This window comes from Pseudomonas sp. MS01C9 (assembly GCF_058202755.1).
The window spans coordinates 3,622,536-3,679,202 of record NZ_CM177073.1 but is presented as its reverse complement, the minus strand read 5'-3'; the positions used below and the strand labels follow the sequence as shown (position 1 = coordinate 3,679,202).

General features: G+C 63.4%; 52 protein-coding genes (2 of these 52 running past the window's edge). 22 read left to right on the top strand and 30 right to left on the bottom strand.

What is annotated here, in order from left to right; genetic code table 11:
• The 3 genes from dapD to AC1M7R_RS16720 form a co-directional block, all read left to right on the top strand.
• Positions 1-613 carry the 3' portion of a 2,3,4,5-tetrahydropyridine-2,6-dicarboxylate N-succinyltransferase gene (dapD, locus tag AC1M7R_RS16730; protein ID WP_072387973.1) on the top strand. Its footprint begins 422 nt before the window's first position, so the window shows 613 of its 1,035 coding nt (coding positions 423-1,035); its start codon lies off the left edge, out of view; the stop codon is at positions 611-613.
• A gap of 74 nt (positions 614-687) precedes the next feature.
• Positions 688-1,893, top strand: coding sequence for a cysteine desulfurase (locus AC1M7R_RS16725; RefSeq protein ID WP_072387975.1), 1,206 nt, complete (start codon positions 688-690; stop codon positions 1,891-1,893).
• Complete coding sequence (locus AC1M7R_RS16720; protein WP_072387977.1) at positions 1,890-2,294, top strand: SufE family protein; 405 nt, start codon at positions 1,890-1,892, stop codon at positions 2,292-2,294. The genes AC1M7R_RS16725 and AC1M7R_RS16720 overlap by 4 nt, the downstream gene beginning before the upstream one ends.
• Before the next feature lie 110 nt (positions 2,295-2,404).
• On the opposite strand, the gene tcdA is transcribed toward AC1M7R_RS16720, so the two are convergent.
• Complete coding sequence (tcdA, locus tag AC1M7R_RS16715) at positions 2,405-3,223, bottom strand: tRNA cyclic N6-threonylcarbamoyladenosine(37) synthase TcdA (protein WP_072387980.1); 819 nt, start codon at positions 3,221-3,223, stop codon at positions 2,405-2,407.
• A gap of 311 nt (positions 3,224-3,534) precedes the next feature.
• On the opposite strand from tcdA, the gene dapE reads away from it, so the two are divergent.
• The 3 genes from dapE (at position 3,535) to AC1M7R_RS16700 (ending at position 5,953) form a co-directional block, all read left to right on the top strand.
• On the top strand, positions 3,535-4,686 hold the full coding sequence (gene dapE / locus AC1M7R_RS16710) for a succinyl-diaminopimelate desuccinylase (protein ID WP_072387982.1): 1,152 nt from the start codon (positions 3,535-3,537) through the stop codon (positions 4,684-4,686).
• Positions 4,686-5,495 (top strand): putative RNA methyltransferase, encoded by an 810-nt coding sequence (locus AC1M7R_RS16705; RefSeq protein ID WP_072387985.1) that lies wholly within the window; start codon positions 4,686-4,688, stop codon positions 5,493-5,495. The genes dapE and AC1M7R_RS16705 overlap by 1 nt, the downstream gene beginning before the upstream one ends.
• A gap of 80 nt (positions 5,496-5,575) precedes the next feature.
• The gene (locus AC1M7R_RS16700) at positions 5,576-5,953 is read left to right on the top strand and encodes a hypothetical protein (RefSeq protein ID WP_072387988.1); all 378 of its coding nucleotides are present in this window, start codon (positions 5,576-5,578) and stop codon (positions 5,951-5,953) included.
• 147 nt (positions 5,954-6,100) lie between these two features.
• Here the strand turns inward: AC1M7R_RS16700 and AC1M7R_RS16695 are convergent, their stop codons facing one another.
• Positions 6,101-6,310, bottom strand: coding sequence for a cold shock domain-containing protein (locus tag AC1M7R_RS16695; protein ID WP_072387990.1), 210 nt, complete (start codon positions 6,308-6,310; stop codon positions 6,101-6,103).
• A gap of 239 nt (positions 6,311-6,549) precedes the next feature.
• Here AC1M7R_RS16695 and plsB point away from each other — a divergent pair, with 239 nt between their 5' ends.
• Genes plsB through AC1M7R_RS16680 form a run of 3 tightly spaced genes read left to right on the top strand, consistent with a single transcriptional unit; the run spans position 6,550 to position 10,224 of the window.
• Complete coding sequence (gene plsB, locus AC1M7R_RS16690) at positions 6,550-9,051, top strand: glycerol-3-phosphate 1-O-acyltransferase PlsB (protein ID WP_072430837.1); 2,502 nt, start codon at positions 6,550-6,552, stop codon at positions 9,049-9,051.
• Between the two features lie 53 nt (positions 9,052-9,104).
• Entirely contained in the window at positions 9,105-9,503 is a 399-nt protein-coding gene (locus AC1M7R_RS16685) for a YbaY family lipoprotein (protein WP_072387994.1), read from the top strand.
• 31 nt (positions 9,504-9,534) lie between these two features.
• On the top strand, positions 9,535-10,224 hold the full coding sequence (locus AC1M7R_RS16680) for a DUF4197 domain-containing protein (protein WP_072387996.1): 690 nt from the start codon (positions 9,535-9,537) through the stop codon (positions 10,222-10,224).
• A gap of 133 nt (positions 10,225-10,357) precedes the next feature.
• On the opposite strand, the gene AC1M7R_RS16675 is transcribed toward AC1M7R_RS16680, so the two are convergent.
• Together AC1M7R_RS16675 and AC1M7R_RS16670 are read right to left on the bottom strand one after the other, a co-directional pair.
• Positions 10,358-13,423 (bottom strand): efflux RND transporter permease subunit, encoded by a 3,066-nt coding sequence (locus AC1M7R_RS16675; protein WP_072387998.1) that lies wholly within the window; start codon positions 13,421-13,423, stop codon positions 10,358-10,360.
• Between the two features lie 6 nt (positions 13,424-13,429).
• Entirely contained in the window at positions 13,430-14,530 is a 1,101-nt protein-coding gene (locus AC1M7R_RS16670; RefSeq protein ID WP_072388000.1) for an efflux RND transporter periplasmic adaptor subunit, read from the bottom strand.
• Between the two features lie 93 nt (positions 14,531-14,623).
• On the opposite strand from AC1M7R_RS16670, the gene AC1M7R_RS16665 reads away from it, so the two are divergent.
• Positions 14,624-15,259 (top strand): TetR/AcrR family transcriptional regulator, encoded by a 636-nt coding sequence (locus AC1M7R_RS16665; protein ID WP_072388002.1) that lies wholly within the window; start codon positions 14,624-14,626, stop codon positions 15,257-15,259.
• Positions 15,260-15,315: 56 nt separating this feature from the next.
• On the opposite strand, the gene AC1M7R_RS16660 is transcribed toward AC1M7R_RS16665, so the two are convergent.
• On the bottom strand, positions 15,316-16,098 hold the full coding sequence (locus tag AC1M7R_RS16660; protein WP_072430836.1) for a class I SAM-dependent methyltransferase: 783 nt from the start codon (positions 16,096-16,098) through the stop codon (positions 15,316-15,318).
• Between the two features lie 92 nt (positions 16,099-16,190).
• On the opposite strand from AC1M7R_RS16660, the gene AC1M7R_RS16655 reads away from it, so the two are divergent.
• The gene (locus AC1M7R_RS16655) at positions 16,191-16,811 is read left to right on the top strand and encodes an energy transducer TonB (protein ID WP_072388006.1); all 621 of its coding nucleotides are present in this window, start codon (positions 16,191-16,193) and stop codon (positions 16,809-16,811) included.
• Between the two features lie 116 nt (positions 16,812-16,927).
• On the opposite strand, the gene AC1M7R_RS16650 is transcribed toward AC1M7R_RS16655, so the two are convergent.
• The 7 genes from AC1M7R_RS16650 to ppc all read right to left on the bottom strand — a co-directional run bounded on the left by AC1M7R_RS16650 (position 16,928) and on the right by ppc (position 24,338).
• Positions 16,928-17,626: an extensin-like domain-containing protein gene (locus tag AC1M7R_RS16650; protein WP_072388008.1), complete on the bottom strand. Its 699-nt coding sequence runs from the start codon at positions 17,624-17,626 to the stop codon at positions 16,928-16,930.
• A gap of 9 nt (positions 17,627-17,635) precedes the next feature.
• A complete protein-coding gene (locus AC1M7R_RS16645) occupies positions 17,636-18,457 on the bottom strand; it encodes an isocitrate lyase/PEP mutase family protein (protein ID WP_072388010.1) in 822 nt (273 codons plus the stop codon).
• A 32-nt stretch (positions 18,458-18,489) separates the two neighbouring features.
• A complete protein-coding gene (locus AC1M7R_RS16640; protein ID WP_072388012.1) occupies positions 18,490-19,350 on the bottom strand; it encodes a DUF72 domain-containing protein in 861 nt (286 codons plus the stop codon).
• Positions 19,350-19,658: a hypothetical protein gene (locus AC1M7R_RS16635; RefSeq protein WP_072388014.1), complete on the bottom strand. Its 309-nt coding sequence runs from the start codon at positions 19,656-19,658 to the stop codon at positions 19,350-19,352. The genes AC1M7R_RS16640 and AC1M7R_RS16635 overlap by 1 nt, the downstream gene beginning before the upstream one ends.
• 341 nt (positions 19,659-19,999) lie before the next feature.
• Complete coding sequence (gene tsaB, locus AC1M7R_RS16630; RefSeq protein ID WP_072388016.1) at positions 20,000-20,677, bottom strand: tRNA (adenosine(37)-N6)-threonylcarbamoyltransferase complex dimerization subunit type 1 TsaB; 678 nt, start codon at positions 20,675-20,677, stop codon at positions 20,000-20,002.
• 91 nt (positions 20,678-20,768) lie between these two features.
• Positions 20,769-21,416 (bottom strand): adenylate kinase, encoded by a 648-nt coding sequence (gene adk / locus AC1M7R_RS16625; protein WP_072388018.1) that lies wholly within the window; start codon positions 21,414-21,416, stop codon positions 20,769-20,771.
• A 291-nt stretch (positions 21,417-21,707) separates the two neighbouring features.
• Positions 21,708-24,338: a phosphoenolpyruvate carboxylase gene (gene ppc, locus AC1M7R_RS16620; protein ID WP_072430833.1), complete on the bottom strand. Its 2,631-nt coding sequence runs from the start codon at positions 24,336-24,338 to the stop codon at positions 21,708-21,710.
• 276 nt (positions 24,339-24,614) lie between these two features.
• Between ppc and AC1M7R_RS16615 the strand changes: the two genes are divergently transcribed.
• From AC1M7R_RS16615 to lptF, 3 genes are all read left to right on the top strand, one after another.
• Entirely contained in the window at positions 24,615-24,959 is a 345-nt protein-coding gene (locus AC1M7R_RS16615) for a pilin assembly protein (protein ID WP_072388023.1), read from the top strand.
• Between the two features lie 339 nt (positions 24,960-25,298).
• A complete protein-coding gene (locus AC1M7R_RS16610; RefSeq protein ID WP_072388026.1) occupies positions 25,299-25,715 on the top strand; it encodes a DUF4398 domain-containing protein in 417 nt (138 codons plus the stop codon).
• Positions 25,716-25,766: 51 nt separating this feature from the next.
• Positions 25,767-26,555 (top strand): lipotoxin F family OmpA-related lipoprotein LptF, encoded by a 789-nt coding sequence (gene lptF / locus AC1M7R_RS16605; RefSeq protein WP_072388733.1) that lies wholly within the window; start codon positions 25,767-25,769, stop codon positions 26,553-26,555.
• Positions 26,556-26,759: 204 nt separating this feature from the next.
• Here the strand turns inward: lptF and AC1M7R_RS16600 are convergent, their stop codons facing one another.
• The 15 genes from AC1M7R_RS16600 to AC1M7R_RS16530 form a co-directional block, all read right to left on the bottom strand.
• Entirely contained in the window at positions 26,760-27,089 is a 330-nt protein-coding gene (locus AC1M7R_RS16600; RefSeq protein ID WP_072388028.1) for a PA3694 family proteiin, read from the bottom strand.
• A complete protein-coding gene (locus tag AC1M7R_RS16595) occupies positions 27,086-27,991 on the bottom strand; it encodes an alpha/beta hydrolase (protein ID WP_072388030.1) in 906 nt (301 codons plus the stop codon). The genes AC1M7R_RS16600 and AC1M7R_RS16595 overlap by 4 nt, the downstream gene beginning before the upstream one ends.
• Before the next feature lie 147 nt (positions 27,992-28,138).
• Positions 28,139-29,416 carry a flavohemoglobin expression-modulating QEGLA motif protein gene (locus AC1M7R_RS16590; protein WP_072388032.1) on the bottom strand — a complete coding sequence of 426 codons (1,278 nt, stop codon included), beginning with the start codon at positions 29,414-29,416 and terminating at the stop codon, positions 28,139-28,141.
• A gap of 51 nt (positions 29,417-29,467) precedes the next feature.
• The gene (locus AC1M7R_RS16585) at positions 29,468-30,019 is read right to left on the bottom strand and encodes a hypothetical protein (RefSeq protein ID WP_072388034.1); all 552 of its coding nucleotides are present in this window, start codon (positions 30,017-30,019) and stop codon (positions 29,468-29,470) included.
• Between the two features lie 48 nt (positions 30,020-30,067).
• Positions 30,068-30,784, bottom strand: a complete 717-nt coding sequence (locus AC1M7R_RS16580; RefSeq protein ID WP_072388036.1) for a TetR/AcrR family transcriptional regulator — start codon at positions 30,782-30,784, stop codon at positions 30,068-30,070.
• A gap of 102 nt (positions 30,785-30,886) precedes the next feature.
• Positions 30,887-32,389, bottom strand: a complete 1,503-nt coding sequence (lysS, locus tag AC1M7R_RS16575; RefSeq protein ID WP_072388038.1) for a lysine--tRNA ligase — start codon at positions 32,387-32,389, stop codon at positions 30,887-30,889.
• Between the two features lie 108 nt (positions 32,390-32,497).
• A protein-coding gene (gene prfB, locus AC1M7R_RS16570; RefSeq protein ID WP_103893945.1) for a peptide chain release factor 2 occupies positions 32,498-33,593 on the bottom strand; the annotation gives its coding sequence in 2 pieces (ribosomal slippage) (positions 32,498-33,520 and positions 33,522-33,593; 1,095 coding nt in all).
• Between the two features lie 189 nt (positions 33,594-33,782).
• Complete coding sequence (locus AC1M7R_RS16565) at positions 33,783-34,784, bottom strand: diguanylate cyclase domain-containing protein (protein ID WP_072388040.1); 1,002 nt, start codon at positions 34,782-34,784, stop codon at positions 33,783-33,785.
• A 43-nt stretch (positions 34,785-34,827) separates the two neighbouring features.
• Positions 34,828-35,838 carry a chemotaxis response regulator protein-glutamate methylesterase gene (locus AC1M7R_RS16560; protein WP_072388042.1) on the bottom strand — a complete coding sequence of 337 codons (1,011 nt, stop codon included), beginning with the start codon at positions 35,836-35,838 and terminating at the stop codon, positions 34,828-34,830.
• Positions 35,835-38,087: a hybrid sensor histidine kinase/response regulator gene (locus AC1M7R_RS16555; protein WP_123595446.1), complete on the bottom strand. Its 2,253-nt coding sequence runs from the start codon at positions 38,085-38,087 to the stop codon at positions 35,835-35,837. The genes AC1M7R_RS16560 and AC1M7R_RS16555 overlap by 4 nt, the downstream gene beginning before the upstream one ends.
• Positions 38,084-38,755 carry a chemotaxis protein CheW gene (locus tag AC1M7R_RS16550; RefSeq protein WP_072388046.1) on the bottom strand — a complete coding sequence of 224 codons (672 nt, stop codon included), beginning with the start codon at positions 38,753-38,755 and terminating at the stop codon, positions 38,084-38,086. The genes AC1M7R_RS16555 and AC1M7R_RS16550 overlap by 4 nt, the downstream gene beginning before the upstream one ends.
• A complete protein-coding gene (locus AC1M7R_RS16545; RefSeq protein ID WP_123595447.1) occupies positions 38,752-40,044 on the bottom strand; it encodes a CheR family methyltransferase in 1,293 nt (430 codons plus the stop codon). Before AC1M7R_RS16545 ends, AC1M7R_RS16550 begins: the two co-directional genes overlap by 4 nt.
• Positions 40,041-40,577 (bottom strand): chemotaxis protein CheW, encoded by a 537-nt coding sequence (locus AC1M7R_RS16540; protein ID WP_072388050.1) that lies wholly within the window; start codon positions 40,575-40,577, stop codon positions 40,041-40,043. The genes AC1M7R_RS16545 and AC1M7R_RS16540 overlap by 4 nt, the downstream gene beginning before the upstream one ends.
• On the bottom strand, positions 40,577-42,199 hold the full coding sequence (locus AC1M7R_RS16535) for a methyl-accepting chemotaxis protein (protein ID WP_072388052.1): 1,623 nt from the start codon (positions 42,197-42,199) through the stop codon (positions 40,577-40,579). Before AC1M7R_RS16535 ends, AC1M7R_RS16540 begins: the two co-directional genes overlap by 1 nt.
• Positions 42,200-42,556: 357 nt before the next feature.
• Positions 42,557-43,270, bottom strand: a complete 714-nt coding sequence (locus tag AC1M7R_RS16530) for a tellurite resistance TerB family protein (protein ID WP_072430830.1) — start codon at positions 43,268-43,270, stop codon at positions 42,557-42,559.
• Between the two features lie 176 nt (positions 43,271-43,446).
• On the opposite strand from AC1M7R_RS16530, the gene AC1M7R_RS16525 reads away from it, so the two are divergent.
• From AC1M7R_RS16525 to AC1M7R_RS16495, 7 genes are all read left to right on the top strand, one after another.
• Positions 43,447-44,361 (top strand): LysR family transcriptional regulator, encoded by a 915-nt coding sequence (locus tag AC1M7R_RS16525; RefSeq protein WP_072388056.1) that lies wholly within the window; start codon positions 43,447-43,449, stop codon positions 44,359-44,361.
• A 205-nt stretch (positions 44,362-44,566) separates the two neighbouring features.
• Positions 44,567-46,024 carry a gamma-aminobutyraldehyde dehydrogenase gene (locus tag AC1M7R_RS16520; RefSeq protein WP_092180229.1) on the top strand — a complete coding sequence of 486 codons (1,458 nt, stop codon included), beginning with the start codon at positions 44,567-44,569 and terminating at the stop codon, positions 46,022-46,024.
• 90 nt (positions 46,025-46,114) lie between these two features.
• Positions 46,115-47,266: a putative ABC transporter substrate-binding protein YdcS gene (ydcS, locus tag AC1M7R_RS16515; protein WP_072388060.1), complete on the top strand. Its 1,152-nt coding sequence runs from the start codon at positions 46,115-46,117 to the stop codon at positions 47,264-47,266.
• A 133-nt stretch (positions 47,267-47,399) separates the two neighbouring features.
• Complete coding sequence (locus AC1M7R_RS16510) at positions 47,400-48,437, top strand: ABC transporter ATP-binding protein (protein ID WP_072388062.1); 1,038 nt, start codon at positions 47,400-47,402, stop codon at positions 48,435-48,437.
• Position 48,438: 1 nt separating this feature from the next.
• On the top strand, positions 48,439-49,386 hold the full coding sequence (locus tag AC1M7R_RS16505; protein WP_103893946.1) for an ABC transporter permease: 948 nt from the start codon (positions 48,439-48,441) through the stop codon (positions 49,384-49,386).
• Positions 49,376-50,194, top strand: coding sequence for an ABC transporter permease (locus AC1M7R_RS16500; RefSeq protein WP_072388066.1), 819 nt, complete (start codon positions 49,376-49,378; stop codon positions 50,192-50,194). The genes AC1M7R_RS16505 and AC1M7R_RS16500 overlap by 11 nt, the downstream gene beginning before the upstream one ends.
• 159 nt (positions 50,195-50,353) lie before the next feature.
• Complete coding sequence (locus tag AC1M7R_RS16495; protein ID WP_076405381.1) at positions 50,354-51,778, top strand: gamma-aminobutyraldehyde dehydrogenase; 1,425 nt, start codon at positions 50,354-50,356, stop codon at positions 51,776-51,778.
• Positions 51,779-51,936: 158 nt separating this feature from the next.
• Here the strand turns inward: AC1M7R_RS16495 and AC1M7R_RS16490 are convergent, their stop codons facing one another.
• On the bottom strand, positions 51,937-52,122 hold the full coding sequence (locus AC1M7R_RS16490; RefSeq protein ID WP_072388735.1) for a hypothetical protein: 186 nt from the start codon (positions 52,120-52,122) through the stop codon (positions 51,937-51,939).
• Positions 52,123-52,495: 373 nt separating this feature from the next.
• On the opposite strand from AC1M7R_RS16490, the gene AC1M7R_RS16485 reads away from it, so the two are divergent.
• The gene (locus AC1M7R_RS16485) at positions 52,496-54,121 is read left to right on the top strand and encodes a glucan biosynthesis protein D (RefSeq protein WP_072388070.1); all 1,626 of its coding nucleotides are present in this window, start codon (positions 52,496-52,498) and stop codon (positions 54,119-54,121) included.
• A gap of 132 nt (positions 54,122-54,253) precedes the next feature.
• Here AC1M7R_RS16485 and AC1M7R_RS16480 read toward each other — a convergent pair whose 3' ends face one another.
• Both AC1M7R_RS16480 and recJ read right to left on the bottom strand, forming a co-directional pair.
• Positions 54,254-55,360, bottom strand: a complete 1,107-nt coding sequence (locus AC1M7R_RS16480) for an NADH:flavin oxidoreductase/NADH oxidase (protein WP_072388072.1) — start codon at positions 55,358-55,360, stop codon at positions 54,254-54,256.
• A gap of 329 nt (positions 55,361-55,689) precedes the next feature.
• Positions 55,690-56,667, bottom strand: the 3' portion of a protein-coding gene (recJ, locus tag AC1M7R_RS16475) for a single-stranded-DNA-specific exonuclease RecJ (RefSeq protein WP_076405385.1). Its footprint extends 732 nt past the window's final position; only the last 978 of its 1,710 coding nucleotides appear in the window; the start codon falls outside the window, past its right edge — the gene reads right to left on this strand; the stop codon is at positions 55,690-55,692.

Genomic DNA, 56,667 nt, shown 5'->3' with positions numbered 1-56,667 from the left:
CGCGATCGACCTGAGCGAACTGGCCGAGCACCAGCTTGAAGCCCGCCTGCGCGGCGAATTGCTGGAAGTGTTCTCGGTGGACAAGTTCCCGAAAATGACCGACTACGTGGTCCCGGCCGGCGTGCGCATCGCCGACGCCGCGCGTATCCGCCTGGGCGCCTATGTGGGTGAAGGCACCACGGTCATGCACGAAGGTTTCGTCAACTTCAACGCCGGCACCGAAGGCCCCGGCATGATCGAAGGTCGTGTTTCGGCAGGCGTATTCGTCGGCAAGGGTTCGGACCTGGGCGGCGGTTGCTCCACCATGGGCACCCTGTCGGGCGGCGGCAACATCGTGATCAAGGTCGGCGAAGGCTGCCTGATCGGTGCCAACGCCGGTATCGGCATTCCGTTGGGCGACCGCAATACCGTGGAATCGGGCCTGTATGTCACCGCCGGCACCAAGGTGGCGCTGCTGGACGAGAACAACCAACTGGTCAAAGTGGTCAAGGCCCGCGACCTGGCCGGCCAGCCCGACCTGCTGTTCCGCCGCAATTCCGAGACCGGCGCGGTGGAATGCAAGACCCACAAGTCGGCCATCGAGCTGAACGAAGCACTGCACGCGCACAACTAAGCCGCGTCCCCCTCACCTGTGGGAGCAACCTTGCTCCCACAGGGTCCGGCGTAACTCCAGCAGGGCCCGAAAGCATGTTGATCCAATCCCCCTGGCGGGCCGATTTCCCGGCCATCGCCGCCCTGCAACGGCAAGGCCAGACCTACCTGGACAGTGCCGCCACCACGCAGAAACCCCAAGCCCTGTTGGATGCCCTGACGCATTACTACGCCAATGGCGCGGCCAACGTGCACCGGGCGCAGCATCTGCCGGGGGCTCACGCCACCCAGGCGTTCGAAGACAGTCGCCTCAAGGTGTCGCAATGGCTCAATGCACAGGGTTGCGGGCAGATCGTCTTTACCCATGGCGCGACCTCCGCGCTGAATCTGCTGGCCTATGGGCTGGAACATCTATTCCACCCGGGCGATGAGATCGCCATCAGCGCCCTGGAACACCACGCCAACCTGCTGCCGTGGCAGCAGTTGGCCGAGCGCCGATCGTTGACCCTGGTGGTGTTGCCCCTGGATGCCGACGGAGTGATCGACCTGGAAGCCGCCACCGGCCTTATCGGCCCCCGGACACGCTTGCTGGCGGTCAGTCAGCTGTCCAATGTGCTGGGGGCCTGGCAGCCATTGCCGGCGCTGCTGGCCCTGGCCAAGGCCCAGGGCGCGCTGACAGTGATCGACGGCGCCCAGGGCGTGGTCCATGGCCGCCACAATGTGGAGGCGCTGGGCTGCGACTTTTACGTGTTTTCCAGCCACAAACTCTACGGCCCGGACGGGCTGGGCGTGCTGTTCGGCCGTACCGACGCCCTTGGCAAGCTGCGTCATTGGCAGTTCGGCGGCGAAATGGTGCAACAGGCCGACTACCACAGCGCCACTTTCCGTGCGGCGCCGCTGGGCTTCGAAGCCGGTACGCCGCCGATTGCCAGCGTGATCGGGTTGGGCGCGACCCTGGACTACCTGTCCGCGCTCGATTCGCAAGCGGTCATCGATCATGAAGCGGCGCTGCATGACTACCTGCTCCATGGCCTGCTGGCTCGCAACGGCATTCGCCTGCTGGGAAACCCTCGCCTGGCCCTGGTCAGTTTCGTGGTCGAAGGCATCCACAACGCCGACCTGGCGCATCTGCTGACCGAGCAAGGCATTGCCGTACGCGCCGGGCATCACTGCGCGATGCCGCTGTTCAAGCATTTGAAGCTGTCCGGGGCGATCCGCGTGTCGCTGGCGCTGTACAACGACTCCGCCGACATCGAGCGTTTCTTCGACGCCTTGGATCAGGCCTTGGAGATGTTGCGATGAACCTGCCGACCGATGCCGCCACGGCGCTACGGGTTTTCCAGGACGCTTCAGGCTGGGAACAACGGGCACGGCTGCTGATGCAATGGGGTGAACGCCTGCCGCCGCTGAATGACGAGGACAAGTGCGAGGCCAACCTCGTCCACGGCTGTGAAAGCCAGGTATGGTTGGTGGGTCGCTTGCACGACGGGCACTGGCAGTTTTGCGCCGGCAGCGATGCGCGGTTGATCCGTGGCCTGGTGGCGTTGCTGCTGGCGCGGGTCAACGGGTTGCCCGCTGAGGAGTTGCGGCAGGTGGATTTGCCGGATTGGTTCAACCAGCTGGGATTGTCGCGGCAGCTGTCGCCGTCCCGTAGCAACGGTTTGAATGCGGTGTTGAAGCGGATGCTGGAGTTGACTCAGTAACGGCAATCGCGAGCAAGCTCGCTCCCGCAGGGGATTTGGTGCACGCAAATACTGCGTTCAGCCTGACCCTATGTGGGCGCGAGCTTGCTCGCGATGAGGCCATAAGCCCCTCAAACCTGAGGCTTGACCCTGTCCGCCGGTCGTCGCACACCCGCCACGATCTTATCCACAGCCTTGGTCGCCGCGACCATGCCGAATGTCGCCGTGACCATCATGACCGCGCCGAACCCTCCGGCGCAGTCGAGCTTCACGCCATCGCCGACAAAACTCTTCTGCAGGCAAATGCTGCCGTCCGGTTTCGGGTAGCGCAGCTGTTCGGTGGAAAACACACAGGGCACGCTGTAGTGACGGGTCACGGTGCGGGAAAAACCGTAGTCGCGGCGCAAGGTGGAACGCACTTTCGACGCCAGCGGATCATTGAACGTACGGTTCAGGTCGCAGACCTGGATCAGCGTCGGGTCGATCTGCCCGCCTGCGCCGCCCGTGGTGATGATCTGGATCTTGCGGCGCTTGCACCAGGCAATCAGCGCGGCCTTGGCATTGACACTGTCGATGCAGTCGATCACGCAGTCGATGTTCGGCGTGATGTATTCGGCCATGGTGTCGCGGGTGACGAAATCCGCCACCGCGTGCACCGTGCAGTCGGGGTTGATCCCGCGCAAACGCTCGGCCATCACCTGCACCTTGGGTTTGCCGACGGTGCTGTCGAGGGCATGCAGCTGACGATTGGCGTTGCTGACACAGACGTCGTCCAGGTCGAACAGCGAAATCTCGCCCACGCCGCAACGGGCAATGGCTTCCGCCGCCCAGGAACCGACCCCGCCGACCCCGACGATCGCCACATGGGCCGCCCGCAGGCGTTCCAGGCCCTCGATGCCATACAAACGGGCGATGCCGGCAAAGCGTGGATCTTCTGTACTCATGACCATTACCCCAGAAACCGGCGCGCATTATAGGGCTTTGTCGGAGCAATTCGAGCCCCAGGCGCCCGGTCGCGGCATCAATTCCAGACAAACCCTCTGTGGGGGCGAGCCTGCTCGCGATAGCGGTATGACAGTCGATGAAGTATTGCCTGATACACCGCCTGCGCGCGCAAGCTCGCGCCCACAGGTTTTGTGTCAATCACCGTCGGCATACTTGGGCCCATGGTGGTGGTTTTGCTATAAGATAACCGCCATTTTGCGGGAGCCTGCCCGCTGATCTACAAGCCTTGCGTTCATTCTATATTCCCGGAGCTTCCATGACGGCCCACGCCGACCTCTCGCCGACCCTGCAACTCGCCTGCGACCTGATCCGCCGTCCGTCCGTGACGCCCGTGGATGCCGACTGTCAGAAACTGATGATGCAGCGCCTGGGCAACGCAGGCTTCAAGCTCGAACCCATGCGCTTCGAGGATGTGGATAACTTCTGGGCCAGCCATGGCAAGCACGAGGGGCCGGTGCTGTGCTTCGCCGGGCATACCGACGTGGTGCCCACCGGCCCGGTACAGGCCTGGCAGCTCGATCCGTTCGATGCGGTCATCGACGAGCATGGGATGCTCTGCGGCCGTGGCGCGGCGGACATGAAAGGCAGCCTGGCGGCGATGGTGGTGGCGGCCGAGCGTTTTGTCGCCGACTACCCGGACCACAAGGGTTCGGTCGCCTTCCTGATCACCAGCGATGAAGAAGGCCCGGCCCACCACGGCACCAAGGCTGTGGTGGAACGCCTCAAGGCCCGCCAGGAACGACTGGACTGGTGCATCGTCGGCGAACCGTCGAGCACCACGCTGGTGGGCGATGTGGTCAAGAACGGCCGCCGCGGCTCCCTCGGCGCGCAATTGACCGTGCGCGGCAAGCAGGGCCACGTGGCTTACCCACACCTGGCGAAGAACCCGATCCACCTGGCGGCGCCGGCGCTGGCGGAACTGGCCGCCGAACATTGGGACCACGGCAACGACTTCTTCCCGCCCACCAGCTTCCAGATCTCCAACCTCAACGCCGGCACTGGCGCGACCAACGTGATTCCGGGCGACCTGGTGGCGGTGTTCAACTTCCGCTTTTCCACCGAATCCACCGTCGAAGGCCTGCAACAGCGAGTTGCCGACATCCTCGACAAGCATCAACTGGACTGGCACATCGACTGGGCACTGTCCGGCCTGCCGTTCCTCACCGAACCGGGTGCGCTGCTGGACGCCGTGTCTTCCAGCATCCGGGACGTCACCGGGCGTGAAACCCAGGCGTCCACCAGCGGCGGTACGTCCGACGGGCGCTTCATCGCCACCATGGGAACGCAAGTGGTGGAACTGGGGCCGGTCAACGCCACCATCCACCAGGTCAACGAACGCGTGCTGGCGGCCGATCTCGACGTACTGACCGAGATCTACTACAAGACGCTGATCAAGTTACTCGCCTGATGCTCGCCTGTCCGATCTGCAGCGAACCGCTCAAGGCGCTGGACAACGGCGTGGTGTGCCCGGCCGGCCATCGCTTCGACCGGGCGCGCCAGGGTTACCTCAACCTGCTGCCGGTGCAGCACAAGAACAGCCGCGACCCTGGGGACAACCAGGCCATGGTCGAAGCCCGTCGCGCCTTCCTCAATGCCGGGCACTACGCTCCGGTGGCCCGGCGCCTGGCCGAACTGGCTGCGCAACGAGCCCCCGGTCGCTGGCTGGACATCGGCTGTGGCGAGGGCTACTACACCGCGCAGATCGCCGATGCCCTGCCCGACGCTGATGGCTACGCCCTGGACATCTCGCGGGAGGCGGTCAAGCGTGCCTGCAAACGCAACCCACGGTTGACCTGGTTGATCGCCAGCATGGCCCGGGTACCGTTGGCGGATGGTTGCTGCCAGTTCCTGGCAAGCGTGTTCAGCCCCTTGGACTGGCAGGAGGCCAGGCGCCTGCTCAGCCCTGGTGGTGGCCTGATGAAAGTCGGCCCCACCCGCGGTCACCTGATGGAACTGCGCGAGCGGCTGTACGACGAAGTGCGCGAATACACCGATGACAAGCATCTGGCCCTGGTGCCGCCGGGCATGACGCTGGAGCACAGCGAAACCCTGGAGTTTCGCTTGACGCTGGACAGCGGCCCGGATCGGGCCAACCTGCTGGCCATGACGCCCCACGGCTGGCGCGCCAATGCCGAGCGCCGCGCCAGCGTGATCGAGCAGGCCGAACCCTTCGAGGTCACGGTGTCGATGCGCTACGATTATTTCGTTCTTCAATAACCCTATCGGGCCCCGGGCGAGCGTTCGGGGCCGACACTAAATCCGCGAATGGATTTTTCGAGACCACAGTGAGGACATCCATGCGCCAACCCGATATCGAGATTTACCTCAAGGACGCCGATGTTGACCACAAGGCCATCGCCGCCTGGCTGAGCCAGGCCCTGGGACCTTGCAGCGAATGGACCCAGAAAGGCCAGACCTACAAATGCAAGGCTGGCGATATCCCGGTGACCTGGCTGCCCAAGGCCGTGGGCAAATGGAACAGCCTTTACCTGGAAAGCGACCGGACCCCATGGGAAGACGACATCGCCTGCGCCCGCGCCGCCTTCGCCGCGCTGAACGTCGAAGTACGCTGTGCGCCGGGCTCCTGGGTTGAAGAGGAAGGCGAGGAATCGGCGGATCGCTGGATTCGCATCAGCGCCGATGGGGAAGAAGAGATCACCTGGAAGACGGCGTGACGCTGACTTCCAGCCCACCGCAGAGCCAATGTGGGAGCGAGCTTGCTCGCGATAGCGGTAGATCAGCCAGATTAGAAGTGACTGACACACCGCTATCGCGAGCAAGCTCGCTCCCACAATGGGTTTCGCGTAGCCAGTGAATGCGGTTTACAACCCCACCACATCCTCAGCCTGCAGGCCCTTCTGCCCTTCCACCACCGCGTACTCGACCTTCTGGCCCTCGATCAGCGAACGGTGGCCTTCGCCGCGGATCGCGCGATAGTGCACGAATACATCCGCCCCGCCTTCACGCTGGATAAAACCGTAGCCCTTGGCGTCGTTGAACCACTTCACGTTGCCGGTTTCGCGTGCTGCCATGATTGCTCACTCCCAATTCTTATTTTTCAAGCCAGCTCTCCCGCCCGACGGCAAAGATAAAGCTGTACGAACTTTCGCCGCCCCGCAGCCGTCCATGGGAAGGCCGAGGCGATCAGCGACCGAGTATAAGACACACACGAAAACTCTCAACTGACTTTACTTCGCCGCTTTTTTGCCGATTTTCGACGAATCCGGCACACTAGCGACCGCTCGATTCTTTCCACTCACGCAGAAGCCGTATGACCCGCTCCCCGTTCCGTCGTCTTGTATTTGGCACCCTGCGCCGCCTGTTGTATCTCTGGGTTCGTTCCGAGACGATCAACCAGTCGTCCTTCACCCTCGATCTCGACCGCAGCCGTCCGGTGTTCTACGTCCTGCAAGACCCTTCGCTCACCGACCTGGCGGTGCTCGACACCGAATGCACCAAGGCCGGCCTGCCCCGTCCCGTATTACCGGTAGCGGTGGGGAACCTGCTGGAGCCGGCAGCCTTTTTCTATCTGACCCCGGCCCCCGACTGGCTCGGGCGCCAGGACAAGCGCGGCGCGCCCCCCACGTTGACACGACTGGTCAATGCCCTGACGCAGAACGCCGCCGAAGACGCGCAGATCATCCCGGTGAGTGTGTTCTGGGGCCAGTCGCCCGACAGCGAATCCAGCCCATGGAAACTGCTGTTCGCCGACAGCTGGGCCGTCACCGGACGCCTGCGCCGCCTGCTGAGCATCATGATCCTGGGACGCAAGACCCGGGTGCAGTTTTCCGCGCCGATCCACCTGCGCGAACTGATCGAACACGACAAGGGCCACGAGCGCACCGTACGCATGGCCCAGCGGATCCTGCGGGTGCACTTGCGCAACCTGAAGTCGGCGGTGATCGGCCCCGACATCTCCCATCGCCGCAACCTGGTCAAAGGGCTGGTGAACCAACCGTTGGTCAGGCAGGCGATTGCCGAGGAGGCCGAGCGGGAAAAGATATCCACAGAGAAAGCCAAGGCCCAGGCCCTGCGCTATGGCAACGAGATCGCCTCGGACTACACCTATACCGCTATCCGCTTCCTGGAGGTGGTGCTGAGCTGGTTCTGGAACAAGATCTACGACGGCATCAAGGTCAACCACATCGAGAGCGTGCAGAAGATCGCTCCCGGCCACGAAGTCATCTATGTGCCCTGCCATCGCAGCCATATCGACTACCTGCTGCTGTCTTACCTGCTGTTTCGCAACGGCCTGACCCCACCGCACATCGCCGCCGGCATCAACCTCAACATGCCGGTGATCGGCGGCCTGCTGCGCCGCGGCGGGGCGTTTTTCATGCGCCGCACATTCAAGGGCAACCCGCTCTATACGGCGGTGTTCAACGAATACCTGCACACGCTGTTCACTAAAGGCTTCCCCGTGGAGTACTTCGTCGAGGGCGGGCGATCGCGTACCGGGCGCATGCTGCAGCCCAAGACCGGCATGCTTGCCATCACCTTGCGCAGCTTCCTGCGCTCCTCGCGCACGCCCATCGTGTTCGTGCCGGTCTACATCGGTTATGAGCGGGTACTGGAAGGCCGTACCTACCTGGGCGAACTGCGCGGCGCCAGCAAGAAGAAAGAGTCGATCTTCGACATTTTCAAGGTCGTCGGCGCCCTCAAGCAGCGCTTCGGCCAGGTGGCAGTCAACTTCGGCGAACCGATCAGGCTGGCCCAGTTCCTCGACAGCGAACAGCCGGACTGGCGCCAACAGGCGCTTGGCCCGCAATTCAAGCCAGCCTGGCTCAACGCAACCACCCATCGTCTCGGCGAACGTGTGGCCCGGCACCTGAACGAAGCCGCCGCGATCAACCCGGTCAACCTCGTCGCCCTGGCGCTGTTGTCCACCAGCCGCCTGGCCCTGGACGACCGCGCCATGGCCCGGGTACTGGACCTGTACCTGGCCTTGCTGCGCAAAGTACCGTATTCACCCTACACCACCCTTCCCGAAGGCGATGGCCTGGCCTTGATCGAGCATGTCAAAGGCATGGACCTGCTGTCGGAACAGAGCGATGCCCTGGGCAAGATCCTCTACCTGGACGAGCAGAACGCGGTACTGATGACCTATTACCGCAACAACGTGCTACATATCTTCGCCTTGCCCGCGTTGCTGGCCAGTTTCTTCCAGAGTACGTCGCGCATGAGTCGCGAGCAGATCCTGCGCTACACTCGCGCCTTGTACCCGTACCTGCAATCGGAGCTGTTCATCCGCTGGTCCCTGGACCAGTTGGATGAAGTGGTGGACCAATGGCTCGAAGCATTCGTCGAACAGGGCCTGCTGCGCTTCGAAAAGGACCTGTACCTGCGCCCGGCCCCGAGTTCGCGGCACTTCGTGCTGTTGACCCTGTTGTCCAAGAGCATTGCCCAGACCCTGCAGCGCTTCTACATGACGGTCTCGCTGCTGCTCAACAGTGGCCAGAACAGCATCAGTGCCGAGGAGCTGGAAGACCTCTGTACCGTGATGGCCCAGCGCCTGTCGATTCTCCATGGCCTGAATGCACCGGAATTCTTCGACAAGAGCCTGTTCCGCCACTTCATCCAGACCATGCTGGATCTCGACGTGCTGCGCCGGGACGAAGCGGGCAAGCTAAGCTATCACGAGTTGTTGGGCGAACTGGCCGAAGGCGCGGCCAAACGGGTGCTGCCGGCGGAAATCCGCCTGTCGATCCGTCAGGTGGCGTTGCATCGCAGTGAAGACGCGGCGGAACAGGTTGCCCCGGTGTCCCAGGACTGACCACCCAGGCGCCCGCTTGACCGCTGGCGCCTCCCCAACCAAGGAATTGCCCGATGAACAAGCTTCCCCTCATCGCCCTCGCGGCACTGCTCGGTGCCTGTTCCAGCGCACCGCTGGCGAGCCGGCACAGCCTCGACGGCGAAGTGTTCTACCTGCAGCGCATCGCCCTGCCACCCAGCGCGATCCTGAGCGTCAGCCTGCAGGACGTTTCCCTGGCCGATGCCCCGGCCACGGTGCTCGATGAGCAGAGCGGCCCGGTCAAAGGCCAGGTCCCGCTGCCGTTCCACCTCAGTTATGATCCGGCCCAGGTCAAGCCCGGGCACCGGTATGCCGTGAGTGCCCGTATCGAGGTGGACGGACGCGTGATGTTCATCACCACCGAACAACATACCGTGCAACTCGATGGCAATGATCCGCAGCCGTTGAAGATCCGTGTCGACGCTGCCCGCTGATTCCTTTCCCATTCACTTCAAGGACGCTGTCATGCTCCGCTCTACCCTGCGTTTCACCGGCCTGTGCGCCGGCCTGTTGATCAGTGCCCAAGCCATGGCCCTGTCCCTTGGCGACCTGTCGCAAAAAGATGCCACGGGCGGCCTCAAGGACGCCTTGACCCAAGGCGCTCAAGTCGCGGTCAAGCAACTCGGCACCCCTGGCGGCTTCAGCAACAACCCCGAGGTCAAGATCGAGCTGCCGGGCAAGCTCGGCAAGGTCGCCAGCAAGATGAAGGCCTTCGGCATGGGCGACCAGGTCGAGCAACTGGAGAGCAGCATGAACCAGGCCGCCGAGGCCGCCGTGGTCCAGGCCCAGCCGATCCTGGTCAACGCAGTGAAGAACATGAGCGTGGACGATGCCAAGGGCATCCTCAGCGGCGGCAACGACTCGGCCACGCAGTACCTGAACAAGAGCAGCCGCGAGCAGATCCGTGCCAAGTTCCTGCCTATCGTCAAGCAAGCCACCGACAAGGTCGGCCTGGCCCAGCAATACAACGCCTTCGCAGGCCAGGCCGCGACCTTCGGTGTACTGGACGCGAAAAGCGCCAACGTCGAGAACTACGTGACTGAACAGGCGCTCGATGGCTTGTTTGAAATGATCGGCAAGCAGGAAGCCGCCATTCGCCAGAACCCGGCGGCCGCGGCCACCAGTCTGGCGAAGAAGGTGTTCGGCGCGCTCTGACACCCAGCATAAACACCTGTGGGAGCGAGCCTGCTCGCGAAGCGATATCAGCCATGACACCTTCGTTGGCTGTTACACCGCTATCGCGAGCAGGCTCGCTCCCACATTGTCTTTTGGCGTCAGAGAACTGCAGTCAGGTTTTCTTGACCCTGAACCAGGCCGCATACAGCGCCGGCAGGAACAGCAGCGTCAACGCCGTCGCCACGATCAGTCCCCCCATGATCGCCACGGCCATCGGCCCGAAGAAAAGGCTGCGGGACAAGGGGATCATTGCCAGCACCGCCGCCAGGGCGGTGAGCACGATGGGTCGGAAACGGCGCACGGTGGCTTCGATGATCGCCTGCCAGGGCGTCAGTCCTGCCTCGATATCCTGCTCGATCTGGTCCACCAGGATCACCGAGTTACGCATGATCATTCCCGACAGGGCGATAGTCCCCAGCATGGCGACGAAACCGAACGGCTGGCGGAACACCAGCAAAAACAGCGTCACACCGATCAGCCCCAGGGGAGCGGTCAGGAACACCATGGCCGTGCGCGAGAAGCTGCGCAGCTGCAGCATCAGCAACGTCAGCACCACCACGATGAACAGCGGCACACCGGCATTCACCGACTTCTGGCCGCGAGCCGAATCCTCTACCGTACCGCCGACCTCCAGCAGGTAGCCATCCGGCAACTCGGCCCGAATCGGGTCCAGGGTCGGGAAGATCTGCTGGACCAGGGTCGCCGGTTGCTCCTTGCCGTAAATGTCGGCCCGCACGGTCACGCTCGGCAGGCGGTTGCGGTGCCAGATCACGCCTTCTTCGAAGCCGTACTCCAACGTCGCGATCTGGGACAGCGCAACGCTGGTGCCATTCTCGGTAGGCACCGCGAGGCTGGGCAGCAAGGACAGTTCGGTGCGTTCGTGCACGGTGCCACGCAGCAGGATCTCGATCAGCTCGTTGTCTTCGCGGTACTGGCTGACGCTGGAGCCGATGAGGGAACTCTGGAGGAACTTCGACAGGTCGACGGTGCTCACCCCCAGGGCCCGGGCGCGCTCCTGATCGACATTCAGGTACACGACCTTGCTCGGCTCTTCCCAATCCAGATGCACATTGGCCACGTAGGGGTTTTCACGCACCTTGGTCGCCACTTTCCTCGCCAGGGCCCGGACTTCTTCGATGTGCTCGCCGGTCACCCGGAACTGCACCGGGTAACCCACGGGTGGTCCGTTTTCCAGGCGAGTGACCCGTGAACGCAGGGTGGGAAACTGTTCGTTCAAGGTGCTGATCAGCCAGCTGCGCAACGGCTCGCGATCCTCGATGGTCTTGGCCAGCACCACGAACTGGGCGAAGCTGGGAGCAGGCAGTTGTTGATCCAGCGGCAGATAGAAACGAGGAGACCCGGTACCGACATAGGCCACGTAGTTATCGATGCCCGGATGATCCTTGAGCATCGCTTCCAGGCGCTTGACCTGTTCGGCGGTGTTGCTCAGGGAGGCGCCTTCCTCCAGCTTCAGGTCGACCATCAACTCCAGACGTCCCGACGCCGGGAAGAACTGCTGAGGGACAAAACGGAACAGCACCACTGAGCCGACAAACAGCAGCACCGTCAGTGCGATGACGGTTTTACGCCGACGCACGCACCACTCCACCAGGCGCCGGACGCGCTGGTAGAACGGCGTGCCATAGGGATCGGGCTGACCGTCACGAGTGCCGTGTCTGGCCGCATGGATTTTCGCCAGGTCCGGCAGCAGCTTTTCCCCCAGGTAAGGCACGAACACCACCGCAGCCACCCAGGACGCCACCAACGCCAGGGTCACCACCTGGAAAATCGAACGGGTATATTCGCCGGTGCCCGATTGCGCCGTGGCGATCGGCAGGAACCCCGCCGCCGTGATCAGCGTACCGGTGAGCATCGGGAATGCAGTGCTGGTCCAGGCATAGCTGGCGGCCTTGATCCGGTCGAAGCCCTGCTCCATCTTGATCGCCATCATCTCCACGGCGATGATCGCGTCGTCCACCAGCAGCCCCAGGGCCAGCACCAGCGCGCCAAGGGAAATCTTGTGCAGGCCGATCCCCAGGTAATACATCGCCGCGAAAGTCATCGCCAGCACCAGCGGAATCGCCAGGGCCACCACCATCCCGGTGCGCAGGCCCAGGGAAAAGAAGCTCACCAGCAACACGATCGTCAGCGCTTCCACCAGCACCTGGACGAACTCGCCCACACCGGTCTTCACCGCCGCCGGCTGGTCCGAGACCTTGCGCAGTTGCATGCCGGCCGGGAGATTGTTCTGGATCCGGGCAAACTCGGCCTCCAGGGCCTTGCCCAGGATCAGAATGTCACCGCCGTCCTTCATGGCCACAGCCAGGCCGATGGCGTCTTCGCCCATGAAGCGCATGCGCGGTGCCGGCGGATCGTTGAAACCGCGACGCACATCCGCCACATCGTCGATACGGAACGTACGATCGGCGACCCGGATGGGGAAGCTGCGAATCTCTTCCACGGTCTGGAAATTCCCCGACACCCGTAGCTGCAGGCGCTCGCTACCGGTTTCGAAGAAACCGGCGGTGGACACCGCATTCTGCTCCTCGAGGGCCTGCTGGACCGCCGCCAGGGGCAAGCCAAGGGTGGCCAGCTTTACGTTCGACAGTTCGATCCAGATCTTTTCGTCCTGCAGGCCAATCAGCTCGACCTTGCCCACATCCTTGACCCGTTGCAGCTGGATCTGCACACGGTCGGCGTAATCCTTGAGCACGCCGTAGTCGAACCCGTCGCCGGTCAGCGCGTAGATATTGCCAAAGGTCGTGCCGAACTCATCGTTGAAGAACGGCCCCTGGATACCCGGCGGCAACGTGTGACGGATATCGGCGACTTTCTTGCGGATCTGGTACCACAGCTCGGGGATCTGTGCCGAATGCAGGGAGTCGCGGGCCATGAAGGTCACCTGGGACTCGCCCGGCCGCGAGAACGAGACGATCTTTTCGTAATCGCCGGTTTCCATCAGCTTCTTTTCGATGCGCTCGGTGACCTGCCGCGACATTTCCTCGGCCGTGGCCCCCGGCCAGTTGGTGCGAATCACCATGGCCTTGAACGTGAACGGTGGATCTTCGCTCTGGCCCAGCTTGGTGTAGGAAAGCGCACCAACGATAGCCAGCAGCAACATCAGGAACAGTACGATCTGGCGATTACGCAGCGCCCACTCGGAAAGATTGAAACCCATCGGGAATTACTCCTTGGCCGCCAGGTTGACCGCACGGTTGGAGCGATCCACAGGCCGTACCTGCTGGCCGTCGAGGAGCACATGCACGCCCGCCGCGACGACCCAATCGTCGGGGCTCAAGCCTTCCAGCACCGGCACGGTCTTCTCGCCGAAGGCGCCGACGCGCACCGGGACTTTTTTCAGGGTGTGGTTGGCATTGACCACCCAGACATAGGTGGCACCGTTCTCGGCGGTCAGTGCCGAGAGTGGCACCGACAGCGGAACCTTGTCGGCGGCCTGGATAAACACCCGCGCGCTCTGGCCCAGCTCGGCCGGCACGCTGCCGGCCGTGAAGGCCACCCGAGCGGCGAACGTGCGGGACTTGGGATCGGCGGCCGGCGAAAGTTCACGGATACGCCCACTGAAGCGCTGATCGGGCTGGCTCCATAGCTCCACGGAGACCGGCTGGCCGATCTTGAAGCGGCCGAAGCTCTGCTCCGGCAGGCTGATGAGCACCTCACGCTCCCCATCGGTGGCCAGGGTGAAGACGGTCTGACCGGCCGATACCACCTGCCCCACTTCCACCGAACGTCGGGCGACCACGCCATCCTGGGGTGCACGCAATACCGAATAGCTGGCCTGGTTGCTGGCCACGTCGAATTCGGCCTTGATCTGCTTGAGCCGCGCGGCGCCGGAGCGGTAAAGGTTTTCGGCGTTGTCGTATTGGGACCGGCTGACCATCTGCCGATCCAGCAAGGTCTTGTAGCGATCACGTTCGGCCCGCACCAGGTTGAGGTTGGCCTCGGCGGCGGCCACCTGGGCCCGAGTGGCCTCCAGTTGCAGGCGCACGTCCTCGGGGTCGAGCTCGGCCAATGGCTGGTTGGCCTTGACCCTCTGGCCTTCCTCCACCAGCCGGCGGCTTACCTTGCCACCGATACGGAAAGCCAGGTCCGGCTCGAAACGCGCCCGCACCTCGCCAGGATAGCTGTCCGTCGCCTGGGCCGAGGGCTCGGGCTTGACCACCATGGCAGGACGCACGGCAACGGGCACCGGTTCGTCATGGCCACACGCAGACAATAAAAAAGCCAGGCTGACTGGCAGGGCGAGGGACGACGCATAGCGGAACATGACGAGTGACCTTTCGCTAAGGGTGCTTGGAATAATTATACTGGCGAGTATGTTATTAATAGCAAACTCACCAGTCCAGTATTAACGCGAAGAATGTCGAACAATCTTTCATCCCCCAGCGGCCCCGGCCGTCCCAAGGACCTGGCCAAGCGCCAGGCCATTCTCGACGCCGCCAAGCGCCTGTTCCTGAGCATGGGCTACGCCAGTACCAGCATGGAGGCCGTGGCCGCCGAGGCTGGTGTGTCGAAACTGACGGTCTATAGCCATTTCAACGACAAGGAAACGTTGTTTTCCGCCGCGGTGATCGCCAAATGCGAGGAGCAGGTTCCCTTGCTGTTCTTCGAATGGCCGGAAGGCGTGCCGATTGAAAACGTGCTGCTGACCATCGCCCGAGGCTTCCATCAACTGATCAACAGTGACGAGTCGGTGAACCTGCATCGGCTGATCATGACCCTGGGCAGCCAGGATCCCAAGCTTTCGACGGTGTTCTACGAAGCCGGTCCCCAGCGGATGCTCACCGGCATGGAGCGTTTGCTGACCAAGGTCCACCAGAGCGGGGCCTTGAGCATCGACAAGCCCCGCCATGCCGCCGAACATTTCTTTTGCCTGATCAAGGGAGCGGCGAACTTCCGCTTGCTGTATGGCTGCGGCGAGCCGCTGGACCGCGACGCGGCCGAGGATCATGTGCGGGAAGTGGTGGGGTTGTTCATGCGGGCTTACCACCCCTAGTCCTCGGCGTATCGAAGGGCCCGATCGTGGGCTGGCCACGATGAAGGCCCCCGGTCTCAGGGCTTGAGGGCTTTCTTGGGATAGATATCGTAGCGGCTGGACTTGCCCTCCAGGCCATGACTCGGCTTGGGTCCTTCGATGCACGGTGCCTTGCGCGGACGCTTGACCACCACCCGATGGCTCGCCAGGGCCAGTGCTGCGGCCAGCAACGCCGGGGCGTCCAGGTCGTCGCCCACCAGGGGACGGAACAGGCGCATCTCCTTCTTCACCAAGGCGGTTTTCTCGCGATGGGGAAACATCGGGTCCAGGTAGATCACCTGGGGGGGCTCGCCTTCCCAGTTACGCATCACCTCGATGGCGTTGCCCTTGAACAGGCGCATGCGGGCCACGATGGGGGCGACGTCGAAATCCTCCGCGCCTCGGGCCAGGCCGTCCTCCAGCAAGGCGCCGATCAGCGGCTGGCGCTCGACCAGGCTCATGTCGCAGCCCAGGCTGGCCAGGACAAAGGCATCCTTGCCCAACCCGGCGGTGGCATCCAGCACCCGCGGACGCACGCCCTGGGCGATGCCCACCGCCTTGGCGATCATTTGCCCGCTGCCGCCACCGTACAACCGGCGATGCGCTGCGCCCCCCTCGACGAAGTCCACCCGTACCGGCCCCGGCGCGTCCGGCCCCAGTTGCTGCAGTTGCAACCCCTGCGCGCCGATCTGCAAGGCAAACTCGCCATCCTCCACCTGCAAGGGCAGCCCAAGCCGCTGGGCCCAGTGCTCGGCCTGTGGCTGGAAGGCCGGGGCCAGGGCCTCGACGTGGATGCGGCAGGCCGCGGTTCGCTCACTCATGGAAAACATGCTCAAAAAATTAAGGATCGGCAAAAACGGCCGATAACAACGGTGAACGGCATTTTGCCAGAGCTGAGCGTCGACCGAGAAAAATGTCAGACATTCAATCCACATCGATAGGCGTCATCTCCCCTTACGGCGATTACAGCCTGCGTAACACCCAAGCGCTGAGCGGCGTCAGTCACCTGTGGCAGGATTTCTTTGCCCGGGCCCTGGCCGATCAACTGGGTGAAAACGCACCGGCGCCCGGCAGCTACCAGCCGGTCGCCCTCGATGAGGCTGTTGAACCGACCCTCGGCGCCGAACTGCTGGACCACATCGTCAGCCAGCGCACTTGCGACGTGACACAAACCCAGGTCAAACCGCCAGAACCGCTGTTCCTGCCCATCGCCGAATTCGAACTCGACCTGCTGGACAAACCCTTCCCGCCCTTCCCGCCGGAAGAAATCGTCGCCCAGCAAAAACAGCAGAACTTCGAAAGCAACTGGGTCCGCCCAATCGTCCTCACCGCTGGCCAGCCACTGCCGGAACCTGGCCCTGCGCCACAACCTCGCCCCCTGCACTTGCCGATCGCCGAGTTCGAACTGGACCTGCTGGACAAGCCTTTCCCGCCATTCCCGGAAGAGGAATTGGTGGCGCAGCAGAAGGCACTGGATTTCGACACTCGCTGGGCACGTCCGATCGTGCTGCAGAACCTGCGTATCGCCGCCTGAGGCTATCCTGACTCTGTCTGGGATATGTCTGCGCGAAGGCCAGGCGTGGCGAAATGAGAACAGCAAGCCCCGTCTCAGGTCAGCATGAACGAGTATCAAGGCTTTTCGAACAGAGCCTAGCGACAGATCCACCAGGGCCCCACGTCCAGATGGAAATGATTGCGGTGCGCCGCGTTGTAGTCCGGGCTCAGGACCACACTGAACATATCGCAGGCGCCATCCCGGGCCTGACGTAGAAAACGCGCATCGGCATTGTCCTTGGGCCAGTCCCTGAGGACGCTGATCGCACGCCCGTCGGCCAGGCGAAACCCGGCGATGTCCAGGGCGCTTGCGGTGGCATGCTGGCTGCGCGCGCCGGTCTCACGACCGTACATGTTGCGACAGGCAAAACTGCCCAGGTGATCGACCCGCTTCACTTTCTGCCCATAGGCCGCCATGGCCGCCGGCTGCAACGCATGGCGCTCGAACAGGGCGAATGCCACCGCCAGCGGGCAACTGGCCAGGAAGCTGCTGCTCAGCGCCACCTCGCTGCCCTGGACTCTTACGACATTGGTCAATGGGCAATTGCCCCTGGGATCGCTATCGGCCTGGCGAACGACCCGCAGGATAGAGGTCGCGAGGGCCTGGTCACAGAGTTGCGGATCGTTGCGCAGGGCCATCAGCTTGTAACGGGTCAGCAGGTTCGGCGGGCTGTTGATATCCAGCGGCGCCCAGGGGTTCCATTGCGGCGGCACCGCCAGCCAACCTTGCCGCACACCCAGCACCGCGCCGCCAACGATCAGCAGCAGACACGCGAATACCTTCAATCCCCGCACGGCCCGACCTCAGCCCTTGAACAACTCGTTGGCCTGCCGGAACGGCATTGAACGCCGGGTAAAAGTGAAGGTGCCCTGCTGCCTGATCTCTTCGGCGGCACGCATGAACTCACCGTACGCCGCCAGGGCCAGGGCAGAGCCGACACTGATGCGCTTGACGCCCAGCTCGCTCAATTGCGCGACCGTCAGGTCCAGTGCGCCGGACATCAGGACATTCACCGGTTTGGGCGCCACCGCCTGCACCACCGCCAGCACCTGCCCGGCGCTGCTGAGCCCCGGTGCGTAGAGCACGTCGGCGCCAGCATCGGCGAAAGCCTTCAGGCGACGAATCGTGTCGTCCAGGTCGGGATTACCATGCAGGAAATTTTCCGCGCGAGCGGTCAGCACGAAGGGATATGGCAGGCTGCGCACCGCGTCTGCCGCGGCCTTCACCCGTGCCACGGCCTCTTCGAAGCAATAGATCGGGCTGCCTTCGCGCCCCGTGGCATCTTCGATGGAGCCCCCGACCGCGCCGGCCTGCGCCGCACGCAACAGATTGCGAGCGCACTCCTCGGGGGCATCGGCGAAACCGTTCTCCAGGTCGACTGCCACCGGCAGGTCAGTGGCCGCCACGATCGCCCGGACATTGGCGAGGGTATCTTCCAGCCCCAGCGCACCATCGGGACGTGCCAGGGAAAAGGCATGACCGGCACTGGTGGTGGCCAACGCTTCGAAACCCAGGCTGGCAAGCATCTTTGCCGAACCGGCGTCCCAGGGGTTGGGAATGACGAAAGCCTCTTCGCGTTCGTGCAGGGCCTTGAACGCCTGGGCTCGACGGGTTTGCGCATCCATGAAGTTCGCTCCTGGGCAGAGGGACGTTCGCCTCAGAGCAAACCCAGTTGCTCGGCGGCGGGCTCTCTGTATAACTCAGGCAGGGCCGGCAAGCCAGGCAATCGATGCATCAATCGCCGGTGAAAGTGTTGCGCGAGTTTTGCCGCCAGCACGTTATCGGCGGTGTGCAGGAAGATGTACGGCGTGCGTCCTTCTTCGATCCAGCCGGCGATTTTTTCTACCCAGGGCGTCAGGAACGGCTCGTTGGCCTCCAGCGCTGGATGACCGATGAAGCGTACCTGCGGGCATTGGGTGAACGCGGCCGGCCGCGGCGGCACCCGGGGCTTTTTCGACTGGGCATGAAGCACGCAGGGGTCGGTCGATGTGCAACTGAACAACGCCCGGGGGTCGAGGCAGATACGCTCCACCTCGCGGTCGAGCAACAGGCGGTTGAGCCGGCGCTCGGCATCGCCCTTGGCGAAGAATTCATCGTGACGCACCTCCACGGCCAAGGGACCTTCGAACGCGTCGATGAACCCTGCCAGCTCCGGCAATCGATCCGGCGTGAAGGCCTTGGATAACTGCAACCAGAACGGCGATACCCGTTCCCCCAAGGGGCGGAGCAATTGCACGAATGTGTCGACGGCGCTCTGGTGCTCACGCAAATCGCCTTGGTGGCTGATATCGCCGGGGAACTTGGCCGTGAAGCGAAAGTGCGAGGGCATGGTTTGCGCCCAACGCTGCACGATGGCCGCAGAGGGGCTGGCGTAGAAGGTCGTATTGCCTTCCACGGCGTTGAACACTTGGGAATAGAGGTCGAGAAAATCGGTGCTTCTGGCGTCCTGGGGATACAGGTAGTCGCGCCAGGCGTTTTCACTCCAGGACGGGCAGCCCAGGTAGTAAGGCAATGCCATCAGATGTAGAGATCGAGGCCCAGCACTTCCATATCCCAATCGACGAAGCCGGCGGTGCTCAGGTAGCTGGCCAGGGCCGTGGCGACGCTACGGGTCATGGCGCGATGGTAAATCATGTCCTGCTGACGGGCGGGAAGATTGCTCAGGCGTTGCGCGCTGGCCTTGGCGGCACGGGCAGCCAGTTGCTCTTCGGACGGGAACTCCAGTTCGCCATCGACTTCGTCGAAGTTCTCCTGATCAGCGATCCTGCCTGTACGAGGCCTGCGCTTGATGGGATAGGACTGGGATGAAACGCCGTCTATACGCATAACTGAATGCTCGGTATCAATGATGGCAATTTAGCGGCACTTTCGCAGCCGCGCAAACGCGCAAGTGATAACTAGAACACAGAAAGCCAAAAAGGTTTAAAAACCGGCAAAAAAAGTGACGACTGGCGATATCGGATGTGACTTTTGCGAGGGCAGATGACTTTGGCGGCGGATGCGCCTGTGCAGACGAATAGATGTGTGGCAAGGGGATTCATCCCCGCTCGAGCGGGCAGCATTCGCCCACCAAGCGCAAAGCGCAACACTATCGGGAGTCGCTTCGCGCCCCGGCGGGAATGAATCCCCTCGCCACAACCACAGCAGCGTTCTGGCCAAGATCGGTTCTAGCGTTCGGACTTGGGCGTGGCGACTTTGTCCCGCAGGTAAACCGGTTGGGCGTCGTCGGCGGGGATGGCTTCGCCGCGCTCCCAGGCGAAACGCGCCAGGGCCAGCAGGTCTTCGGCGTGCGGCAGCATTGTCGGATCCTGGCCGCTGAGGTTCACGGCGATTCGTGCCCCATAGCCCCATCCGGTGCCAGCGCCGAACCATTGCCCATCCGTTCCGGGCGGCAAAGCCGCGGCCTCGGGCGGCATCACCGCTTCCTGGCCCACCAGGCGCATCTCGCCGTCGATTTCGCGATAGCAGCCCCAATACACCTCATCCATGCGGGCGTCGATGGCGGCGGCCACCTGGCGGGCACCTTGCTCACGCAACGCCCGCTGGGCCAGCACCGCCAGGTTCGACACCGGCAACACCGGGCGCTCCAGCGCAAACGCCAGCCCCTGCACCACGCCGATGGCGATGCGCACACCGGTGAATGCCCCCGGTCCACGCCCAAAGGCAATCGCATCCACCGCCTGCAGGGTGGTTCCGGCATCGCTGAGCAACTGCTGGATCATCGGCAGCAGTTTCTGCGCGTGAAGGCGGGGGATCACCTCGTAATGGCTCGTGACCTTGCCGTCGTGCAGCAAGGCAACGGAGCAAGCTTCGGTCGCGGTGTCCAGGGCCAGCAGGGTGCTCATCGATGTATCCGTCAATCAGGGGAAAAAAGTGCGCCAGTATAAACAACTCCGGCCCGCAAGCGGGCCGGAGTTGGAACAGCGGATCGGTTTTTCAGCTCAGCGCCTTGAGCACCTTGTCGGTGATCGCATCCACCGAGCCGACGCCTTCGATATGGCTGTATTTCGGTTTGCCCTGGGCGGCGGACAGCTTCTGGTAGAAGTCCACCAGCGGCTTGGTCTGGGAGTGGTAGACCGAGAGGCGATGACGCACAGTTTCTTCGGTGTCGTCCTTGCGCTGCACCAGTGCTTCACCGGTGATATCGTCCTTGCCCGCGAGTTTAGGCGGGTTGTAGACGGTGTGATACACACGGCCCGAAGGCTCGTGGACGCGACGCCCGGCAATGCGCTGGACGATCTCTTCGTCATCGACGGCGATCTCGACCACGTGATCGAGCTCCACGCCAGCGGTGACCAGGGCTTCGGCCTGCGGGATGGTGCGCGGGAAACCGTCGAACAGGAAACCGTTGGCGCAGTCGGGTTGAGCGATACGATCCTTGACCAGGGCAATGATCAGGTCATCCGACACCAGGCCACCGGCATCCATGATGCCCTTGGCCTTGACGCCCAGCTCGGTTCCGGCCTTGACCGCAGCACGCAGCATGTCGCCGGTGGAGATTTGCGGGATACCGAATTTTTCAGTGATGAACTTTGCCTGAGTACCTTTACCGGCCCCGGGAGCTCCCAGCAGAATGACGCGCATCGATGTGCTCCTCAATTTTTTTATGTAAAACGCTCGGATTCGCCTCGTGGGGCCAATCTCGGAAAAACAGGATCGTGGCCGCCCAAACGGCCAAAGGCTGATCAAGATACACAGCAGGCCCGACCCACACAAGCCGCCGAAAGTCGGAGGAACCCGCGCTCGACGCGACCTTTGGAGGAGGTGGCGAACGTCGCAACCGGGCAACAAACTGTCGCCTGGTCGACCTGCTTTCCCTGGCTCCTCGCATCGCCCGGCGTCACCGGGCGAGCCGTTTCGCAGCGCTGCCTGAGCTTAGCCGGTGTTGCGCAAACCGGCGGCAATCCCTGCCACAGACACCAGCAACGCCTGTTCCACGGGGCTGCCCTGGGCCACCTCCTGCTGCCGCGAGCGCGCCAGCAGTTCGGCCTGCAGCAGGTGCAACGGGTCGAGGTAGGTGTTGCGCAGGCGAATGAATTCCAGCGTCTCTGGGCTATGTGCCAGTAGTTGCGACTGACCGGTCAACCCCAGGACCACGGAACAGGCCTGCGACAATAGGTCGCGTAAATGCGCACCCAAAGGTCTCAGCGCCGGTTCCACCAGACGCTCGTCGTAGGAGCGCGCGATGTCGGCGTCCGCCTTGGCCAGCACCATCTCCAGCATGTCGATGCGGGTGCGGAAGAACGGCCATTGCTCGCGCATCTGTCCCAGCAGTTCGCCCTCGCCGCGCTCCAGGGCCTTGCCCAGGGCGGTTTCCCAGCCAAGCCAGGCCGGGAGCATCAGGCGGGTCTGGGTCCAACCGAAGATCCACGGGATCGCCCGCAGGCTTTCGATACCGCCGGCCCGGCGTTTGGCCGGCCGGCTGCCCAGGGGCAGGCGGCCCAGCTCCTGCTCCGGCGTGGACTGGCGGAAATACTCGACGAACTGCGGGTTTTCCCGCACCACGGCGCGGTAGGCCTTGACCCCGTCGGCCGCCAGTTCGTCCATCAGGTGCCGCCATTCGGGCGTCGGCGGTGGCGGCGGAAGCAGGGTCGCTTCCAGCACTGCGGCCAGGTACAGGTTGAGGTTCTGTTCGGCGATATCCGGCAGGCCGAATTTGAAACGAATCATTTCGCCCTGCTCGGTGGTGCGGAAACGCCCCGCCACCGAACCCGGTGGCTGGGACAGGATCGCCGCATGGGCCGGGCCGCCACCACGGCCCACGGTGCCGCCACGGCCGTGGAACAGCAGCAGTTCGACTTGCTGCTCCCGGCAGATGTCCACCAGCCGTTCCTGGGCGCGGTATTGCGCCCAGGCCGCCGCCGTGGTCCCGGCGTCCTTGGCCGAGTCGGAGTAGCCGATCATCACTTCCTGCGGTCCTTGCAGGCGCGAACGGTAGCCCGGCAGCAGCAACAGTCGCTCGATCACCGGCCCGGCATTGTCCAGGTCGGCCAGGGTCTCGAACAACGGCACCACGCGCATCGGCCGCAGCACGCCGGCCTCCTTGAGCAGCAGTTGCACCGCCAGTACATCGGAGGCCGCACCGGCCATGGAGATCACGTACGAGCCCAGCGACGCCGCTGGCGCCGCCGCCACTTCCCGACACGTGGCCAGGACTTCCGCCGTGTCGGCCGATGGCTTGAAGTTGGCCGGCAACAGCGGACGCCGGTTGTTCAGCTCATCCAGCAGGAAGCCGATGCGCTGCTCTTCGCTCCAGTCGCCGTAACGGCCCAATCCCAGGTAATCGGTGATCTCGGTCATGGCGGCGGTATGGCGCGTCGAGTCCTGGCGCACGTCGAGGCGCACCAGGAACAGACCGAACGTCACCGCCCGGCGCAGGCAATCGAGCAGCGGCCCGTCGGCGATCACCCCCATGCCGCAGTCGTGCAACGACTGGTAGCACAGTTCCAGGGGATCGAGCAGCTCGCGGTTGTTCTGCAGCACTTGCGCCGGGGCCGGCGTAGTGGCCTTGAGGGAAGCCTGGGCCCAGTTGCGGGTGGCCCGCAAGCGTTCGCGCAACTGCTTGAGCACGGCCCGATAAGGCTCGGCACTGTCTCCGGCCTGGGCACGCAGGGCATCGCTGGCCTTTTGCATGGACAGCTCGGCGGCCAGTTGATCGACGTCACGCAGGTACAGGTCTGCCGCCATCCACCGCGCCAGCAGCAACACTTCACGGGTGACCGCGGCGGTGACATTCGGGTTGCCGTCGCGGTCACCTCCCATCCACGAGGCAAAGCGGATGGGCGCGGCCTCCAGAGGCAAGCGCAGCCCGGTGGCGGCGAGCAGGGCCTGGTCGGCCTTGCGCAGATAATTGGGGATGGCCTGCCACAACGAATGCTCGATGACCGCGAACCCCCACTTGGCCTCGTCCACGGGTGTCGGCCGGGTGCGACGGATTTCCTCGGTGTGCCAGGCTTCGGCGATCAGTCGTTGCAGACGCTGATGAATCTGCGCCCGCTCGGCGGCGGTCAGATCGCGATGATCCTGGGCCGCCAGTTGCGCGGCGATGGCGTCGTATTTCTGGATCAGCGTGCGACGGGCCACTTCCGTGGGGTGGGCGGTGAGGACCAGTTCGATCTCCAGCCGGCCCAGTTGCCGGGCCAGGGACTCGGCGCCATGCCCCTCGGCCCGAAGCCGGGCGAGCAGCTCGGGCAACACCCGCGCCTCGAAAGGCGCCGGCTGTGATTCGTCACGCCTGTGGATGAGCTGGTATTGCTCGGCGATGTTGGCCAGGTTGAGGAACTGGTTGAACGCCCGCGCCACCGGCAGCAGTTCATCCTCGCTCAACTGGTTGAGGCTGGCACTGAGTTCGGCATCCACGGAACCACGCCGGTCGGCCTTGGCGCCCTTGCGGATCTGCTCGATCTTGTCGAGAAACCGGTCCCCGTACTGTTCGCGAATGGTGTTGCCCAACAACTCGCCGAGCAGGTGAACATCCTCGCGCAAGCGTGCATCGATATCGGTCATCAGCAGTTCTCCAGCAAATAGGTCCGGACAGCTATCGGGTGAGACGCATGAGACAGAGAGTGCCGATGCCCGTCGTGTATGACAAGCGAAGAACGGGCTCAAGGCTGCGCAGTGTCCTTGGCCATGACGGACGACTCGCGCAGCCTTGCCCGCCGAGTACCCGCCGCTCGTCAAGAAATGAACGCTTGCGTGCAACGGCGCTCTAGTCTTTTAGATAAGCCACACAACGGCTTGCCATTCACCGCGCCTGCCACGAGCAGACTGACTGAGGCCATCATGAAGATCCGTGAACTCGCCCAGCACTGGGAAGAAAACGCCAAGGGTCATCTGACCCAGACCGGCTACACGATTCATCTGGATGTGGAAGCCGCCGCACGCCTGGCGGCGATCTGCGAGATGTACCCCAAGCGCCAACCCGAGGAACTGCTCGGCGAACTGATTGGCGCCGCGCTGGAGGAGCTGGAAGCGAGCTTCCCCTATGTGAAGGGTTCCCACGTGGTTGCCACCGACGAAGAAGGCGATCCGCTGTATGAAGACGTCGGCCCGACGCCGCGGTTTCTCGCCCTGTCCCGTCGTCATCTGCATGAGCTTTGCTCGCAGAACGATAAATCCAAGCACTGACTTCCCCTGCCCTCTGCGCCTGGAAGCTGTCGAAGGCCGCGATCCGCTCGCTCGAACACGCAGGCGGATCGCGGCCCCGGGCAGTCTGCGGCCCCTTCTCAAACCCCCTCCCCATACCGCTGCGCGCCTTGAAAGTTCAGCTTTTTTTCGGTTGACCGATCAGTCAGCAATGCTTTTTGGCGATTGGCCATCTTCGCTGAACTTTTGAAAAATGCCTCGGGTCACACCGAGTAACCATACTGGAACGGTCGTTTAAATAAACGCACCCTGCCGTCAGCGGCAAACAGGCGTCCCGGCTTCGGTTTCAGCATGGATTTTTAGTTTCCCAGGAGTTTTCCAATGGAGTTGAAGCCTATGAATACCTGCACTGCCAAACCCTCGATCAATGGCCTGCGCGGTCTGAAGCTGGCCGCCCTGGCCATCGGTAGCAGCTTCATCCTGGCCGGTTGCGCCGGCAACCCACCGTCGGAGCAGTACGCGGTAACGCAATCGGCGGTCAACAGCGCCGTCAGCGCCGGCGGCACCGAGTTCGCTGCGGTGGAAATGAAGGCCGCCCAGGACAAGCTCAAGCAAGCCGAAATCGCGATGCACGACAAGAACTACGAAGAAGCCCGGCGACTGGCCGAACAGGCCGAGTGGGACGCGCGCGTCGCTGAGCGCAAGGCCCAGGCCGCCAAGGCTGAACAGGCACTCAAGGACTCTCAGAAAGGGGTTCAGGAATTGCGTCAGGAAGGCATGAACAAGGTTGTTCAGTAATCCATTCATGCCTCGACGTATTGCTCATTGATAAAAGGACGACCGACTATGATGCACAAACACTTGATGATGCCCGCCCTGCTTGCCGCCTGCGTATCCCTGGCCGCTTGCTCCCACGACCCGAACGTGAACCTGGAACAGGCCCGCACCAATTACAACGGCCTGCAGGCCGATCCGGCGGCCACCAAGGTCGCCGCACTGGAAACCAAGGAAGCCGCCGATTTCCTGGCCAAGGCCGACAAGGCCTACATGGACAAGGAAGACGAAGCCAAGGTCGACCAACTGGCCTACCTGACCAACCAGCGTGTTGAAGTAGCCAAGCAGACCATCGCCCTGCGCAACGCCGAAGCCGAGCTGAAAAACGCCGGTGACGAACGTGCCCGCGCGCTGCTGGAAGCCCGTAACGCACAGATCAAGCAGCTGCAGGACAGCCTCAACGCCAAGCAGACCGAGCGCGGTACGCTGGTGACCTTCGGCGACGTGCTGTTTGCCACCAACAAGTCTGACCTGCGCGCCAGCGGCATGACCAACGTGAGCAAACTGGCGCAGTTCCTCCAGGAAAACCCCGACCGCAAGGTGATCATCGAAGGCTATACCGATAGCACCGGTTCGGACTCCTACAACCAATCGTTGTCCGAGCGCCGCGCCAGCTCCGTGCGCACCGCCCTGGTGAAGATGGGCGTCGACCCGGCCCGCATCGTGACCCAGGGTTATGGCAAGGAATTCCCGGTGGCCGACAACACCAGCGTCTCGGGCCGCGCCATGAACCGTCGGGTGGAAGTGACCATTTCCAACGACAATCAGCCAGTGGCTCCGCGTTCGACCATGAGCGCCAACTGATCGGCTGAGTGCAACGAAAAAGCCCCGCCTGACTTCAATCAGGCGGGGCTTTTTCATGGCCGCACACATTTTGTTGAGCCCATCGTCTCCCCTGTGGGAGCGAGCTTGTTCGCGCTGGCGGCAGATCAGTCGACATAGGCGTTGGCTGATCGCCTTCATCGCGAGCAAGCTCGCTCTTACAGGGAGACTGTAGCGCCCTTGTGGTTACGGCTGGAGCTTCTGCGGCGTCTCCTGCCCCATGCACCGCACCGCACGTTTCTTGTTGTTGATCAGCACCCCGGTCAGGCCTTTCTGTTCGGTGTCGAACAGCACCAGCACGCCGTCGATGCACTGGGCCACCTGGGGCGCCGGTTCCAGGGAGACCTTGTAGTCTTCGCCCGGCACCGTCTTGAGCATGGTGAAGTCACTGAGCAGCAACGCATCCTCGGGCTTGGCGAAGTGCAGGTAACCGTAGTACCAGAGCACCGCAACGGTGCCGAGGATGCTGCAGATACCGGTGATGATCAGGGGGATGGCATTACGTTCTTCGCTCATTGCGTGCTCTCTGGAGATTCAGCGGAGGTTTTCGGGTAGTTGGGGACTTCGCCGAGGCGGCGCAGGCCGTCGAAATGCTGCGGGTCATCAAGATAGCGCAGCATCACCGTGCGCCAGACCGGGTCGGCGAACGTCTGCACGTGACCGCCGCGGGTCAGTTGCAGCACCCGCGGCGGCGGCGCAGCTTGATACAGACGGATGCCGTTGGAAAGCGGCACGATCGGATCGTCCAGGCTGTGGTAGATCAATTTCGGCACACCGGTCAGTCCAGACACCGAGCCGATGGCGCTGTCGCCATCGGGCACCAGCCAGGACAGCGGCACCTGGAAGGCCCAGGTCACCCAGGAGGTGCTCAGGGCGAAACGTCCGACGTCGCGATAACTGGCGGGCACGCCGTCCAGCACCAGGGCCTTGAGTTGCCGCTGGCGCTGCGGATGATCCACCAGGTAATGCACTGCCAGAGCGCCACCCAGGCTCTGGCCCAGCAGCACCAGTGGCTTGCCCTGGACCTGGGGCGCCTGGTCCAGCCACTGGAAAGCCGCATCGATGTCCTGGTAGATCGCCGGTAGGCTCGGCTCCCCTTCGGACAGGCCGTAGCCGCGATAATCGACCATCAACACCTGATACCCCTGCTCCGGCAGCCACCAACTGCCGCCCAGGTGCCAGGCCAGGTTGCCGCCATTGCCGTGCAGGTGCAGCACCGTGCCCTTGAGCTCCACGCCTGGTTTGACGGGCAGCCACCAACCCCGCAGCTTGAGGCCGTCAGCGGTGGTCAGGGTCACGTCGCGGTACTCGAGCCTGGCCCGCTCAGGGGTAAATGGCAGACCGCGCTCGGGGTAGAACAGCAGTGAGCTGCAACCGCTCAGGACCAGTAGCAGGCAAAAGATGCCGAGGATTCGCATCCGGTGAAACCTCGCAAGATCAGGGTTGAAACATACCCCCCTGGTGGGAGCGAGCTTGCTCGCGATAGGGGCGGTCCAGTCACAGCTATGTTGACTGTCCTGACGCTATCGCGAGCAAGCTCGCTCCCACAGGGGTGGGTGTTGTGTTCAAAGGATATTGGAATAATCCGCTTCGATCCGATCCAGGCTCAGGTGGTTCAGGAAGTTGGAGAAACACATCCAGGCCGACAGGGCGTTCATGTCGCGGAACTGCTCGGGCAAGTACTTGGGCGGCACCACCAGGCCTTCGTCCACCAATTGGCGCAGGGTGCGCATGTCCTCCAGGGTGGTCTTGCCGCAGAACAGCAGCGGCACCTGCTCCAGCTTGCCTTTGCGCACGGCCAGCTGAATGTAGTTGTAAACCATGATGAAGCCCTTGAGGTAGGACAAGTCTTTGGTGAATGGCAGACCGGTCGGCACCGAGCCACGGAAGACCCGGCTGGCGTTGCCGTAGCTTTCAGCCATCTCGAAGCCCTGCTCGCGGAAGAACTCGAAGATCTGCAGGAAGTCGGCGCCCTCTTCCACCATATGGATCGCCCGGGTGCGGTTGGTGAGCTTGCGCAGCCGGCTGGGGTAGGACGCGAAGGTGATGATTTCCATCAGGATCGCCAGGCCTTCCTGGGTGACCGTGGACGAGGGCGGGCCCTTGGACAGGAAGGTGCAGATCGGCTGGTTCAGCCCGTTGAGGGTGGTGCCCACATGCACCAGGCCTTCGTGGACCTCCAGGGCGCGCACGTCCCGCTCGTTGAACATCGCGTCGGTACGGATCTTGATGTAGTCGGCACCCGCCGCCGCGTCGGCCACGATCCCGTCGGACTCGAAAACCCGGATGGTCTCCTCCGCCTCACCGAAGACACGGTTGAGGCGATGCTGCAGCAGGCTGACCGCCTCCTTGGCGCTGAGCACTTTCGGCTCATCCTTCAGATCGCCACGGCCGTCGATGTTGTTCAGGTAGTCGGAAAGCATCAGGCCCAGATCGGACAGGGTCGGGTCGCCGGCATGGAAGGCATCGGAGGCGGCGCCATACAGTTCCTGGGAAATCAGCCCGAAATCCTCGGTGCCGCGCGCTTCGAGCATGCGCACCACCATGCGGTACTCCTTGCACATGCGACGCATGATCTGGCCGACCGGGTTGAATTGCCCCAGCTGGCGGGTGATGTCCCGCTCGATGTTCTGGAACTCCAGCTTTACCCCGCTGGAGTCGAAGGACAACGGTCGGTTGAGGTAATAGTCGCGGTCCACGGCGGGCAATTCCTTGCCCTTGGCCTTGAGAAACCCCTTGCGGATGTTCTCGTCCCATTTCACCGCGTCGAGAATGCGAATCGGCGTTTGCGCCAGCACTATGCGATCGGACAAGGTGCGTATCGTCTGCTGGTATTCGTCCACCCGGAACTCCTGTGAAAAAACGTCCGCTTGTTGCAGTAATGGGCCTGGAGTCTACCGGGATTTGAGCCGCTGGTAGCGCACGGCTTCCGAGAACACGTCGGAATTGGCCGGATCGTCGAGGTAACTGAAGACCCTGCCCATGTCGCTGTCCACCAGCACGCCGTCGCCCTCTTCGCTGTGATTCGGCTGGCCGCTGAGGATTTTCTGGCCAATGGCCTGGTTGATCTGTTCCATGTCCAGGTTGTAGACCACCAGTTCCTGCTTGTCGGTCAGTTCGAAACCGGCGATCACGTAGTGCCCGCCATACCGGGCCGGGACCTTGGCCGACAGGTACCAGCGACTGCCATGACGGGACACGGTCAGCGCGATGGCCTCGCGCTCCTGGGGGCGGGCCCTGAAGTACGTGATGGCCTGGTAACGATGCCTGCCGACCTGGGTCAGCTCCAGGTTCAGCGGCTCGCCCCAGGCATTGGTGCTGGTCCAGTGACCCAGCAGGCCTTGGGGCGCGGCCTCACTGTCGGGCAACGGCGCCGTGAAGGACACCAGGCAGCCGCTGAGCAGCAGCAACGACACAGCCATGACAACGACACGCCAGGCTTTCATTCGAACTCCCTAGGCACACGATGCGTTGTCCGCAGGGGGACCGGGTGTTTACACCGACGCCAGTACCAGGTGCATGTAGCGGGTCAGGATACCGAGCATGTCTTCTTCAGCGACCGGCTCGGCGCCATTGAGCAAGCCCTGATATTCCATCCGACCGATAATCGCCGTCAACACTTTGGCATCCTGTTGCGGCTCGCGGGAGCCCAACACCTGGAAAAACTGGCAGGTGCCATGCAACAGGATCTGCTGGTGGGAACGCACCAGGTCCGCCAGGCGCGGGTTGAGCAGCGCTTCCTGGCGGAAGGCCTGCTCGGCCATCAGGTAGTCGCGACGACTGTGCAGTTGATGCTGCACGTAGTCGGCCGTCATCCGGGCGATATCGTCGGCCAGTTGCGAGCGGGATTCGGGGCTGCCGTCGCCATAGGCGACCATTTCGCGCAGCAGCCCTTCGTTGTTGGTCCACAGCTTGGCCATGAAGGCCGCGCTGCGCTCCACGTATTGGGCGAAGGTATCGGTGAGCAGGTCATCGATGTCCTTGAAATAGTAGGTGGTGGCCGACAATGGCACACCGGCCTCGGCCGCCACCGCCCGGTGTCGCACCGCCCGCACGCCATCGCGCACCACGATACGCATGGCCGCATCGAGAATCTGCTGGCGACGCTGTTCACTGCCCTGTCGGCTGGCCTTGCGACCCTGGTACTGAACACTTTCAGCGACAGCGGTGGCGACGCCCGCTGCACCTTCTTGAGCCATTGCACGATTCACGACAGGTCTTTCCTCGCTATTTCAAAAGTAACCAATTGATACGTTTGTACCAGACAGGCAATAAAAAGCCGCCTGTGATAGGCGGCTTTTTAAATGAAGCACTTACGCTTGGGGCCGCATGTGCGGGAAGAGAATGACATCCCGGATCGACGGCGAGTTGGTCAGCAACATCACCAGGCGATCGATGCCAATGCCTTCACCGGCGGTTGGCGGCATGCCGTATTCGAGGGCCCGGACGAAATCGGCATCGTAGTGCATGGCTTCGTCGTCGCCGGCGTCCTTGTCGGCCACCTGGGCCATGAAACGCTCGGCCTGGTCTTCGGCATCATTGAGCTCGGAGTAGGCGTTGGCGATTTCGCGACCACCGATGAACAGCTCGAAGCGGTCGGTCACGTTCGGGTTCTCGTCGTTACGGCGAGCCAGCGGCGACACTTCGAACGGGTACTGGGTGATGAAGTGCGGCTGCTCCAGCTTGTGCTCCACCAGTTCCTCGAAAATCATCACCTGCAGCTTGCCCAGGCCTTCGAAGCCGAGCACCTTGGCGCCGGCCTTCTTGGCGATGGCACGGGCTTTCTCGATGTCCTGCAGGTCGGCCGCAGTGATGTCCGGGTTGTACTTGAGGATCGAGTCGAAGACCGACAGGCGCGCGAACGGCTCGCCGAAGTGGAACACCTTGTCGCCGTACGGCACGTCGGTGGTCCCCAGCACCAGTTGCGCCAGCTCGCGGAACAGCTCCTCGGTCAGGTCCATGTTGTCTTCGTAATCGGCGTAGGCCTGGTAGAACTCCAGCATGGTGAACTCGGGGTTGTGCCGGGTCGAAACGCCTTCGTTACGGAAGTTGCGGTTGATCTCGAAGACTTTCTCGAAGCCACCGACCACCAGCCGCTTGAGGTACAGCTCCGGCGCGATGCGCAGGAACATTTCCATGTCCAGTGCATTGTGGTGGGTTTCAAACGGCTTGGCCGCCGCGCCGCCAGGAATGGTCTGCAGCATCGGCGTCTCGACTTCGAGGAAGTCGCGCTTCATCAGGAAACTGCGGATGTGGGCGATGACCTGGGAACGCACGCGGAAGGTCTGGCGCACGTCTTCATTGACGATCAGGTCGACGTAGCGCTGGCGATAGCGCTGCTCGGTGTCGGTCAGGCCGTGGTGCTTGTCCGGCAGCGGGCGCAGGGACTTGGTCAGCAGGCGCACGCTGGTCATTTCAACGTACAGGTCGCCCTTGCCGGAACGGGCCAGGGTGCCTTCGGCAGCAATGATGTCGCCCAGGTCCCAGGTCTTGACGGCGGCCAGGGTTTCTTCCGGCAGGGTCTTGCGGTTGACGTAGACCTGGATGCGACCGGTCATGTCCTGGATCACCATGAAGGAACCACGGTTGAGCATGATACGACCGGCCACCTTGACTGGAATCGCCGCCTCTGCCAGCTCTTCCTTGGTCTTGTCCGCATACTGTTTCTGCAGCACGTCGCAGTAGGCGTCGCGGCGGAAGTCGTTGGGGAAGGCCTGGCCCTTGGCGCGCTCGGCAGCAAGCTTTTCCTTGCGCAGGGCGATCAGGGAGTTTTCTTCCTGTTGCAGGGCTTGCGGGTCGAGTTCTAGGTCGCTCATGTCTTAAAGGATTCCATCACAGGTTCGTTGCCCCCGGCCCCGGGGCCAGGGTTTGCCGGCGAGCAGCGCTTTCATGCAAGCCTGCCCGCCCGCCGCATGGGTGTTGCGTTACAGCCCTTGTTTGAGGCTCGCTTCCAGGTATTCGTCGATGTCGCCGTCGAGCACCTTGTCGCAGTCACTGCGTTCGATGTTGGTGCGCAGGTCCTTGATGCGCGAGGCATCGAGTACATAGGAACGGATCTGGTGACCCCAACCGATGTCGGACTTGCTGTCTTCCAGTGCCTGGGAGGCCGCGTTGCGCTTCTGGATCTCCTGCTCGTACAGGCGGGCCCGGAGCATCTTCATCGCGGTGTCTTTGTTGGCGTGCTGGGAGCGTTCGTTCTGGCAGCTCACCACGGTGTTGGTCGGTACGTGGGTGATCCGCACGGCCGAGTCGGTGGTGTTGACGTGCTGGCCACCGGCGCCCGAGGAACGGTAGGTGTCGATGCGCAGGTCCGCCGGGTTGATCTCGATTTCCACCTTGTCGTCGATCTCGGGGGAGACGAACACCGCCGAGAACGAGGTGTGGCGACGGTTGCCGGAGTCGAACGGGCTCTTGCGCACCAGGCGGTGAACACCGATCTCGGTCCGCAGCCAGCCGAAGGCATATTCGCCCTTGATGTGCACGGTGGCGCCCTTGATCCCGGCGACTTCACCGGCCGACAGCTCCATGATGGTGGCGTCGAAACCCCGTTTGTCGGCCCAGCGCAGGTACATGCGCAGCAGGATGTTGGCCCAGTCCTGGGCTTCGGTGCCGCCGGATCCGGCCTGGATGTCCAGGTAGGCGTTGTTCATGTCCATCTCGCCGCTGAACATGCGGCGAAATTCCAGCTTGGCCAGGGACTCGTCGAGGCGTGTCAGTTCGGCGACCACGTCGGCGACCGCGCCTTCGTCGTTCTCTTCGACGGCCATGTCCAGCAGGTCGCGGCAATCGGCCAGGCCGCTGGACAACTCGTCCAGGGTCTCGACGATCTGCGCCAGCGCGGAACGTTCGCGGCCCAGTTCCTGGGCGTACTCAGGCTTGTTCCAGACACTCGGATCTTCAAGCTCGCGATTGACCTCGGTCAGACGCTCATGCTTTTGATCGTAGTCAAAGATACCCCCGAATAGTTTCGGAGCGCTCGGACAGGTCCTTGATGGTGTTAAGGATCGGGTTGATTTCCATGGCGGGCAGCACTCGTTGGCGAACTTTTGAAAGCCGGCGAGTATAACGTAATCAAGCGCCAGCGGCAGCCCGCCTGGCGGCTTTAGGGGCAATGAGATCAAGACCGGGCCTGGTACCCCCTGTGGCGAGGGGCGGTGCGACGTTTCGCTAAATCCCCTCGCCACAGCCGCGTGCATCATCGACCCAAGGTCATTCGATCCCCACCCGGTTGCGGCCATTGTGCTTGGCCATGTACAGCCCCTTGTCCGCCGCCGAGATCAACTGGCGACAATCGCCACCCTGCTGCGGCGTGACGGTGGAGACACCGATGCTGACGGTCAGGTTCTCGCCGCCGTCGGGCGTGGTGTGGGGGATTTTCAGGGCGACCACACTCTGGCGCAGCTTCTCGGCCATCAACCGGGCACCGCCGGGCGAGGTACCGGGCAGGACCAGGGCGAACTCTTCTCCCCCGTATCGAGCCGGCAGGTCGGATGGCCGGCTGCAAGCGTCTCGGATCGCCGTAGCGACCTTGCGCAAGGCCTCGTCGCCCTCCAGGTGACCGAAGTTGTCGTTGTAGGACTTGAAGTAGTCCACGTCGATCATCAGCAGCGACAGCTGGGACTGGTCCCGGATCGCCCGCCGCCATTCGAGCTCGAGGTACTCGTCGAAATGCCGGCGATTGGACAAGCCGGTCAGGCCATCGGAGTTCATCAAGCGTTGCAGCACCAGGTTGGTGTCGAGCAGTTGCTGCTGGCTGACTCGCAGGGCGCGATAGGCCGCGTCCCGCTGCAACAGCATCATGTAGGAGCGCGAGTGATAGCGGATGCGCGCCACCAGTTCGATATTGTCCGGCAGCTTGACCAGATAATCGTTGGCGCCAGCGGCGAAGGCCGCGCTCTTGACCAGGGGGTCCTCCTTGGTGGACAGGACGATGATCGGGATGTCGCGGGTGGCCGGGTGGTTGCGGTACTCGCGCACCAGGCTCAGGCCGTCGAGGCCGGGCATCACCAGGTCCTGGAGAATCACCGTCGGCTTGATGCGCACGGCATGGGCGATGGCCTGGTGCGGGTCGGAACAGAAATGGAAGTCGATGTTGTCTTCGTTCGACAGCCCGCGTCGCACCGCCTCGCCGATCATCGCCTGGTCGTCGACGAGAAGGACCATGGCGGCATTCTCGTCACGCTTGAAATCGTCGAGCTGTAATTCGTTCATGAGGCTCACCTGAGTACGGCTTTGACCAGGACTGCTGGGGTTGTCATTGTGCAAAAATCTCTACCAGCCGGGGGGCTATGTCGTCGAGGGTCAGGATCTGCGTCGCCGCGTCGATGGCCGCTGCCGCCTTGGGCATGCCATACACCGCGCTGCTTCGCTGGTCCTGGGCGATGGTCACGCAGCCTTGCTGGCGCATCAGTTTAAGCCCTTGTGCGCCATCGCGGCCCATGCCGGTAAGCAAGACACCCACCGCATCACCGTTCCAGAAGTGGGCGACGCTTTCGAAAAACACATCGATGGAAGGCCGATAGATCTCGTTGACCGGCTCGGCGGTGTAGGCCAGGGTGCCATTTTTCAGCAGGCGTAAATGATGGTTGGTGCCAGCCAGCAGCACCGTGCCATTTTGCGGCGGCTCGCCGTTTCGCGCCAGGCGCACCTTGTGGCCCGACACACTGGCGAGCCACTCGGCCATCCCGGCGGCGAACACCTCGTCCACATGCTGGACCAGGACAATGGCCGGGCCAAAGTCCCGTGGCAAGGCCTTGAGCAGGACTTCCAGCGCCGCCGGCCCGCCCGCGGACGAACCGATGGCCACCAGCCCGTTGCGGGACGCCGCGGCACGTTGGGCCGCCGGTACGGGACGCTCGCGACTGCCCCGCTCGCCGATCAGCCAGCCGATGTTGGTGATCTTGCGCAGCAACGGTGCCGCCGCGTCCTCCGGGTTGCCGACGCCCAGGGCCGGCGTATCCACCACGTCCAGGGCGCCGTTGCCCATGGCTTCGAACACCCGGTGCACGTTCTGCTGGCTGTCGCCGGTGACGATGAGGATGGCGCAGGGGTTGTCGGCCATGATCCGGCGCGTGGCTTCCACGCCATCCATGACCGGCATGAGCAGGTCCATCAGGATCAGGTCGGGGGTGTATTCGGCGCAACGCTGCACCGCCTCGGCGCCGTTGGCAGCCACCCAGACCAACTGGTGGGCCGGCTCGAACGCCAGCGCGCGGCGCAGGGCCTCGACTGCCAGGGGCATGTCATTGACGATGGCAATCTTCAAGAACGCGCTCCTCCGATCAGTTCCACCACGGCATCGAGCAAGGCGTCGTCATGGAAACTCGCCTTGGCCAGATAATAGTCGGCCCCCGCGTCCAGGCCACGGCGGCGGTCTTCTTCCCGATCCTTGTAGGACACCACCATCACTGGCAGCGATTGCAGGCGGTTGTCGCGCCGCAGCAGGGTCACCAGTTCGATGCCGTCCATGCGAGGCATGTCGATGTCGGTGATCAGCAAGTCGAAATCCTCGGAGCGCAGGGCATTCCAGCCGTCCATGCCGTCCACTGCCACGGCGACATCGTAGCCGCGCCCCAGCAGCAGCTTGCGCTGCAATTCACGCACGGTCAGGGAGTCATCCACCACCAGGATCCGCTTGCGCGGGGCCTGGGCCTGGTCCTGGCGGGCGATGCGCTCCAGGCGTCCGGTATCGAGCAGCTTGTCCACCGAGCGCAGCAGGTCTTCGACATCGACGATCAGTGCCACCGAGCCGTCGTCCAGCAAGGCGCCGGCGGAAATGTCCTGGACCTTGCCCAGGCGCTCGTCCAGCGGCAGGACCACCAGGGTCCTTTCGCCGATGATGCGCTCCACCGCCACGCCGTAGATCGTCTCGCGCTCGCGGATCACCACCACCTTGAGAGTCTGGCCACTGTTGCGGGTTGCCGGACGGTTGAGCAACTGGCTGGCGGCGACCAGCCCGACATGCCGGCCTTCATGCCAGAAATGCTGGCGACCCTCGACCTGTACGATGTCTTCCGGCGCCAGGTCGCACATGCGTTCGATGTGCGCCAGGGGAAAGGCATAGGCTTCGGCGCCGACTTCCACCACCAGGCTGCGCACCACCGAAAGCGTCAGCGGCACTTCCAGGTGGAAACGGCTGCCCTCGCCTGCGGTCTGCTCCAGTACCACCGCGCCACGCAGCTGCCGGACCATATGCTGGACGGCATCCAGGCCGACGCCGCGTCCGGAGACTTCGGTGACCCTGTCTCGCAGGCTGAAGCCGGGCAGGAAGAGAAAGGCCAGCAGTTCCTCTTCACTCAAGCTGGCAGCGGTGTGCTCGGGCGAAAGGCCGCGCTCGACGACGCTGCGGCGCACCCGTTCCAGATCGACGCCGGCCCCATCGTCGGACAATTGCAGGACCAGCAGACCGGCCTGATGGGAGGCACGCAGGCGGATCAGGCCCTCGGCAGGCTTGCCTGCCAGCAACCGTTGATCCGGGGATTCGATACCGTGGTCCACGGCGTTGCGCAGCAAATGAGTCAGCGGGGCTTCGAGCTTTTCCAGGACGTCGCGGTCCACCTGGGTTTTCTCGCCTTCGATTTCCAGGCGCACCTGCTTGCCCAGGCTGCGGCCCAGGTCCCGGACCATCCGCGCCTGGCCAGACAGTACGTCGGCGAATGGACGCATGCGACAGGCCAGCGCCGTGTCGTACAGCACCTGCGCCCGTTGGCTGGCCTGCCAGGCAAACTCATCCAGCTCGGCCACTTTCTGCGCCAGCAACTGTTGGGTCTCGGCCAGCAGGCGCCGGGCGTCACCCAGGGCCTCCTGGGCCTGAAGACTCAAGGCGTGATCCTTGAGGTGCACGTTCAGCTCTTCCAGGGCGCGCAAACCGTTGCCTTGCTGGCGCTTGAGCCGTTGCATCGTCGCCAGCCAGGGCCTGAGGCGCTGGGTTTCCACCAGGGATTTGCTCGACAGGTCCAGCAGGCTGTTCAGGCGCTCGGCGGTGACCCGCAGCACCCGCTCGCCCCCTTCACTGACCCGCTTGCCCTTGGGGGCCGGCTCCATGGGCGCGGGCGCTGGCTCCAGTTCCGGCAACTGGACCGGCATGGGCTCGATGGGCCTGGCGCTGACCGCCGCCGGTGCACCGGAGGGGTCGAGCAAGCGGCCCATCAGCGCCACGTATCCTTCGACATCGGACGCACCGACGCTGTTGCCCGGCGTGGCGATGCGCGTCAGCAGGTCGGTGCCTTGCAGCAAGGCATCGATGTGCTCGGCGCTCAGGCGCAGGCGTCCTTCCTGGGCGCTGACCAGGCAATCCTCCATGACATGGGCGACGCTGACCCCGGCGTCCACCCCGACGATCCGCGCCGCGCCCTTGAGAGAGTGAGCGGCGCGCATGCACGACTCCAGGTGCTCGACCTGGGTCGGATCGCGCTCCAGGGCCAGCAGACCGGCGCTCAGCACCTGGACCTGGGCTTCGGCTTCCAGGCTGAACAGTTCCAGCAACGAGGCATCGCGCATCTGATCGGGGGTCATGACAGGCTCCGGGCCACGGCACTCAACAACTGCTCCTCGTCCAGCCAACGCAGGCTGCGCTCCCTGAAGGGCAGCACGCCACGGGTGTATTTGTCGCCAGATGGCGACGCGGCCGCCAGGATGCGTTCGTCGATGGCATGGATGCCGTCCACTTCATCCACAGGCATCACCACCGGCCCGCCCTGGGCCGCGACGATCAGCATGCGCGGCATGATCCGTCCACCGGATGCCGCGGCCGAGCCCGGTTCCAGATCCAGCAGTTGCACCAGCGACAGACAGGCCACCAGCGCCCCGCGCACATTCGCCACTCCCAGAAGGGCTCGCGAGCGCTGGTGCGGCAACGAATGGATCGGCTGCAAGGGCGCCACTTCCACCAGGCTGCGGGTGGTCAGCGCCAACCACTCCTCGCCCAGGCGGAACATCAGCAGCGAACGGGTGACAACATCGCTGTCCACTGGGGCATGGACCTGCTCCCGGTCGTCCTGTCGAAGGGCATAGCGGTCGAGCAGGCGAGTGGCCGCCGCCGAATACACCGAACAGTTGCGGCAATGAATATGCTCGGCCAGCAACGGACAGGACTTGTCCCCCAGTACGCCGATGCGGTTCCAGCAATCGTCGATGGCCTGGGCATCGTCACGGGTGACGTCATGGAAAACCGAACCGCTCATCGTGGATGCTCACTGTCAGCCGCGCGCCCGCTGCGGGCGGCGCGTTCCTGCAATCGACGGGCTCCGGCCGCGTCCCCCTGGGAAGCCAGCAGCGCCGCCAGATGCACCAGGGCCTCGGCGTGTTGCGGCTCAAGATAAAGCGCCTTGCGATAGAAACCCTGGGCCTGGAGCGCATTCCCGGCCATGTCGCTGAGCAGGCCCAGCCAGTAGAACACCTGGGCCTTGGGTGGATGGTTGCTCAAGTACCGCTCGCAGGCGGCCCGCGCCTCGGCGCTTTTGCCAGCATTGGCGAGCGTGGCGATATCGGCCAGCAAGGTGGCGGCGTCGCTGTCTTTCGCCGGAGCTACTTTCGTCGGAGCCACTTTCGGCGAGGCCATTGGCGTCACGCTCGCCATGAACGGCCGGGGCCGGGCGGGCGCAGGGGCCACGGGCGGCACGACACGGGGCGGCAGCGGCGCAGGCACCAGGGTGGGCAACGGCTGCGGTTCGGCGACACCCTGGCGGCTGAATGCGAACGACTGGGGCACGCCGATCGAGCGCAGGCCCAGCCGCCCCAGCAGGCTGCCCTCGGCGGGACCGATGAACAGCACGCCGTCCTGGTGGGTCAGGCGCTTGAGCACCTCGAATACCAGCCGTTGGGTCGGCTGGTCGAAATAGATCAGCAGGTTGCGGCAGAACACGAAATCGTAGGGGGCCTCGTTCGCCAGCAAGGCCGGATCCAGCAGGTTGCCCACCTGCAGGCGCACCTGCTCGCGGACCCGCTCGCCGAGACGATAGCCGTCCCCGTCGGCCGTGAAATATCGCTCGCGAAACGCCAGGTCCGCGCCCCGGAATGAATTCCTGCCATAACGAGCCTCCCGGGCGCGCTCCACAGAAAGCGGGCTGACATCCAGTCCATCGACCTTGAACTGGTGAGGCTGCACACCGGCATCGAGCAGCGTCATGGCGATGGAATACGGCTCTTCGCCCGTGGAACACGGCAAGCTGAGAATGCGTAGCGCACGCAGGTGCCGGATCGCCGTCAGGCGCTGGACGGCCAGCCGGGCCAGGGTCGCGAAGGATTCCGGGTAACGGAAGAACCAGGTTTCCGGGACGATCACCGCTTCGATCAGTGCTTGCTGCTCCTGGGTCGATTGCAGCAGGCAGTGCCAATATTCTTCGACCGTTCGCCCTGGCACGGCGGTGATGCGCTGGCGTACGGCCCGTTCGATGATGGCCACGCCCACGGAGGTGACATCCAGGCCGATGCGCTCCTTGAGGAAAACGAAAAAACGCTGGTCGTTGTTCATGGCCGGGCCTTTGGCAGGTCAAGGCTCGGCGGCGTCGCGGGGAACAACAGCGCACGGACCGACTCATCGAGCAGGTCGTTGACCCGCACCCATTGCAGCAGCCCCTGGGCATCTTCGCGAACCGGCCCCAGGTACGGCGCCTGGCGGTTATCCAGGCCATAAGGCTGGAACTGCTCCGGGTCGCACCGCAAGGTATCGGTGGCCTGCTCCAGGATCAACCCCAGCACCTGCTCCGCCGATTGCCCCTCGGGCCGATAGTGCACCAGCACCAGCCGCGTACTGGTGCGGATCTCGGCGGGCTGGCCGAAGGTCAGGCTGCACAGATCGATCACCGGCACCACCGTTCCACGCCAGGCGAATACCCCGGCCACCCAGGACGGGGCCCGGGCAATCGGCTTGAGGGGCATGCGCGGCAACACCTCCACCACGTCGGTGGCCGCCAGGGCATAGCGCTCGTTGCCGATGCGAAACTGCAGGAACAGCATCTGACGGGCCGCCGGCGCGGTGCCACGTCTGGCCTCGAAGTCGCTCATCAGACTTTGAAACGCGAGACGCCGCTGCGCAGCCCCACGGCCACCTGGCTCAGTTCGTCGATGGCGGAACTGGCCTGGCGCAGGGACTCCACGGTCTGGCTGCTGGCATCGCCCAGTTGCACCAGGGCGTGGTTGATCTGCTCGGCGCCGGTGGCCTGGGCCTGCATGCCTTCGTTGACCATCAACACCCGCGGCGCCAGCGCCTGGACCTGATGGATGATCTGCGACAGTTGCTCGCCGACCTGCTGCACCTCGGCCATGCCCCGGCGTACTTCCTCGGAAAACTTGTCCATGCCCATCACGCCCGCCGACACGGCGGACTGGATTTCGCGCACCATCTGCTCGATGTCGTAGGTGGCCACGGCCGTCTGGTCGGCCAGGCGCCGCACTTCCGTGGCGACCACGGCGAAACCACGACCGTATTCACCGGCCTTCTCGGCTTCGATGGCGGCATTGAGGGACAGCAGGTTGGTCTGGTCGGCAACCTTGACGATGGTGGTCACCACCTGGTTGATGTTGCCGGCCTTCTCGTTGAGGATCGCCAGCTTGGCGTTCACCAGGTCGGCGGCCCCCATGACCGAATGCATGGTTTCCTCCATCCGCGCCAGGCCCTGCTGGCCGGAGCCGGCGGCCACCGAGGCCTGGTCGGCGGCGGTGGACACTTCGGTCATGGTGCGCACCAGGTCCCGGGACGTGGCGGCGATTTCCCGGGAGGTGGCGCCGATCTCGGTGGTGGTGGCGGCGGTCTCGGTGGCGGTGGCCTGTTGTTGCCGCGAAGTGGCGGCGATCTCGGTCACCGAGGTGGTGACCTGCACGGACGAGCGCTGGGCCTGGGACACCAGTGCCGTCAGCTCGGCCATCATGTCGTTGAAGCCGGTTTCCACGGCACCGAATTCATCCTTGCGCGCCAGGTTCAGGCGCCCGCTCAGGTCGCCGCTGCGCATGACGTCGAGGATCTCCACGATGCGGTTCATCGGCGCCATGATCGCGCGCATCAGCAACAGGCCGCAGAGCAAGGCAATGACCAGCGCGACGAGCAACGACAGCCCCATGGCGATCTTGGCTGCCATGACCGCTGTGCCGATGGTATCGGCCGCCTGCTCCGCCAACTCGCGGTTGCGCTCGATGATCTGGTTCAGATGTCCGCGTCCGTCGAGCCAGGCCGCTGTCAAATCCTTGTTCACGACCTGCCGCGCGCCTTCATAATCCTTGCGCTGATACAGGTCCAGGGCCTTGGCCAGGGCCTGGTTGAAAGTCTGGTGATTGACCTCGAATTCATCGAAAGAGACCTGGTCGGCGGGATCTTCGATCAACTTCTGGTAATTCTGTATTTCCTCGCGCAAGTGCTGCTCGAAGCCCTGGTATTGCGCCCGGTCTTCGGCGGTGATTTCGCGATTGCCGGAAAGACCGACGATTTGCTGGGTCTTGACGTAGCTGTCGACCCAACCGCCACGAATCATGGAGCTGTAGTACACCCCCGGCAGCGCATCGGCCCGGACTTTTTCTTCACTGTCCTGGATCTTCAACAACCGTGAATACGAGACAACCACCATCAGCAGCATGATGGCGATGATCACCGCGAAACTCGCCAGGATGCGTTGGCGCAATGTCCAGTTCTTCACAGTAAAACCTCGGGCATTTGAAAATGCTGGGGAGTATAGCCGAGGGCGGCGTAGCGTCTGCATGAAGGCTTAGGAGGATTTTGATCAAGTCAGGATAGCGATGGAGTGCGTTCCTGTGAGAGCGAGCTTGCTCGCGATAACGATGTACCCGTCAAAACGCTGCGACTGACCAAACGCCATCGCGAGCAAGCTCGCTCCCACAGGAAATAGCGCTGGCACACAAGACTGCCAAACATTCCAAAACCACTGTGGGAGCGAGCCCGCTCGCGATAGCGGTGTACCGGTCAAAAGCGCTGTGACTGACCGGGCGCCATCGCGAGCAGGCTCGCTCCCACAGGGAATTGTGTTGGGGCTGTTCTAGGCACTCGCCTGGCGCACCTGCTTTTCCAGTTCTGCCTTCAACCCCGGCTCCAGCTTGAGTTGGCGCGCCAGTTCATCGAGGTAGGACTTCTCCATGAAGTTTTCCTCGTCCACCAGCATCACGCTGGCGATGTACATCTCCGCGGCGATTTCCGGCGTGCTGGCGGCACGGGCGACGTCGGCCGGATCCAGGGGTTTGTTGAGCTCGGCATGCAGCCAGTGCTGCAGTTCCTGGTCGCTGTCGAGCTTGGTGAATTCGCCCTCGATCAACTGCCGCTCACGCTCGTCCACGTGACCATCGGCCTTGGCCGCCGCCACCAGCGCCCTGAGGATCGCCTGGCTATGCTGCTCGACCTGCGCCGCAGGAACGCGGTCCAGGGTCTGCGGTTCGGTTTTCGGGGCGCTGCCCTGCTGGGCCTGCCAGTTGCCATAAGCCTTGTAGGCGATCACGCCCAGGGCGGCCAGGCCACCATAGGCCAGGGCCTTGCCGCCGAAATTGCGGGCTTTCTTGTTGCCCAGCAACAAGCCCATGGCCCCGGCGGCCAGCGCCCCGCCGCCTGCGCCGGACAGCAGGCCGCCGAGGTTGCCACCGGCACCGCCGAGCAGCCCGCCCAAGCCACCGGACGATTTGCCCTGGGAAGCGCCCGCCTTGTTCTGCAACATTTCCTGACCGGACTTGAGTAGCTGGTCGAGCAATCCGCGAGTGTTCATTTGCTGCCTCCACGCATTCGGGGTAACCGGATCATTAAGGCCATCAGCCTAGATCGAAAGTGCCCCGCTGCCCCTGGCGAGATTGCTTCGAGATGTTGCCCCTCCCCTCGCTACCCATTGAAAAAACCGATATACACTGCGGCAGATCGATAAAACCGCCGACCGGATGCTTTCCCATGATGACGTTGCGCCAGATTCGCCATTTCATCGCCGTGGCCGAGACCGGCTCGATTTCCGCCGCCGCACAGACGGCCTTCATTTCCCAGTCCACCCTGACCCTGGCCATCCAGCAACTGGAGCAGGAAATCGGCGTCAGCCTGTTCAATCGTCACGCCAAGGGCATGACCCTGACGCACCAGGGGCATCAATTCCTGCGCCAGGCCCATCTGATCCTGGCCACCGTCGACAATGCCAAGCGCAGCCTGCAACACAGCACCGACCAGGTGGCCGGCCAGGTCACCATCGGTGTCACCAGCCTGGTGGCCGGCTACTACCTGGCGGACCTGCTGACTCGCTTCCAGCGCGCCTACCCCAACGTGGACATCCGGGTGATGGAGGACGAACGGCCGTATATCGAGCACCTGCTGGTCAGCGGCGAAATCGATGTCGGGGTGCTGATCCTGTCCAACCTGGAAGACCGTCACGCCTTGCAGACCGAGGTGCTGACCCATTCCCCCCACCGCTTGTGGCTGCCGGCGCAGCACCCGCTGCTGGAGCGCGACAGCATCAACCTGGCCGATGTCACCCGTGAGCCACTGATCCAGCTGAATGTCGACGAAATGGACCGCAACGCCCAGCGCCTGTGGCGCGGTGCCGGCTTGCAACCGAAGATCACCCTGCGCACCGCTTCCACCGAAGCGGTGCGCAGCCTGGTGGCGGCGGGGCTTGGTGTGTCGATCCAGCCGGACATGACCTACCGCCCCTGGTCGCTGGAAGGCGACATCATCGAGGCGCGACCGATTGCCGACCTCAGCCAGACCCTCGACGTCGGCCTGGCCTGGCGCCGGGGCACGGCGCGGCCGGCGTCGGTCGATCCGTTCCTGGCCGTCGCCCGGGAACAGCCTCATGGCGGGCGCAAGCCATCTATTTAATCGAATGCAGCCTTGAGTATTTCGAATTTGTCGGCCTTGAGGCTGAGCACTAGTCTTGCTGCATCACCGCGACCCTGGTGGGAGCGAGCTTGCTCGCGATGGCGAAGTGTCAGCAACGCATTTGTCGTCGGATAGATAGACCGTCATCGCGAGCAAGCTCGCTCCCACAGGTTCTGTGTTTCAACCGAAAGAAGAGAAATCGGACATGGCTGGCACGCAAACCCCGTTGTGCACCGCGTTGCTGATCGACGCAGAGCTCGTTGCCGGTGAAGGCCCTGTCGAGCCGATCCTCAACCCGGCCACCGGTGAGGTGCTGGCCCACATCGCCGAAGCCAGCAGCGAGCAGGTGGAAGCCGCGATCCTGGCCGCCCATCGCGCCTTCGACGGGTGGTCGCGCACCACGCCGCAACAACGCTCCAACCTGCTGCTGGACATCGCTGGCGCCATCGAAAGGAACGCCGATCAACTGGCTCGCCTCGAATCCCTGAACTGCGGCAAACCGCTGCACCTGGCGCGCCAGGATGACCTGAGCGCCACGGTGGACGTGTTCCGCTTCTTCGCCGGCGCCGTGCGCTGCCAGACCGGCCAGCTCAGCGGCGAATACCTGCCTGGCTACACCAGCATGGTGCGCCGCGACCCGATTGGGGTGGTGGCATCCATCGCCCCGTGGAATTACCCGATCATGATGGCCGCGTGGAAAATCGCCCCCGCCCTGGCCGCCGGCAATACCCTGGTGTTCAAACCGTCGGAGCACACGCCGCTGTCTATCCTTACCCTGGCACCGGTATTGGCCCGGATCCTGCCGCCAGGCGTGATCAACATCATCTGCGGAGGCGGCGAAGGGGTGGGCAGCCACCTGGTCAGTCACCCCAAGGTGCGCATGGTTTCCCTGACCGGCGATATCGTCACCGGGCAGAAGATCCTCCAGGCAGCGGCAAAGACGCTCAAGCGTACGCACCTGGAATTGGGCGGCAAGGCGCCAGTGATCGTATGCGATGACGCCGACCTGCAGGCCGTGGTCGAAGGCGTGCGCACCTACGGTTATTACAACGCCGGACAGGATTGCACCGCAGCCTGCCGGATCTACGCCCAGGACGGCATTCACGACCGCCTGGTGGCCGAGCTCGGCGCGGCGGTCAGCAGCCTGCGCTTTGCCGGCAGGCGCGATGCCGACAATGAAATCGGCCCGCTGATCAGCACCCGCCAGCGCGACCGTGTCGCCAGTTTCGTCGAGCGCGCCCTCGGCCAGCCCCACATCGAACGCATCACCGGCGCGGCGGTGCATTCCGGCGCGGGTTTCTTCTATCAGCCCACCCTGCTGGCCGGTTGCAAGCAAAGCGACGAGATCGTCCAGCGTGAGGTGTTCGGCCCGGTCGTCACCGTGACCCGCTTCGACGAGCTCAGCCAGGCGGTGGATTGGGCCAACGACTCCGAATACGGCCTGGCCTCCTCGGTATGGACACAGAACCTGGACAAGGCGATGCAGGTGGCGGCACGGCTGCAATACGGCTGCACCTGGATCAACAGCCACTTCATGCTGGTCAGCGAAATGCCCCATGGCGGCCTGAAACGTTCGGGTTATGGGAAAGACCTGTCCAGCGACTCGCTCCAGGACTACAGCGTGGTGCGCCACATCATGGCCCGCCACGGCCAGCATCTGTAGATAACAGCACTACTCTAATAACAGGCCTTCAATGGCGCTTCACCCTGTTGAAACACTGCCCCGACCATAATTAAAGCAAGAGGGATTTCCATGTACGCGCACAAGACCGCATTGCTCAGCGCAATCACCACGGCGCTGCTGACCAGCGTCAGCCTGCAGGCCGCCGAACCAGCCAAGGCTGTTGGCGCAGGGGAAGGCCAACTGGATATCGTCGCCTGGCCGGGCTACATCGAACGCGGTGAAACCGACAAGGCCTACGATTGGGTGACCGGATTCGAGAAAGAAACCGGCTGCAAGGTCAATGTGAAAACCGCCGCGACCTCCGACGAAATGGTCAGTCTGATGACCAAGGGCGGCTACGACCTGGTCACCGCCTCCGGCGATGCCTCGCTGCGGCTGATTGCCGGCAAGCGCGTGCAGCCGATCAATACCGCCCTGATTCCCAACTGGAAGAACCTCGATCCACGTCTCAAGGATGCGCCGTGGTACGTGGTCAACCAGCAGACCTACGGCACCCCGTACCAGTGGGGGCCGAACGTGCTGATGTACAACACCGACGTGTTCAAGCAACCGCCCACCAGCTGGAGCGTGCTGTTCAGCGCCCAGGACCTGCCGGACGGCAAGCCGAACAAAGGTCGCGTACAAGCCTATGATGGCCCGATCTATATCGCCGACGCGGCGCTGTACCTCAAGACCGCCAAGCCCGAGCTGGGCATCAAGGACCCGTACCAACTCGATGAAGCGCAATACAAGGCCGTGCTGGAATTGCTGCGGGCCCAGCAACCGTTGATCCACCGCTACTGGCACGACACCACCGTGCAGATGAGCGACTTCAAGAACGAAGGTGTGGTGGCGTCCGGCGCCTGGCCGTATCAGGTCAACGGCCTGATGAACGAGAAACAACCGATCGCCTCGACCATTCCAAAAGAAGGCGCCACCGGCTGGGCCGATACCACGATGCTCCACGCCGACGCCAAGCACCCCAACTGTGCGTACAAGTGGATGGACTGGTCGCTGCAACCGAAAGTCCAGGGTGACGTGGCGGCCTGGTTCGGTTCCCTGCCAGCGGTGCCGGCAGCGTGCACGGGCAGTGAACTGCTGGGGGCCGAAGGCTGCAAGACCAACGGCTTCGACCAGTTCGACAAGATCGCCTTCTGGAAAACTCCACAGGCGGAGGGCGGCAAGTACGTGCCCTACAGCCGCTGGACCCAGGACTACATTGCGATCATGGGTGGGCGCTAAGTCCCTCAGTCGGCGAAAAAACCGGAGCTGAGCACCGCTCTTGTGACGAGGGGATTTATCCCCTCGCCACAGGTCCGTGCCCGACAATCCAGCCATGACTCAATAGAAGCCCCGCTTTCTGGAGCACCGCACCATGACACTTGCAGTCCAGTTCACCCAGGTATCCCGTCAGTTCGGTGAAGTGAAGGCCGTTGACCGGGTTTCCATCGACATCCAGGACGGCGAGTTCTTTTCCATGCTGGGCCCTTCCGGTTCGGGCAAGACCACCTGCCTGCGGCTGATCGCCGGTTTCGAACAGCCCAGCGCCGGCTCGATCCGTATCCATGGCGAGGAAGCCGCCGGATTGCCGCCCTATCAGCGCGACGTGAACACGGTCTTCCAGGATTACGCCCTGTTTCCCCATATGAATGTGCGCGACAACGTCGCCTATGGCCTGAAAGTCAAAGGCGTCGCCAAGGCCGAGCGCATCCAGCGCGCCGATGAAGCCCTGCAGATGGTTGCCCTGGGCGGCTATGGCGAGCGCAAGCCGGTGCAACTTTCCGGCGGCCAGCGCCAGCGCGTGGCCCTGGCCCGGGCGCTGGTCAACCGTCCACGGGTGTTGCTGCTGGACGAACCCCTGGGCGCCCTCGATCTCAAGCTGCGCGAACAGATGCAGGGAGAGTTGAAGAAACTGCAACGCCAGTTGGGCATCACCTTCATTTTCGTCACCCACGACCAGACCGAAGCCTTGTCGATGTCCGACCGTGTGGCGGTGTTCAACAAGGGGCGCATCGAACAGGTCGATACGCCGCGCAACCTGTACATGAAACCGGCGACCACCTTCGTCGCCGAGTTCGTCGGCACCTCCAATGTGATCCGTGGCGAACTGGCTCGGCAATTGAGTGGTTATCCACAGGCGTTTTCGATCCGCCCGGAACACGTGCGCTTCGCCGAAGGCCCGCTCGCCGGCAATGAAATCGAAGTCCAGGGACTGCTTCACGACATCCAGTACCAGGGCAGCGCCACGCGCTACGAGGTGAAACTCGACAACGGCCAGACCCTGAACCTCAGCCAGGCCAATACCCAATGGACCGACAACGCGGCCCAGCATCAGGCCGGCCAACCGTTGCGCATTCGCTGGGCCCGGGAAGCGATGGTCGTGTTGCATGACACCGTCGGCGGCGAGGTGTGACATGAACACCCAGGCCCTGCCCCAGACGTCCACCTCCGGTTCTGCGTTGCGACGTTTTTCCAACCTGCTCTACCGACGCCCCAACCTGTACCTGTCGCTGCTGCTGGTACCGCCGCTGATCTGGTTCGGCGCGATCTACCTGGGCTCGCTGCTGACGTTGTTGTGGCAGGGTTTCTACACCTTCGACGACTTCACCATGGCGGTCACGCCTGACCTGACCCTGGCGAATTTCATCGCGCTGTTGCAGCCCTCGAACTTCGACATCATCCTGCGCACCCTGGGCATGGCCATCGTCGTGTCCATCGCCAGCGCCATCGTCGCGTTCCCGATTGCCTACTACATGGCCCGCTACACCCGCGGCAAGACCAAGGCGTTTTTCTACATCGCGGTGATGCTGCCGATGTGGGCCAGTTATATCGTCAAGGCCTATGCCTGGACACTGTTGCTGGCCAAGGGCGGCGTGGCCCAGTGGTTCGTCCAGCACCTGGGCCTGGAGCCGGTGTTGCAGTTCGCACTGGGGATTGCCGGCGTGGGCGGCAGTACCTTGTCCACGTCGCACCTGGGCCGTTTCCTGGTGTTCGTCTACATCTGGCTGCCGTTCATGATCCTGCCGATCCAGGCCTCCCTGGAGCGCCTGCCGCCGTCATTGCTGCAAGCCTCGGCGGACCTGGGCGCCAGGCCGCGCCAGACCTTCATGCACGTGATCCTGCCGTTGTCGATCCCGGGCATCGCCGCCGGCTCGATCTTCACCTTCTCACTGACCCTGGGGGATTTCATCGTGCCGCAGCTGGTGGGCCCGCCGGGCTACTTCGTCGGCAGCATGGTCTACGCCCAGCAAGGCGCCATCGGCAACATGCCCATGGCCGCGGCGTTCACCCTGGTGCCCATCGTGCTGATTGCCATCTACTTGTCTATCGTCAAACGCCTGGGGGCTTTCGATGCACTCTGACTCTCAAGACCGGGCCTCCTGGGGCTTGCGGATCGCGGCGTGGGGCGGACTGGTGTTCCTGCATTTCCCGATCCTGATCATCTTCCTCTACGCCTTCAACACCGAGGATGCAGCCTTCAGTTTTCCGCCCAAGGGCCTGACCCTGAAGTGGTTCAGCGTGGCGTTCTCGCGCCCTGACGTCCTGGAGGCCATCAAGCTGTCATTGCAGGTGGCGGCCATTGCCACGCTGATCGCCATGGTACTCGGCACCCTGGCTTCGGCCGCGCTGTATCGCCGTGACTTCTTCGGCAAACAGGGGATCTCGCTGATGCTGATCCTGCCGATCGCCCTGCCGGGCATCATCACCGGCATTGCCCTGCTGGCCTCCTTCAAGACCCTGGGAATCGAGCCCGGGATGTTCACGATCGTCGTGGGCCACGCGACCTTTTGCGTGGTGATCGTCTACAACAACGTCATCGCCCGCCTGCGTCGCACTTCCCACAGCTTGATCGAAGCGTCCATGGACCTGGGCGCCGACGGCTGGCAGACCTTTCGCTACATCATCCTGCCCAACCTCGGCTCGGCGTTGCTGGCAGGCGGGATGCTGGCGTTCGCGCTGTCGTTCGACGAGATCATCGTCACCACCTTTACCGCCGGTCACGAACGCACCTTGCCGCTGTGGCTGCTCAACCAGCTCAGCCGCCCCCGCGACGTGCCGGTGACCAACGTGGTGGCGATGCTGGTGATGCTGGTGACGATGTTGCCGATACTGGGCGCCTATTACCTGACCCGAGGGGGTGAGAGTGTGGCCGGTAGCGGCGGGAAATAATCCACAGTGATCGCTCACTGGGGAACCGCAACCCCGTGGGAGCGAGCTTGCTCGCGAAGGCGTCGAGTCAGTCGCTGCAAAGGCTCAATGACCACCGCTATCGCGAGCAAGCTCGCTCCCGCAGGGGACTTGGGAAAACATTCAAGAGAGGACTTGGACATGCAAACCAAACTGCTGATCAACGGCCAGATGGTGAACGGCGAAGGCCCCGGCCAGGCGGTGTTCAACCCTGCCCTGGGACGGGTGCTGGTGGAAATCAACGAGGCCAGCGAGGCCCAGGTCGATGCCGCCGTGCGTGCCGCCGACGGCGCCTTCGACAGTTGGTCGCAAGTGCCCCCCAAGGACCGTGCCCTGCTGCTGCTCAAGCTCGCCGACGCCATCGAGGCCAACGGCGAGGAACTGGCGAAGCTGGAGTCGGACAACTGCGGCAAACCCTTGAGCGCCGCGCTGAACGACGAGATCCCGGCGATCGCCGACGTGTTCCGCTTCTTTGCCGGCGCCAGCCGCTGCATGAACGGTTCGGCCGGCGGCGAATACCTGCCGGGTCACACCTCGATGATCCGTCGCGACCCGGTGGGGGTCATCGCATCCATCGCGCCGTGGAACTACCCACTGATGATGGTCGCCTGGAAGATCGCACCAGCCCTGGCCGCCGGCAATACCGTAGTGCTCAAGCCGTCGGAACAGACCCCGCTGACGGCGTTGCGGCTGGCGGAACTGGCGTCCGGAATTTTCCCGGCCGGCGTGCTCAATGTCGTGTTCGGCCGTGGACAGACCGTCGGCCAGCCGTTGGTGACCCATCCGAAAGTGCGTATGGTGTCGCTGACCGGCTCCATCGCCACCGGCTCGAACATCATTTCCAGCACCGCCGACAGCGTCAAACGCACGCACATGGAACTGGGCGGCAAGGCCCCGGTGATCATCTTCGACGACGCCGACATCGACGCGGCAGTGGAAGGCATCCGCACCTTCGGTTTCTACAATGCTGGCCAGGACTGCACAGCGGCCTGCCGGATCTATGCCCAGCAAGGCATCTACGAAAAGTTTGTTGAAAAGCTCGGCGCGGCGGTGGGCAGCATCAAGTACGGCCTGCAAACCGCGCCGGACACCGAGATGGGCCCGCTGATCACCGCCCAGCATCGCGACCGCGTGGCCGGTTTCGTCGAACGGGCCATCGCCCAGCCGCACATCCGCCTGGTCACCGGGGGCAAGGCGGTGGAGGGCAATGGGTTCTTCTTCGAACCGACGGTACTGGCCGACGCCCAGCAGGACGACGAAATCGTGCGCCGGGAAGTCTTCGGGCCGGTGGTATCCGTCACGCCGTTCCTCGACGAGGCGCAAGTGCTGGCCTGGGCCAATGATTCGGACTACGGCCTGGCTTCATCGGTATGGACCGCCGACATCGGACGTGCCCACCGCTTGTCGGCACGCCTGCAATATGGCTGCACCTGGGTGAATACCCACTTCATGCTCGTCAGTGAAATGCCCCACGGCGGTCAGAAACGCTCCGGCTATGGCAAGGACATGTCCATGTATGGGCTGGAGGATTACACCGTAGTGCGGCATGTCATGTTCAAGCATTGAATGCCAGGCAATGTCGGCAACCCATCCGCGGTTGCCGCGCCTTGTTCCTGCCAAGGGTCTCGTCGATCGGTGCAGGCTGGCCGGTTGACGCCAACCCAGGCAGCGGTGGCCGGTACGGATATACGCAATGATTGGCCACGCCCACCGCCCGGCCGCTCTTAGAATCTCGACACGCTCCTCATCGCGTCCACCAGATAACGCATGGCGATCCGGTCGTTTTCCGACAGCTCCCGGTAGCGTTCCACCAATCTCAATTCTTCCAGGCTGAGTCGGCGTGTCCTGCGCCCATGGGTCAAGTTTGGAAAGAGCCCCAGCATTTCGGTAATGCCCTGAATTTTTGTCATGAACTTGTCCTTCATACGTCGAATTGGATTACCTGAATCCTGATAGCCCTTTGAATTGACGGCCCGAGCCGTTCTTTCAGCCTAAGAATAGGGATGATTCATAGGGTGAGAAGAGATTTTTAGAGTAATTAGTCAAAAATTGCAGGCACTTCCAATAAAAAAGAAATATCTGTAAGAAAATTTAACCAGGTCATGGTTTCCCCTCTCACTCCTGCCTATGTATCCCCTATGATTTCGCGCCGCGGTGAACCGATCCGGCTCTCAGGCATCTGTTCTTACGTTTGTCGCGTTTGGCCAAAGGCATTGTCCGAACTCCCTCACCACTCTCCGTTGCCAGGAACGGCTCGGGATTGCTTCGAATAAGGTTGTATTTATGCATCGTAGGAACCTGCTCAAAGCCTCCATGGCGTTCGCCGCCTACACCGGCCTATCCGCTTCCGGGCTCATGGCCGCGCGCGCCTGGGCCGCCGACCAGGCCGCCGACGGCGAAGCCCGGCCCTTTGACTTCAAAGGGTTGAAGGAACAGGCCCGGCGCCTGGCCGAACGTAGCTATGTCGATACCAAGCAAGTCTTGCCCGAAACCCTGGCGATGATGTCGCCGCTGCAGTTCAACGCCATCCGGTATGACGCCAACCATTCGCTATGGAATGAGCTGGACGGTCAGCTGGACGTGCAGTTCTTCCACGTCGGCATGGGCTTCAAGCAGCCGGTGCGCATGCACAGCGTCGATCCCAAGACCCGCATGGCCCGCGAGGTACACTTCCGCCCCGAGTTGTTCAACTATGAGAAAACCACGGTCAACACCTCCCAACTGAAGGGTGACCTGGGGTTCGCCGGGTTCCGTGCGTTCAAGGCTCCGGAACTGGACCGGCACGACATCGTTTCATTCCTGGGCGCCAGTTACTTCCGCGCGGTGGACGCCACCGGCCAGTACGGGCTTTCGGCCCGTGGATTGGCCATCGATACCTACGCCAAACGGCGTGAGGAATTCCCGGACTTCACCCAGTTCTGGTTCGAGACCCCGGAAAAGAACAGCACCCGCTTCGTGGTCTACGCCCTGCTCGATTCCCCCAGCGCTACCGGTGCCTATCGGTTCGACATCGATTGCCAGCCGACCCGGGTGGTGATGGAGATCGATGCCCACGTCAATGCCCGTACCGCCATCGAGCAACTGGGTATTGCCCCGATGACCAGCATGTTCAGCTGCGGCACCGTGGAGCGGCGCATGTGCGACACCATTCACCCCCAGATCCACGACTCCGACCGGCTGGCCATGTGGCGCGGCAACGGCGAATGGGTCTGCCGTCCACTGAACAACCCTGCCACCTTGCAGTTCAACGCCTTCGCCGACAAGAACCCGAAGGGCTTCGGCCTGGTGCAGAGCGACCATGATTTCGAGAGCTACCAGGACACCGTGGACTGGTACAGCAAGCGTCCAAGCCTGTGGGTCGAGCCTACGACCGCATGGGGAGAGGGCTCGGTGGACCTGCTGGAGATTCCTACGACCGGCGAAACCCTGGATAACATCGTCGCGTTCTGGTCGCCGAAGAAACCGGTCGCGGCCGGCGATTCGCTGAACTATGGCTACAAACTCTACTGGAGCGCCCTGCCGCCAGTGAGCACGGACCTGGCGCAGGTCCATGCGACTCGTTCGGGCATGGGCGGTTTCATCGAGGGCTGGGCGCCGGGCGAACATTACCCGACCGTCTGGGCGCGTCGCTTCGCCGTGGATTTCAATGGCGGCGGTCTCGACCAACTGCCACCGGGCACCGGCATCGAACCGGTGGTGACCTGCTCCCATGGCGAGGTGAAGGATTTCAACGTGCTGGTGCTGGATGCGATCAAGGGTTATCGCATCACCTTCGACTGGTACCCCACGGATGACCGTGTGGACCCGGTGGAAATGCGCCTGTTCATTCGCACCAAGGACCGGACCCTGAGCGAGACCTGGCTGTACCAGTACTTCCCGCCAGCGCCGGATAAGCGCAAGTATCCCTGACACAATCCGGGTGTCCGGGCTGGCCCATCGCGAGCCTGCTCGCGAGGGGGTCGACCCAGACACCGACTATCCCGACCCGATCAAACAACAAGCCCCGGCCAGAACGACCGGGGCTTGTTGTTTGATCGGCATTCAGTCCCGAAGATCCGACTCGTGGATCGGCTGGTCCCGATGCGTCGCCCGCTGGTACTGTGCCGGCCAGGTGGCCTTGCGTCCGCCCAGGTCATCATCGGCATGCAGGGCCCAGTACGGATCGCGCAACAACTCGCGGGCCAGGAAAATGATGTCTGCCTGGCAGGTGCGCAGGATGTGCTCGGCCTGGGCCGGCTCGGTGATCATGCCGACAGTGCCGGTGGCGATTTCCGACTCCTTGCGCACCCGCTCGGCGAAACGGGTCTGGTAGCCCGGACCGGTGGGGATCTCCGCATTCGCCGCGGTGCCGCCCGAGGATACGTCGATCAAGTCCACCCCCACCGCCCTGAGTCGCCGTGCCAGCTCGACGGTTTCATCGGGGTTCCAGCCATCCTCGACCCAGTCGGTGGCCGATACCCGCACGAACACCGGTAACTCCTCGGGCCATACGGCCCGCACCGCCTCGGTGACCTGAAGCACCAGGCGGATGCGATTCTCGAACGAACCGCCGTACAGGTCACGGCGCTGATTGCTCAACGGCGACAGGAACTGATGCAGCAGGTAGCCATGGGCCGCATGGACCTCGACCACTTTGAAACCGGCCGTCAGGGCGCGCCGGGCGGCCTCCACGAACGCCTGGATGACCGCATGGATCTGGCCTTCGTCCAGTTGGACCGGCTGGGTGTGCTGCGGATCGAAGGCAATCGGCGACGGACCGACCGGGGTCCAGCCGCCGTCCTCCGGCTTCACGCTGCCATGCTTGCCAAGCCAGGGGCGCCAGGTGCTGGCCTTGCGCCCGGCATGGGCCAGTTGAATGCCCGGCACGGCGCCCTGGGCAGTGATGAAGCGGGTGATCCGCTGCAGCGGTTCGATCTGTTCGTCGTTCCACAACCCGAGGTCCTGGGCGGTGATACGACCTTCGGCGGTGACGGCGGTGGCTTCGGTGAACACCAGGCCGGCGCCGCCCACGGCACGGCTGCCCAGGTGCACCAGGTGCCAGTCATTGGCCAGGCCATCGGCGCTCGAATACTGGCACATCGGCGACACCGCGATGCGATTGGGCAGGGTCAGTTGGCGTAGGGTATAGGGTTCCAGCAGCAGACTCATGGGGCACCTCTCGAATCAGTGGGCAGGCTCCAGGGTTCTGTTTGAAAAGTCGACGAGTGACAGAAGGTGCAACACCCGCCCCCGCGGGCAAAATAGAAATGGACAAGACGTCACAAGGGCTATCAACCAGTGCTTAGAGCCTAGTCGACAACCCGCAAGGATGGAGGGTTCAGAACTTAAAAACCGACGGTGTGACGCAATGGCGTCCCCCTGTGGCGAGGAGCTTGCTCCGGCAGGGCTGCGAAGCGGCCCCCGTCCAGCCATCACATCGCAAGAGGACGCAGGCGCGCCCAGCGCGAGCAAGCTCCCTCGCCACAAAGGCCCATCGGCTAGCGCGGTTCGATATGGGCAATCATCAACTGCACCGTTTCCTGACCACGGAACTCGTTGAGGTCGAGTTTGTAGGCCAGTTCGACCCAGCGCACAGTGGGGTTCGGCCACACCTCGCGGTCGATGCCGAAGGCGATGCCATCGAGCTTCACCGACCCGCACTCGCTCTTGAGGACGACCTTAAGGTGCCGTTCGCCCACCACGCGTTGTTCGACCAACTGGAACACGCCATGGAACATCGGCTCCGGGAAATGCTGGCCCCAGGGACCGGCATGGCGCAGCGCCCGGGCCAGTTCGAGGTGAAATTCCTCCACCGCCAGGGTGCCGTCCGACAACAGCCGGCCGGTCAGGTCTTCTTCGCGCAGCTGCCGGCGCACTTCCGCATCGAACGCCTCGGCGAACAGCGGGAAGTTCGCCTCGGGCAAGGTCAGCCCGGCCGCCATGGCGTGACCGCCGTACTTGCTGATCAGGGTGGGATGCTGCGCCGCCACCACGCTCAGCGCATCACGAATGTGAAAGCCCGGCACCGAGCGCCCCGAACCCTTGAGCAAGCCGTCCCCGGCATCGGCGAAGGCAATGGTCGGACGGAAATAGCGCTCCTTCATCCGCGAGGCGAGAATGCCGATGACCCCTTGGTGCCACTGGGGATCGAACAGGCACAAGCCGAACGGCATCGAGTCCACCGGCAGCTCCTTGAGCTGGGCCAGCGCCTCGCGCTGCATCCCCTGCTCGATGGATTTACGGTCCTGGTTCATGCCATCCAGTTGCGCGGCCATGTCCCAGGCCAGGTTCGGGTCGTCGGTGAGCAGGCATTCGATACCCAGGCTCATGTCATCCAGGCGCCCGGCCGCATTCAGTCGTGGTCCGAGGATGAACCCCAGGTCAGTCGAGGTGATGCGCGAGTGATCGCGCCGGGCGACTTCCAGGATGGCCTTGATGCCGGGACGGGCGCGCCCGGCGCGGATGCGTTCCAGGCC

What these genes read in the sequence shown, in the direction of transcription:
- AC1M7R_RS16725 (WP_072387975.1), top strand. Translation starts at nt 688, where the DNA reads ATGTTGATCCAATCCCCCTGGCGGGCCGATTTCCCGGCCATCGCCGCC.
- AC1M7R_RS16720 (WP_072387977.1), top strand. Translation starts at nt 1,890, where the DNA reads ATGAACCTGCCGACCGATGCCGCCACGGCGCTACGGGTTTTCCAGGAC.
- tcdA (WP_072387980.1), bottom strand. Translation starts at nt 3,223, where the DNA reads ATGGTCATGAGTACAGAAGATCCACGCTTTGCCGGCATCGCCCGTTTG.
- dapE (WP_072387982.1), top strand. Translation starts at nt 3,535, where the DNA reads ATGACGGCCCACGCCGACCTCTCGCCGACCCTGCAACTCGCCTGCGAC.
- AC1M7R_RS16705 (WP_072387985.1), top strand. Translation starts at nt 4,686, where the DNA reads ATGCTCGCCTGTCCGATCTGCAGCGAACCGCTCAAGGCGCTGGACAAC.
- AC1M7R_RS16700 (WP_072387988.1), top strand. Translation starts at nt 5,576, where the DNA reads ATGCGCCAACCCGATATCGAGATTTACCTCAAGGACGCCGATGTTGAC.
- AC1M7R_RS16695 (WP_072387990.1), bottom strand. Translation starts at nt 6,310, where the DNA reads ATGGCAGCACGCGAAACCGGCAACGTGAAGTGGTTCAACGACGCCAAG.
- plsB (WP_072430837.1), top strand. Translation starts at nt 6,550, where the DNA reads ATGACCCGCTCCCCGTTCCGTCGTCTTGTATTTGGCACCCTGCGCCGC.
- AC1M7R_RS16685 (WP_072387994.1), top strand. Translation starts at nt 9,105, where the DNA reads ATGAACAAGCTTCCCCTCATCGCCCTCGCGGCACTGCTCGGTGCCTGT.
- AC1M7R_RS16680 (WP_072387996.1), top strand. Translation starts at nt 9,535, where the DNA reads ATGCTCCGCTCTACCCTGCGTTTCACCGGCCTGTGCGCCGGCCTGTTG.
- AC1M7R_RS16675 (WP_072387998.1), bottom strand. Translation starts at nt 13,423, where the DNA reads ATGGGTTTCAATCTTTCCGAGTGGGCGCTGCGTAATCGCCAGATCGTA.
- AC1M7R_RS16670 (WP_072388000.1), bottom strand. Translation starts at nt 14,530, where the DNA reads ATGTTCCGCTATGCGTCGTCCCTCGCCCTGCCAGTCAGCCTGGCTTTT.
- AC1M7R_RS16665 (WP_072388002.1), top strand. Translation starts at nt 14,624, where the DNA reads ATGTCGAACAATCTTTCATCCCCCAGCGGCCCCGGCCGTCCCAAGGAC.
- AC1M7R_RS16660 (WP_072430836.1), bottom strand. Translation starts at nt 16,098, where the DNA reads ATGAGTGAGCGAACCGCGGCCTGCCGCATCCACGTCGAGGCCCTGGCC.
- AC1M7R_RS16655 (WP_072388006.1), top strand. Translation starts at nt 16,191, where the DNA reads ATGTCAGACATTCAATCCACATCGATAGGCGTCATCTCCCCTTACGGC.
- AC1M7R_RS16645 (WP_072388010.1), bottom strand. Translation starts at nt 18,457, where the DNA reads ATGGATGCGCAAACCCGTCGAGCCCAGGCGTTCAAGGCCCTGCACGAA.
- AC1M7R_RS16640 (WP_072388012.1), bottom strand. Translation starts at nt 19,350, where the DNA reads ATGGCATTGCCTTACTACCTGGGCTGCCCGTCCTGGAGTGAAAACGCC.
- AC1M7R_RS16635 (WP_072388014.1), bottom strand. Translation starts at nt 19,658, where the DNA reads ATGCGTATAGACGGCGTTTCATCCCAGTCCTATCCCATCAAGCGCAGG.
- tsaB (WP_072388016.1), bottom strand. Translation starts at nt 20,677, where the DNA reads ATGAGCACCCTGCTGGCCCTGGACACCGCGACCGAAGCTTGCTCCGTT.
- adk (WP_072388018.1), bottom strand. Translation starts at nt 21,416, where the DNA reads ATGCGCGTCATTCTGCTGGGAGCTCCCGGGGCCGGTAAAGGTACTCAG.
- ppc (WP_072430833.1), bottom strand. Translation starts at nt 24,338, where the DNA reads ATGACCGATATCGATGCACGCTTGCGCGAGGATGTTCACCTGCTCGGC.
- AC1M7R_RS16615 (WP_072388023.1), top strand. Translation starts at nt 24,615, where the DNA reads ATGAAGATCCGTGAACTCGCCCAGCACTGGGAAGAAAACGCCAAGGGT.
- AC1M7R_RS16610 (WP_072388026.1), top strand. Translation starts at nt 25,299, where the DNA reads ATGGAGTTGAAGCCTATGAATACCTGCACTGCCAAACCCTCGATCAAT.
- lptF (WP_072388733.1), top strand. Translation starts at nt 25,767, where the DNA reads ATGCACAAACACTTGATGATGCCCGCCCTGCTTGCCGCCTGCGTATCC.
- AC1M7R_RS16600 (WP_072388028.1), bottom strand. Translation starts at nt 27,089, where the DNA reads ATGAGCGAAGAACGTAATGCCATCCCCCTGATCATCACCGGTATCTGC.
- AC1M7R_RS16595 (WP_072388030.1), bottom strand. Translation starts at nt 27,991, where the DNA reads ATGCGAATCCTCGGCATCTTTTGCCTGCTACTGGTCCTGAGCGGTTGC.
- AC1M7R_RS16585 (WP_072388034.1), bottom strand. Translation starts at nt 30,019, where the DNA reads ATGAAAGCCTGGCGTGTCGTTGTCATGGCTGTGTCGTTGCTGCTGCTC.
- lysS (WP_072388038.1), bottom strand. Translation starts at nt 32,389, where the DNA reads ATGAGCGACCTAGAACTCGACCCGCAAGCCCTGCAACAGGAAGAAAAC.
- AC1M7R_RS16565 (WP_072388040.1), bottom strand. Translation starts at nt 34,784, where the DNA reads ATGAACGAATTACAGCTCGACGATTTCAAGCGTGACGAGAATGCCGCC.
- AC1M7R_RS16555 (WP_123595446.1), bottom strand. Translation starts at nt 38,087, where the DNA reads ATGACCCCCGATCAGATGCGCGATGCCTCGTTGCTGGAACTGTTCAGC.
- AC1M7R_RS16550 (WP_072388046.1), bottom strand. Translation starts at nt 38,755, where the DNA reads ATGAGCGGTTCGGTTTTCCATGACGTCACCCGTGACGATGCCCAGGCC.
- AC1M7R_RS16545 (WP_123595447.1), bottom strand. Translation starts at nt 40,044, where the DNA reads ATGAACAACGACCAGCGTTTTTTCGTTTTCCTCAAGGAGCGCATCGGC.
- AC1M7R_RS16540 (WP_072388050.1), bottom strand. Translation starts at nt 40,577, where the DNA reads ATGAGCGACTTCGAGGCCAGACGTGGCACCGCGCCGGCGGCCCGTCAG.
- AC1M7R_RS16530 (WP_072430830.1), bottom strand. Translation starts at nt 43,270, where the DNA reads ATGAACACTCGCGGATTGCTCGACCAGCTACTCAAGTCCGGTCAGGAA.
- AC1M7R_RS16525 (WP_072388056.1), top strand. Translation starts at nt 43,447, where the DNA reads ATGATGACGTTGCGCCAGATTCGCCATTTCATCGCCGTGGCCGAGACC.
- AC1M7R_RS16520 (WP_092180229.1), top strand. Translation starts at nt 44,567, where the DNA reads ATGGCTGGCACGCAAACCCCGTTGTGCACCGCGTTGCTGATCGACGCA.
- ydcS (WP_072388060.1), top strand. Translation starts at nt 46,115, where the DNA reads ATGTACGCGCACAAGACCGCATTGCTCAGCGCAATCACCACGGCGCTG.
- AC1M7R_RS16510 (WP_072388062.1), top strand. Translation starts at nt 47,400, where the DNA reads ATGACACTTGCAGTCCAGTTCACCCAGGTATCCCGTCAGTTCGGTGAA.
- AC1M7R_RS16505 (WP_103893946.1), top strand. Translation starts at nt 48,439, where the DNA reads ATGAACACCCAGGCCCTGCCCCAGACGTCCACCTCCGGTTCTGCGTTG.
- AC1M7R_RS16500 (WP_072388066.1), top strand. Translation starts at nt 49,376, where the DNA reads ATGCACTCTGACTCTCAAGACCGGGCCTCCTGGGGCTTGCGGATCGCG.
- AC1M7R_RS16495 (WP_076405381.1), top strand. Translation starts at nt 50,354, where the DNA reads ATGCAAACCAAACTGCTGATCAACGGCCAGATGGTGAACGGCGAAGGC.
- AC1M7R_RS16490 (WP_072388735.1), bottom strand. Translation starts at nt 52,122, where the DNA reads ATGACAAAAATTCAGGGCATTACCGAAATGCTGGGGCTCTTTCCAAAC.
- AC1M7R_RS16485 (WP_072388070.1), top strand. Translation starts at nt 52,496, where the DNA reads ATGCATCGTAGGAACCTGCTCAAAGCCTCCATGGCGTTCGCCGCCTAC.
- AC1M7R_RS16480 (WP_072388072.1), bottom strand. Translation starts at nt 55,360, where the DNA reads ATGAGTCTGCTGCTGGAACCCTATACCCTACGCCAACTGACCCTGCCC.